General features: G+C 70.0%; 53 protein-coding genes, 1 tRNA gene and 1 riboswitch (2 of these 55 only partly in view). Of the genes, 25 read left to right on the plus strand and 29 right to left on the minus strand.

The annotated features are described in order from the left end of the window. Window positions 1–228: the beginning of a D-arabinono-1,4-lactone oxidase gene (locus DW306_RS06820; protein ID WP_136054859.1), read on the minus strand. 1,086 nt of this gene lie to the left of the window's left edge; the window shows 228 of its 1,314 coding nt (coding positions 1–228); it begins with the start codon at window positions 226–228; the stop codon falls past the left edge of the window. After that, entirely contained in the window at window positions 225–1,472 is a 1,248-nt protein-coding gene (locus DW306_RS06825) for an alanine racemase (protein ID WP_136054860.1), read from the minus strand. Before DW306_RS06825 ends, DW306_RS06820 begins: the two co-directional genes overlap by 4 nt. A gap of 103 nt (window positions 1,473–1,575) precedes the next feature. Here DW306_RS06825 and DW306_RS06830 point away from each other — a divergent pair, with 103 nt between their 5' ends. The 3 genes from DW306_RS06830 to DW306_RS06840 all read left to right on the plus strand — a co-directional run bounded on the left by DW306_RS06830 (window position 1,576) and on the right by DW306_RS06840 (window position 2,701). Next, window positions 1,576–2,052 (plus strand): MarR family transcriptional regulator, encoded by a 477-nt coding sequence (locus tag DW306_RS06830; RefSeq protein ID WP_136054861.1) that lies wholly within the window; start codon window positions 1,576–1,578, stop codon window positions 2,050–2,052. A 31-nt stretch (window positions 2,053–2,083) separates the two neighbouring features. After that, a complete protein-coding gene (locus DW306_RS06835) occupies window positions 2,084–2,590 on the plus strand; it encodes a glutathione peroxidase (RefSeq protein WP_136054862.1) in 507 nt (168 codons plus the stop codon). Between the two features lie 38 nt (window positions 2,591–2,628). After that, window positions 2,629–2,701, plus strand: a tRNA-Leu gene (locus DW306_RS06840). Window positions 2,702–2,705: 4 nt separating this feature from the next. On the opposite strand, the gene DW306_RS06845 is transcribed toward DW306_RS06840, so the two are convergent. The 11 genes from DW306_RS06845 to DW306_RS06895 all read right to left on the minus strand — a co-directional run bounded on the left by DW306_RS06845 (window position 2,706) and on the right by DW306_RS06895 (window position 13,094). Next, on the minus strand, window positions 2,706–3,362 hold the full coding sequence (locus DW306_RS06845; RefSeq protein WP_136054863.1) for a DedA family protein: 657 nt from the start codon (window positions 3,360–3,362) through the stop codon (window positions 2,706–2,708). A 13-nt stretch (window positions 3,363–3,375) separates the two neighbouring features. Further along, window positions 3,376–4,251 carry a cation-transporting ATPase gene (locus DW306_RS06850; RefSeq protein ID WP_136054864.1) on the minus strand — a complete coding sequence of 292 codons (876 nt, stop codon included), beginning with the start codon at window positions 4,249–4,251 and terminating at the stop codon, window positions 3,376–3,378. A 274-nt stretch (window positions 4,252–4,525) separates the two neighbouring features. Beyond that, window positions 4,526–6,079, minus strand: coding sequence for an NAD(P)/FAD-dependent oxidoreductase (locus DW306_RS06855; protein WP_136054865.1), 1,554 nt, complete (start codon window positions 6,077–6,079; stop codon window positions 4,526–4,528). A gap of 38 nt (window positions 6,080–6,117) precedes the next feature. Beyond that, on the minus strand, window positions 6,118–7,413 hold the full coding sequence (locus tag DW306_RS06860) for a S8 family serine peptidase (RefSeq protein WP_240747101.1): 1,296 nt from the start codon (window positions 7,411–7,413) through the stop codon (window positions 6,118–6,120). After that, complete coding sequence (locus DW306_RS06865; RefSeq protein WP_136054866.1) at window positions 7,410–7,952, minus strand: DUF501 domain-containing protein; 543 nt, start codon at window positions 7,950–7,952, stop codon at window positions 7,410–7,412. The genes DW306_RS06860 and DW306_RS06865 overlap by 4 nt, the downstream gene beginning before the upstream one ends. A 47-nt stretch (window positions 7,953–7,999) precedes the next feature. Then, a complete protein-coding gene (locus DW306_RS06870; RefSeq protein ID WP_136054867.1) occupies window positions 8,000–8,572 on the minus strand; it encodes a septum formation initiator family protein in 573 nt (190 codons plus the stop codon). Window positions 8,573–8,637: 65 nt separating this feature from the next. Further along, window positions 8,638–9,918: a phosphopyruvate hydratase gene (eno, locus tag DW306_RS06875; protein ID WP_136054868.1), complete on the minus strand. Its 1,281-nt coding sequence runs from the start codon at window positions 9,916–9,918 to the stop codon at window positions 8,638–8,640. A gap of 103 nt (window positions 9,919–10,021) precedes the next feature. Then, window positions 10,022–10,681 carry an O-methyltransferase gene (locus DW306_RS06880; RefSeq protein ID WP_136054869.1) on the minus strand — a complete coding sequence of 220 codons (660 nt, stop codon included), beginning with the start codon at window positions 10,679–10,681 and terminating at the stop codon, window positions 10,022–10,024. Between the two features lie 42 nt (window positions 10,682–10,723). Then, a complete protein-coding gene (locus tag DW306_RS06885; protein ID WP_136054870.1) occupies window positions 10,724–11,677 on the minus strand; it encodes a type II CAAX endopeptidase family protein in 954 nt (317 codons plus the stop codon). Beyond that, window positions 11,674–12,699, minus strand: coding sequence for a DUF1648 domain-containing protein (locus DW306_RS06890; protein WP_136054871.1), 1,026 nt, complete (start codon window positions 12,697–12,699; stop codon window positions 11,674–11,676). Before DW306_RS06890 ends, DW306_RS06885 begins: the two co-directional genes overlap by 4 nt. After that, a complete protein-coding gene (locus DW306_RS06895; RefSeq protein ID WP_136054916.1) occupies window positions 12,696–13,094 on the minus strand; it encodes a GntR family transcriptional regulator in 399 nt (132 codons plus the stop codon). The genes DW306_RS06890 and DW306_RS06895 overlap by 4 nt, the downstream gene beginning before the upstream one ends. A gap of 108 nt (window positions 13,095–13,202) precedes the next feature. Here DW306_RS06895 and DW306_RS06900 point away from each other — a divergent pair, with 108 nt between their 5' ends. Both DW306_RS06900 and DW306_RS06905 read left to right on the plus strand, forming a co-directional pair. Beyond that, window positions 13,203–13,673 carry a DUF4442 domain-containing protein gene (locus DW306_RS06900; RefSeq protein WP_136054872.1) on the plus strand — a complete coding sequence of 157 codons (471 nt, stop codon included), beginning with the start codon at window positions 13,203–13,205 and terminating at the stop codon, window positions 13,671–13,673. Window positions 13,674–13,714: 41 nt separating this feature from the next. Then, window positions 13,715–14,956, plus strand: a complete 1,242-nt coding sequence (locus DW306_RS06905) for an amino acid permease (RefSeq protein WP_136054873.1) — start codon at window positions 13,715–13,717, stop codon at window positions 14,954–14,956. Here DW306_RS06905 and DW306_RS06910 read toward each other — a convergent pair. Next, the gene (locus DW306_RS06910) at window positions 14,870–15,754 is read right to left on the minus strand and encodes a helix-turn-helix domain-containing protein (protein ID WP_136054874.1); all 885 of its coding nucleotides are present in this window, start codon (window positions 15,752–15,754) and stop codon (window positions 14,870–14,872) included. The genes DW306_RS06905 and DW306_RS06910 overlap by 87 nt on opposite strands. A 94-nt stretch (window positions 15,755–15,848) precedes the next feature. Between DW306_RS06910 and DW306_RS06915 the strand changes: the two genes are divergently transcribed. Continuing rightward, complete coding sequence (locus DW306_RS06915; protein ID WP_136054875.1) at window positions 15,849–16,376, plus strand: VOC family protein; 528 nt, start codon at window positions 15,849–15,851, stop codon at window positions 16,374–16,376. On the opposite strand, the gene DW306_RS06920 is transcribed toward DW306_RS06915, so the two are convergent. The 4 genes from DW306_RS06920 to nhaA all read right to left on the minus strand — a co-directional run bounded on the left by DW306_RS06920 (window position 16,345) and on the right by nhaA (window position 20,424). Beyond that, on the minus strand, window positions 16,345–17,151 hold the full coding sequence (locus DW306_RS06920; RefSeq protein WP_136054876.1) for an SGNH/GDSL hydrolase family protein: 807 nt from the start codon (window positions 17,149–17,151) through the stop codon (window positions 16,345–16,347). The two genes, DW306_RS06915 and DW306_RS06920, sit on opposite strands and share 32 nt — an antisense overlap. A 48-nt stretch (window positions 17,152–17,199) precedes the next feature. Continuing rightward, complete coding sequence (locus tag DW306_RS06925) at window positions 17,200–18,471, minus strand: ATP phosphoribosyltransferase regulatory subunit (protein WP_240747104.1); 1,272 nt, start codon at window positions 18,469–18,471, stop codon at window positions 17,200–17,202. 74 nt (window positions 18,472–18,545) lie between these two features. After that, window positions 18,546–19,148, minus strand: coding sequence for a MazG family protein (locus DW306_RS06930; RefSeq protein WP_136054917.1), 603 nt, complete (start codon window positions 19,146–19,148; stop codon window positions 18,546–18,548). 109 nt (window positions 19,149–19,257) lie between these two features. Next, complete coding sequence (gene nhaA, locus DW306_RS06935; RefSeq protein WP_136054878.1) at window positions 19,258–20,424, minus strand: Na+/H+ antiporter NhaA; 1,167 nt, start codon at window positions 20,422–20,424, stop codon at window positions 19,258–19,260. Between the two features lie 86 nt (window positions 20,425–20,510). Here nhaA and DW306_RS06940 point away from each other — a divergent pair, with 86 nt between their 5' ends. Together DW306_RS06940 and gdhA are read left to right on the plus strand one after the other, a co-directional pair. Beyond that, window positions 20,511–23,204 carry a phosphoenolpyruvate carboxylase gene (locus DW306_RS06940; protein WP_136054879.1) on the plus strand — a complete coding sequence of 898 codons (2,694 nt, stop codon included), beginning with the start codon at window positions 20,511–20,513 and terminating at the stop codon, window positions 23,202–23,204. A 140-nt stretch (window positions 23,205–23,344) separates the two neighbouring features. Next, the gene (gene gdhA, locus DW306_RS06945; protein ID WP_136054880.1) at window positions 23,345–24,715 is read left to right on the plus strand and encodes an NADP-specific glutamate dehydrogenase; all 1,371 of its coding nucleotides are present in this window, start codon (window positions 23,345–23,347) and stop codon (window positions 24,713–24,715) included. A gap of 72 nt (window positions 24,716–24,787) precedes the next feature. On the opposite strand, the gene DW306_RS06950 is transcribed toward gdhA, so the two are convergent. After that, window positions 24,788–25,384: a gamma carbonic anhydrase family protein gene (locus DW306_RS06950; RefSeq protein ID WP_136054881.1), complete on the minus strand. Its 597-nt coding sequence runs from the start codon at window positions 25,382–25,384 to the stop codon at window positions 24,788–24,790. 65 nt (window positions 25,385–25,449) lie between these two features. Here DW306_RS06950 and DW306_RS06955 point away from each other — a divergent pair, with 65 nt between their 5' ends. Further along, window positions 25,450–25,815: a VOC family protein gene (locus DW306_RS06955; protein WP_136054882.1), complete on the plus strand. Its 366-nt coding sequence runs from the start codon at window positions 25,450–25,452 to the stop codon at window positions 25,813–25,815. Here the strand turns inward: DW306_RS06955 and mfd are convergent. Then, window positions 25,796–29,377: a transcription-repair coupling factor gene (gene mfd, locus DW306_RS06960; RefSeq protein ID WP_136054883.1), complete on the minus strand. Its 3,582-nt coding sequence runs from the start codon at window positions 29,375–29,377 to the stop codon at window positions 25,796–25,798. The two genes, DW306_RS06955 and mfd, sit on opposite strands and share 20 nt — an antisense overlap. Before the next feature lie 194 nt (window positions 29,378–29,571). On the opposite strand from mfd, the gene DW306_RS06965 reads away from it, so the two are divergent. The 7 genes from DW306_RS06965 (at window position 29,572) to DW306_RS06995 (ending at window position 35,315) form a co-directional block, all read left to right on the plus strand. After that, window positions 29,572–30,135, plus strand: a complete 564-nt coding sequence (locus DW306_RS06965) for a GNAT family N-acetyltransferase (RefSeq protein ID WP_136054884.1) — start codon at window positions 29,572–29,574, stop codon at window positions 30,133–30,135. 54 nt (window positions 30,136–30,189) lie between these two features. Continuing rightward, a complete protein-coding gene (locus DW306_RS06970; RefSeq protein WP_136054885.1) occupies window positions 30,190–31,053 on the plus strand; it encodes a DNA-formamidopyrimidine glycosylase family protein in 864 nt (287 codons plus the stop codon). A gap of 68 nt (window positions 31,054–31,121) precedes the next feature. Continuing rightward, a riboswitch (FMN riboswitch) is annotated at window positions 31,122–31,269 on the plus strand. 71 nt (window positions 31,270–31,340) lie between these two features. Next, window positions 31,341–32,399, plus strand: coding sequence for a bifunctional diaminohydroxyphosphoribosylaminopyrimidine deaminase/5-amino-6-(5-phosphoribosylamino)uracil reductase RibD (gene ribD, locus DW306_RS06975; RefSeq protein ID WP_136054886.1), 1,059 nt, complete (start codon window positions 31,341–31,343; stop codon window positions 32,397–32,399). Further along, entirely contained in the window at window positions 32,399–33,040 is a 642-nt protein-coding gene (locus DW306_RS06980) for a riboflavin synthase (RefSeq protein ID WP_136054887.1), read from the plus strand. The genes ribD and DW306_RS06980 overlap by 1 nt, the downstream gene beginning before the upstream one ends. Beyond that, on the plus strand, window positions 33,037–34,305 hold the full coding sequence (gene ribA, locus DW306_RS06985; protein ID WP_136054888.1) for a GTP cyclohydrolase II: 1,269 nt from the start codon (window positions 33,037–33,039) through the stop codon (window positions 34,303–34,305). Before DW306_RS06980 ends, ribA begins: the two co-directional genes overlap by 4 nt. Beyond that, complete coding sequence (gene ribH, locus DW306_RS06990) at window positions 34,302–34,775, plus strand: 6,7-dimethyl-8-ribityllumazine synthase (RefSeq protein ID WP_136054889.1); 474 nt, start codon at window positions 34,302–34,304, stop codon at window positions 34,773–34,775. Before ribA ends, ribH begins: the two co-directional genes overlap by 4 nt. A 186-nt stretch (window positions 34,776–34,961) precedes the next feature. Beyond that, window positions 34,962–35,315: a Fe-S protein gene (locus tag DW306_RS06995; RefSeq protein ID WP_136054890.1), complete on the plus strand. Its 354-nt coding sequence runs from the start codon at window positions 34,962–34,964 to the stop codon at window positions 35,313–35,315. Window positions 35,316–35,418: 103 nt separating this feature from the next. On the opposite strand, the gene DW306_RS07000 is transcribed toward DW306_RS06995, so the two are convergent. Beyond that, complete coding sequence (locus DW306_RS07000) at window positions 35,419–36,402, minus strand: LacI family DNA-binding transcriptional regulator (protein WP_136054918.1); 984 nt, start codon at window positions 36,400–36,402, stop codon at window positions 35,419–35,421. 159 nt (window positions 36,403–36,561) lie between these two features. On the opposite strand from DW306_RS07000, the gene DW306_RS07005 reads away from it, so the two are divergent. The 4 genes from DW306_RS07005 (at window position 36,562) to DW306_RS07020 (ending at window position 41,614) form a co-directional block, all read left to right on the plus strand. After that, the gene (locus tag DW306_RS07005; protein WP_136054891.1) at window positions 36,562–37,479 is read left to right on the plus strand and encodes a sugar ABC transporter permease; all 918 of its coding nucleotides are present in this window, start codon (window positions 36,562–36,564) and stop codon (window positions 37,477–37,479) included. 46 nt (window positions 37,480–37,525) lie between these two features. Continuing rightward, window positions 37,526–38,371 carry a carbohydrate ABC transporter permease gene (locus DW306_RS07010; protein WP_136054919.1) on the plus strand — a complete coding sequence of 282 codons (846 nt, stop codon included), beginning with the start codon at window positions 37,526–37,528 and terminating at the stop codon, window positions 38,369–38,371. Between the two features lie 67 nt (window positions 38,372–38,438). Continuing rightward, a complete protein-coding gene (locus DW306_RS07015) occupies window positions 38,439–39,794 on the plus strand; it encodes a sugar ABC transporter substrate-binding protein (RefSeq protein WP_136054892.1) in 1,356 nt (451 codons plus the stop codon). Window positions 39,795–39,862: 68 nt separating this feature from the next. Then, the gene (locus DW306_RS07020; protein WP_136054893.1) at window positions 39,863–41,614 is read left to right on the plus strand and encodes a beta-galactosidase family protein; all 1,752 of its coding nucleotides are present in this window, start codon (window positions 39,863–39,865) and stop codon (window positions 41,612–41,614) included. Window positions 41,615–41,621: 7 nt separating this feature from the next. Here the strand turns inward: DW306_RS07020 and DW306_RS07025 are convergent, their stop codons facing one another. Together DW306_RS07025 and DW306_RS07030 are read right to left on the minus strand one after the other, a co-directional pair. Then, on the minus strand, window positions 41,622–42,110 hold the full coding sequence (locus tag DW306_RS07025; RefSeq protein ID WP_136054894.1) for a GAF domain-containing protein: 489 nt from the start codon (window positions 42,108–42,110) through the stop codon (window positions 41,622–41,624). Continuing rightward, window positions 42,107–42,604 carry a metallophosphoesterase gene (locus DW306_RS07030; protein ID WP_136054895.1) on the minus strand — a complete coding sequence of 166 codons (498 nt, stop codon included), beginning with the start codon at window positions 42,602–42,604 and terminating at the stop codon, window positions 42,107–42,109. Before DW306_RS07030 ends, DW306_RS07025 begins: the two co-directional genes overlap by 4 nt. Before the next feature lie 104 nt (window positions 42,605–42,708). Between DW306_RS07030 and DW306_RS07035 the strand changes: the two genes are divergently transcribed. After that, window positions 42,709–44,169, plus strand: coding sequence for an MFS transporter (locus DW306_RS07035; RefSeq protein WP_136054896.1), 1,461 nt, complete (start codon window positions 42,709–42,711; stop codon window positions 44,167–44,169). Here DW306_RS07035 and DW306_RS07040 read toward each other — a convergent pair. Then, a complete protein-coding gene (locus DW306_RS07040) occupies window positions 44,166–44,828 on the minus strand; it encodes an HAD-IA family hydrolase (RefSeq protein WP_136054897.1) in 663 nt (220 codons plus the stop codon). The two genes, DW306_RS07035 and DW306_RS07040, sit on opposite strands and share 4 nt — an antisense overlap. A 498-nt stretch (window positions 44,829–45,326) precedes the next feature. Between DW306_RS07040 and DW306_RS07045 the strand changes: the two genes are divergently transcribed. Then, entirely contained in the window at window positions 45,327–45,533 is a 207-nt protein-coding gene (locus tag DW306_RS07045; protein ID WP_136054898.1) for an AsnC family protein, read from the plus strand. Between the two features lie 79 nt (window positions 45,534–45,612). Continuing rightward, window positions 45,613–47,526 carry an ABC transporter ATP-binding protein gene (locus tag DW306_RS07050; RefSeq protein ID WP_136054899.1) on the plus strand — a complete coding sequence of 638 codons (1,914 nt, stop codon included), beginning with the start codon at window positions 45,613–45,615 and terminating at the stop codon, window positions 47,524–47,526. Window positions 47,527–47,765: 239 nt separating this feature from the next. Here the strand turns inward: DW306_RS07050 and DW306_RS07055 are convergent, their stop codons facing one another. Next, on the minus strand, window positions 47,766–49,628 hold the full coding sequence (locus DW306_RS07055) for a phosphoenolpyruvate carboxykinase (GTP) (RefSeq protein WP_205814113.1): 1,863 nt from the start codon (window positions 49,626–49,628) through the stop codon (window positions 47,766–47,768). A 109-nt stretch (window positions 49,629–49,737) separates the two neighbouring features. On the opposite strand from DW306_RS07055, the gene DW306_RS07060 reads away from it, so the two are divergent. Beyond that, window positions 49,738–51,180: an XRE family transcriptional regulator gene (locus DW306_RS07060; protein WP_136054900.1), complete on the plus strand. Its 1,443-nt coding sequence runs from the start codon at window positions 49,738–49,740 to the stop codon at window positions 51,178–51,180. Between the two features lie 6 nt (window positions 51,181–51,186). Here DW306_RS07060 and DW306_RS07065 read toward each other — a convergent pair whose 3' ends face one another. Next, window positions 51,187–52,233 (minus strand): winged helix DNA-binding domain-containing protein, encoded by a 1,047-nt coding sequence (locus tag DW306_RS07065; protein ID WP_136054901.1) that lies wholly within the window; start codon window positions 52,231–52,233, stop codon window positions 51,187–51,189. 124 nt (window positions 52,234–52,357) lie between these two features. Continuing rightward, entirely contained in the window at window positions 52,358–53,806 is a 1,449-nt protein-coding gene (locus DW306_RS07070) for a glyceraldehyde-3-phosphate dehydrogenase (protein WP_136054902.1), read from the minus strand. Between the two features lie 163 nt (window positions 53,807–53,969). On the opposite strand from DW306_RS07070, the gene DW306_RS07075 reads away from it, so the two are divergent. After that, window positions 53,970–55,313 (plus strand): amidohydrolase family protein, encoded by a 1,344-nt coding sequence (locus tag DW306_RS07075; RefSeq protein WP_136054903.1) that lies wholly within the window; start codon window positions 53,970–53,972, stop codon window positions 55,311–55,313. Between the two features lie 76 nt (window positions 55,314–55,389). Here the strand turns inward: DW306_RS07075 and DW306_RS07080 are convergent, their stop codons facing one another. Both DW306_RS07080 and DW306_RS07085 read right to left on the minus strand, forming a co-directional pair. After that, window positions 55,390–56,379, minus strand: a complete 990-nt coding sequence (locus DW306_RS07080; protein WP_136054904.1) for a methyltransferase dimerization domain-containing protein — start codon at window positions 56,377–56,379, stop codon at window positions 55,390–55,392. Further along, window positions 56,376–56,821: the 3' portion of an alpha/beta hydrolase gene (locus DW306_RS07085; protein WP_136054905.1), read on the minus strand. Its footprint extends 328 nt past the window's final position; 446 of the gene's 774 nt are visible here — the last part of the coding sequence; its start codon lies off the right edge, out of view; its stop codon occupies window positions 56,376–56,378. The genes DW306_RS07080 and DW306_RS07085 overlap by 4 nt, the downstream gene beginning before the upstream one ends.

Genomic DNA, 56,821 nt, shown 5'->3' on the forward strand with positions numbered 1-56,821 from the left:
CGCCGAGACCAGGCCCTGCATGTCGTCGAGTTCCAGCAGCACCCCGGGCGCGACGGCGATTCCGGTGAAGCTGTGCCCTGCGCCCACGGCTTTGACGGTGAGGCCGTGCTTCACGGCGGCGAGGACCGCGCGCTGCACGCCCTCCGGACTCCGCGGCCGCTCCACCCGCACCGGACGAACGGTGGCCGAGCGCGCCCAGTTCTGCCAGGTACCGCCGATCCTCGTCACAGGAAGGCCTTCCCCTCGCCGCGGTATGTGGGCAATTCGTCGACGACCTCGTCACCCGAGACGAGGTGGTACTGCGCGATGCGCTCCGCCGGTTCGCCGCTCTTCGCATGACGGAACCACACACGGTCGCCCACGCCGAGGGAGGTGGCCGCCGGCCCCTGGAGCGGCGTCTGCACCTCGCCGGCAGCCTCGCGCGGAAGTGTTCGCAGTCCCTCCGGCCAGACCGGCTGGGGCTGTCGCGACGCCACCGGCGGGCCGGACGCGATCCAGCCGCCGCCGAGCACGGTCGCGATGTCGGCGGCCGGGCGTCGCACGACGTCGAAGGCGAAGGCCGCTGCCGGCGCCGGCTGAAACGACCGGTAGCCGTCGAACAGGTGACCGCCGAGGAGCCCGCTGCCGGCGCTCGCCTCGGTGAGCGACTCGTCGCTGCCGGTGAACTCGAGCGAGCCGGTGCCGCCGCCGTTCAGGAACTCCATCGGAGCGAGTGCCGTCACCGCCTCGACGATCGCCGCGCGGCGCTCCCGCAGCTCGGCACGGGACCGCGCCTGCACCATGCGGATCAGCGGCGCATCCGAGCCCGCGTCATCGCCCTGGCCGGCGATCTGCGCGTCGTACATCTGCAGCCCGACGAGCCGGAAGCCGGGGCGCGCGAGGACTTTACGGGCGAATCCGGCCACTTCGCCGGCGGTGAAGAGCGCCGAACGGCGGACACCGATATGACCGAGGAGCGAGGACTTCCAGGAGGCGTCGACGTCGATCGCGACGCGGATCTCCGGACGAGCGCCCGGGCTCTTGACGCTGTCGATCAGGTCGAGGTGCGCGACATCGTCGACCATGAGCGTGATGCGCTGCGCCGCCTGCTCATCGGCGAACAGCGCCTCGAGGCTCGCGCGGTCGACCGTCGGGTACGCGAGCACGATGTCGTCGTGGGTCTCGGCGAGCCACAGAGCCTCGGGGAGCGTGAATGCGAGGATGCCGCGGAATCCCGGCAGCTCCAGCACGGCATCCAGTATCGCTCGCACGCGCACCGACTTCGAGGCGAGGCGGATGGGCAGCCCGCCGGAGCGGACCAGCAGGTCCATGGCGTTGTACCGCAGCGCCTCCCGATCGATCACCGCGACGGGCGCGGGGAGGTGCTGCGTCGCTGCCGACAAGCGCGGCCAGTAGCGGACCGGGTCCTGCCACTCGGGAGCGACCGCGGCGGCACCCTGAACGGGGCTCAGTTCTTCGGTGAGGTCGAGCACTCCCCCACCTTATGACCTCGCGGACTCCGGATCACGTGCGGCGGCACCCCGTCGCATCCGAATTTACCTTGTATCCCAATTACTTGTATGCGAGGCTTACGGAATGAGCGACACCCATCCCGCTGTGCGACGAAACGAGGCGGTCTGCCTCGCCTTGTATTCGACGATGAACGCGACTCTGCAGCTCTACCGCGAACTGCTCTCGCCCTGGGGCCTGAGCTACCAGCAGCTGATGGTTCTCGGCCTGCTCTGGAGCGAGGGCGAGCAGACTCCGGGCGAGATCTCCGCGGCGCTCATGCTCGACACGAGCAGCGTCGCCGGGCTCCTGAACAGGATGCAGAGTGCAGGCCTCATCGATCGACAGACGTCGCAGACCGATCGTCGCCGTGTTCTCGTCACGCCGACCGCGCGCAGCCGCGAGATCATCGCCGAGCTCGGCTGGCTCGAGGACTGCATGACGCGGGCCATCGACCTCGAGCCCGACGAGGCGCACGACCTCGTCACCCGACTGAACGACCTTCGCGAGCGCGTGACGGCCTTCCCGCGTCCGGAGCACGCCCGCCCGGGCATCCCCGCCTGACACGAATCGATCGATGAGAAAGGATGCCGACATGGCTCTGCAGGATATCGAGGTCACTACTCTGCGCGGCGAACGCCGCACATTCGGGGAGCTGACCGAAGGGAAGGTGGCGCTGGTCGTGAACGTCGCCTCGCGCTGCGGGCTCGCTCCGCAGTACGAGCAGCTCGAGGAGCTGCAGCGCACGTTCGGCGACGACGGCTTCACAGTGGTCGGCTTCCCGAGCAATCAGTTCCTTCAGGAGCTCGGGAGCTCCGACGCCATCGCGGAGTACTGCTCGGCGACCTGGGGCGTGACGTTCCCGATGACCGAGAAGGTGAAGGTCAACGGCAGGTCGGCGCATCCCCTGTACCGTGAGCTCACCCAGACCCCGGATGCCGAGGGGAAAGCGGGGCGCGTGAAATGGAACTTCGAGAAGTTCCTGGTCAATCCGGACGGGCGGATCAAGCGCTTCCGCCCCACGACCCTTCCGGACGCTCCGGAGATCGTCGAGACCATCCGGGAGTGGACGAACGAGGCTCCGGGGGCCGCCGACTCCTGAGCCAGCGCGTGAACCGCGAGCAACTAGGCTGACGCGTGGCCCCCGTAGCCCAATGGCAGAGGCAGGCGACTTAAAATCGCTTCAGTCTGGGTTCGAGTCCCAGCGGGGGCACCCATCAGCTTTCCCCGGATTCCGGCGTCTGCCGCCGAACTCCCGCTGACTCGCGCACCCGTCTCACCACCAGCACGACAAGAGCGATCGCGATCGCCGCGTACACGACGTAGTCGAGGTACCCGAGGTAGTGCTCCAGCTGCTCGTGCTGCGTGCCGAGGGCGGCGCCCACGCCGAGAAGCAGCGCGTTCCAGAGGCCGCTGCCGATGATCGTGTAGACGCTGAACCTCACGATGCCCATGCGGGACGCACCGGCCGGGATCGAGATCAGGCTGCGGACGCCCGGCACCATGCGGCCCACCAGCACGGTCCACCCCCCGCTGCGCGCGAACCAGTCCGCACCCCGCTCCAGGTCGGAGCGGCTGACCAGCCGGGTTCCGGCGAGCAGCCGCACCGCACGCTGCATGCCGATTGCCGCGCCAAGCCCGTACAGCAGCAGAGCGCCCAGCCATGACGCGAGCGTGCTCCAGAAGAACAGCCAGCCGAGGTGCAGGTCCCCGCTCTGGCTGAGGTATCCCGCGAACGGCAGGATCACCTCGCTCGGGATCGGCGGGACGAGCACCTCGAGGAAGACGAGCACACCGACCCCGACGTCGCCGAGAGCGGTGAGGATGTCGGCCGCGAAGCCGGTGAGTCCGGTGAAGCCGTGATCGGCAGTCATCGACACGAATCGCTCAGCGGCCGAAGATGTCGCCGATCCCCGGGATGCCGAGGTCGCCGAGCTTCTCGCCCCAGCCGGTGGCCGTCTCGCCGAGGCCGGAGGCGGCTTCTCCCGCGGAGCCCATCAGCTCTTCGGCACCGCCCGTGAAGCCATCGATGCCGACACCCGAGGCGAGCGCCTCCAGATCGACGCCCTCGGCCAGCGCCGTGAAATCGACTCCGAGGCCGGCGGCCTGATCCAGAAGCGGGCCGGCCACGGAGCTGAGCACTGCACCACCCGCGACCGCGCCGAGCACACCCACCGCAGCCCCTCCGGCCAGGACGGCCGCACCACCCGCGCCGCCGCCGCGTACCCGCGACAGCAGCCCGCGCATCCGTCCGGGGCGCATCGCCTCGGCTCGGGCGGCGGCTCGGGCGAGGTCATCGGGCGAGGACGAGCGCGGCCGCTCCCCCGGTGCGAGCTCATCGCGCATCCGCTCTTCGACGAGTGTCCGCTGCTGCGGCGTGAGACGAGCGAACGCGTCGCGATGGATCTGCTCGACGCTCTGCGGGTCGGCGGTCTGCAGCAGGTAGTCGTAGCGCGCGATCGCCGCACGATCCGCATCGCTCGTGGACGACCCGGTGCGCGCCCCGCCGCCGGCGGCGGAAGCGGGCGGTGGCGCGTAGGGATCGGCGGATGCGCGAGGCGTCGTCGAAGCGGCTCCGGGTGACCCCTCCGTGCGCGGCGCCGCATCCGACGGTCCTCGCACGGCATCGACGGCACCTCGGAGCACCCCGCCCCAATCCGTCGACGAACGGGAGCCGCCAGCGCGCCCGTCAGCGCGGGCGGAGCCGTTGTTCTTCTCGAGAGCGTCGGAGGCGAGGCCGATCAGGCGGGAGAGCTTCCCCATGGTGGTGGTCCTTTCGTGGAGCGGGCCACCGGGATTCCACGACGTCGGACGACGGCAAGAGTCGAGGCAGCCCGCACAGCGGGTGCCAAGGTCTCCTCCGCCCTCACGGGCCGACGGGCCGGGACACGATTCATGTCCGTAATGACGACACCGCCGCAGACGGGAGTACTCCCCTTGCGCGCTCGACCCTACCGATCGGAGCTATGCGTCGCCTCCACAGACGCGAACAGCCCTCCCGAGTGGGAGGGCTGTTCGAACGTGCGGTATCGAAGACCTATTTGGCGGCGACCTTCTCCGCAGCCGGCTTCTTGGCCGGAGCCTTCTTCGCCGGTGCCTTCTTGGCGGCCGGAGCCTTCTCGGACTCCGGCTTCTCGGCCGGGGCGTCGTCCGAGACGGGCTCGTCGGCGTCCGGGGTCTTGTCGGCGGCGGCGATCGTCGTCGCCGGCTCCGACGAGTGGGACCCGGGCAGGGCGGGAGCCGCAGGAGCGGCCGGAGCCGCGGGGGCCGCAGCGCGCGGACGCGCGGCGAACTCCTCGAAGACGTAGCGCGGGTTCTGCACGGTCTCGAGGTTCACGATGTCGCGGCCGAGCCACAGGTTGTTCCACCAGCCCCAGATCACGCGGAACTTGCGCTCCCACGTCGGCATCGCGAGGCCGTGGTAGCCACGGTGCGCGACCCAGGCGACGAAGCCCTTGAGCGCGAGCTTGCCGGACTGGAAGACACCGTTGTAGAGCCCGAGACCGGCCACGGCGCCCATGTTCTTGTGGAAGTACTCGCGGGGCTCTTCGCCCCGCAGCACGGCGACGATGTTCTTCGCGAGGAGCTTCGCCTGACGCACCGCGTGCTGGGCGTTCGGCACGCAGAAGCCGCCGACGCCGCCACCGGAGAGGTCGGGGACGGCCGAGACGTCACCGGCAGCCCAGGCGCCCTCGACGAAGGCCTCGGGCGTGCCGACGCGCAGGTCGGCGCGGGTCTGGATGCGACCGCGCTCCTCGACGGGCAGGTCGCCGCCGCGCACGACGGTCGGGTTCGCCATGACACCGGCGGTCCAGACGATCAGGTCGGTCGGCAGGACCTCACCCGTGGAGAGCTCGACGTTGCCGTCGACCGCGCTCGTGAGCTGCGTGTCGAGGTGCACGTACGCACCGCGCTTCGCGAGATCCTTGAGCACCCACTCGCTGGTCTTCAGCGAGACCTCGGGCATGATGCGTCCCATGGCCTCGATGAGGTGGAAGTGCGTGTCGTCGAACGTCAGCTGCGGGTACTTCGCGACGAGCGACGAGGCGAGCGAACGCAGCTCCGCGAACACCTCGATGCCGGCGAAACCGCCGCCGACGACGATGACCGTGAGCAGACGGTCGCGCGCGGGGCCGGGCGGCAGCGACGCGGCCTTGTCGAAGTTCGACATCAGGCGGTCGCGGATCGCGACGGCCTCTTCGATGGTCTTGAGGCCGATCGCGTTGTCGGCGATGCCGGGGATCGGGAAGGTGCGCGAGACGGCGCCGGCGGTGACGACGATCTGGTCGTACGCGAACTCGTACGGCTCGCCCAGCGGCGGCGTGATGGTGGCGGTCTTCTCGGCGTGGTTGATGTTGGTCACCTTGGCGGTGATCACGTTCGTGCGCTTCAGGTGACGGCGGTGCGCGACCACGGAGTGGCGAGCCTCGATCGAGCCCGCGGCGACCTCGGGGAGGAACGGCTGGTACGTCATGTACGGCAGCGGGTCGACCATGGTCACCTCCGCCTCGCCCTTGCGCAGGTGCTTCTCGAGCTTCCACGCGCTGTAGAAGCCCGCGTAGCCTCCACCGACGATCAGAATCTTGGGCACAGTGCTGTTCTGAGGCACAGGGGAACAACTCCTTGGAGTCAGGAATGTGGCGTACGAGAAACGCGCGCCGATCGGATGCGCCGGGCAGCTGCGGTGACGCCAAGCGCTATCAGGATACCAGGGACTGTGAGCGCGATGAGCGGCAGGGTACCGTAGCGGAGCGAATCAGCGCTGGGAAGCAGCGGTGAACCGGCATCCGTCGGCGCGTCGGCGTCGGGAAGCGGCGGAACGGCGATCGGAGTCGTCGTCGGCTCGGGCTGCGGCTCGGTCTCCGCGCGCCGGAAGAAGTGGATCCACTCGGCCAGATCGCCCATCGGATTCTTGTCGACCGGGGCGATGTCGGCCGAGATCGCGGCGGCCGCATCGACCAGCCCGTAGCCGTACAGCGGATCCTGCGGCTTCTTCGCGTCCGCGACGGGCATCGCCGTCTTGATGATCCGGTTGATGACGTCGATGGCCTTGATGTTCGGATGGGCGGAGCGGATCAGCGCCGCGATCCCCGAGACGATCGGAGCCGCACCGCTGGTGCCGCTCCACGACACGACCTCGCCGTTCGCGGAGACGCCCAGCAGCCCTTCGCTCGGTGCGGAGATGCCGATCGTGATGCCCTGCGTCGAGGCCTCGATGCTGGCGGTGCCGGTCTGGTCGACACCGCCCACGGTCAGCACTCCGGGAATCGTGGCGGGAGCGCCGATGATGTTCGTGCCGCTGCCGCGGTTTCCGGCGGCGACGACCACCACGACGTCATGCTCGAACGCGTAGAGGAAGGCGTCGTCCCAGCTCTTGTCCCAGTCGAGGGTGTTCGTGGTGAACGACAGGTTGATCACGTCGGCGCCGTTGTCGACGGCCCAGCGCATCGCCTTCGCGACCTGCTCGGTGAACGGCACGGCCGCGGCGGCGCCGAACCCCACCGAGATCGACAGCAGATTCGCCTCGGGGGCGACGCCGATCATGCCGGTCCCATCGGCCGCACCCCGCCCCGCGGCGAGCGACGCCACCCAGGAGCCGTGGTTGCCGTCGACCGCTCCGACCGGCGTGCGGCCGTCGGCCGTGCCGGTGCCCGAAACATCGGTGCCGCCGACCACCGCGTCGCCGAACGTCTCCGGAACCTTGCCGATGCCGGTGTCGATCACCGCGATCGTGACGCCCTCGCCGCGCGTCGTGTTCCATGCCTCACGGATGCGCGCGCCGTCGAGCCAGTACTCCGAAGCGCGCACCGGGTCGGCGGGGTCGTCGGGGATCGGCGGGGGCGTCGCCGTGGCGCCCAGGAGCAGGACGGATGCCGCCACGACCGCGAGGGCCGTGACATTGCGCAGCATCCGCCGAGAGGTCATGCGGATCGGGCCGTCTCTTCGCGGGTCGCGGCGCCGGGGTCTTCGCAACGGCACACGGCCGGGGACCAGGAGGATCGTTCGAGAGCCGCGTCGCCGATCGGGTTCACGCCGGGACCGGCCGCGAGGGCATGACCGGCGAGGGCATGCAGGCACTTGACGCGGGTGGGCATGCCCCCGGCCGAGATGCCGTCGATCTCAGGGACGCCGCCGAACTGCGCGCGATCGGCCAGGTACGCCTCGTGCGCCGCGAGGTAGCCGGCCGCGACCGCTTCGTCTTCGGCGAGGAGAGCAGCCAGCTCCGGCATCACCTGGGTCGCCTCGAGCGTCGACATCGCCGCCGTGGCGGCGGGATGCGTCAGATAGTAGAAGGTCGGGAAGGGCGTGCCGTCGGGCAGCCGCGGGGTCGTGGCGACCACCGTCGGATTGCCGCAGGAGCAGCGCGCCGCGATGCCGACCACTCCGCGCGCCGCGCGTCCGAGCTGGGCCGACACGACGGCGAGTTCGGCGGGCGTGGGGGCGGGGAACGGCGGCGTGGTCACCCCACCAGCGTAGGGGAGCCGCCAGGGAGGATGCTCGGAGCGGATGCTCAGGGAACCACGGCCGCGGTGTCGCTGAGACCCGCCGAGACGACGGTGCGCAGCAGCTGCGGCATCCAATCCGCCGGCTTCTCCTCGAGGGTGTCGCTGACGGGCTCCTGCTCGCGCGGCAGCGCCGACGGATCGAGGTCGTTGTCGATCAGGTACACGACCTCACCGGGCTTCACGTAGTACAGCCGTTCGCGGGCCTGCGTCGTGATGTAGGCGGGGTCGCTCCAGCGCTCGCGCTCGGCGACGAGGTCGTCGATCTGGTCTTCGCTCACCTGCACCGAGGCTTCGAGGGCCGCGATCTTCTGCCGCTGATCGATGAACGTGCCGAGTGTCGGAACGAGAACCCAGGCGCCCAGCACGACGAGGGAGAGCATGATGACCGAGAACGCGGACAGACGGATGCCGGAGGCCCACTCGCGCACATCGACACGGGGCGCGCTCCGCCGAGAACCCGTGCGAGGCGCCTTCGGAGCAGGGGCGCCGGTCGCCTTCGCACGCCCCTTCTTCGCCGTGGCCGGCTGCGGAGCGGAAGCCTTCGGAGACGCCGAAGGAGGAGCCGGTCGTCGTGCCACGGCTCCTCCTCCGGTCACCGCTCAGCGGGCGGTGTGAATCTGACTCTGCGGTCTGAGCGCTGCGCTCAGCCCTGGTAGCGCGGGAAGGCCGAACGTCCGGCGAACACCGCGGCGTCGCCGAGCTCTTCCTCGATGCGCAGAAGCTGATTGTACTTCGCGACGCGCTCGCTGCGAGCAGGCGCACCCGCCTTGATCTGGCCCGCGTTCGTCGCGACCACGAGGTCGGCGATCGTGGTGTCCTCGGTCTCACCCGAACGGTGCGAGAGCATCGCCGTGTAGCCCGAGCGCTGAGCCAGGCTGACCGCGTCGAACGTCTCGGTGAGCGTGCCGATCTGGTTGACCTTCACGAGAAGCGAGTTCGCGACGCCGCGCTTGATGCCGTCGGCGAGACGCTGCGGGTTGGTGACGAACAGGTCGTCGCCCACCAGCTGGACGCGCGAGCCGAGCACGTCGGTGAGGTGCTTCCAGTTGTCCCAGTCGTCCTCGGCGAGAGCATCCTCGATCGTGACGATCGGGAAGTCGTTGACCAGGCCGACGTAGTACTCGGTCAGCGCTTCGGCATCCCAGTCCTTGTTGTCAAGACGGTAGACGCCGTCCTTGAAGAACTCGGTCGCGGCGACGTCGAGGCCGAGCGCGATGTCGGAGCCGGGCGTGAAGCCGGCCTTCTCGATCGCCTTGACGAGGAAGTCGAGGCCCTCGCGGTTGCTGGGCAGGTCGGGGGCGAAGCCGCCCTCGTCGCCGAGGCCGGTCGCGTAGCCCGCGGCCTTCAGCTCGGAACGCAGCACGTGATACGTCTCGACACCCCAGCGCAGAGCCTCGGAGTAGGTCTCGGCGCCGATCGGGGCGAGGAAGAACTCCTGCATGTCGATGCCGTTGTCGGCGTGCTCGCCGCCGTTGATGACGTTGAACAGCGGAACGGGCAGCAGGTGCGCGTTCGGGCCGCCGAGGTAGCGGAACAGCGGAAGGTCGGCGGAGTCCGCAGCGGCCTTCGAGACGGCGAGGCTCACGCCGAGGATGGCGTTCGCGCCGACGCGCTTCTTGTTCTCGGTGCCGTCGACCTCGATGAGGATCTCGTCGATGATGCGCTGCTCGCTCGCCTCGACACCCTCGATGGCCGGGCCCAGCTCGTCGATGATGGCGTCGACGGCCTTGAGCACGCCCTTGCCGCCGTAGCGGCTCTTGTCGCCGTCGCGGAGCTCGTACGCCTCGAACGCACCCGTGGATGCACCGGAGGGGACGGCGGCCCGCTGGACGATGCCGTCGTCGAGAAGCACCTCCACCTCGACGGTCGGGTTTCCGCGCGAGTCGAGAATCTCGCGTGCGCCTACAGCCTCGATCAGTGCCACTGATGTGCTCCTTGTTCAGGGTGGAAGTGGGTGGAGCGTCGTCGGTCCGCGCCCAGTCTATCCCGGCCCCTCCTCCGACTCAGGGACGGAGCGGGGCGCAGCATCACACGACGATCGCGAGCGCGACGCCGTCCCACCCCTTCACGCCGACGGTCTGCAGCGCCGTCGCGTCGAACCGGGGATCGTCGCCCATCATCCGCAGTCCGTCGCGCGTGCCGATGACCTTCGAATCGGTCGAGTCCTCGCGCACGATCTCGCCGTCGCGGCCGATGTTGTCGAGCACGATCACGGTGCCGGGATGCCCGAGCTTCGCCGCCCAGTCGAGGTAGACGGTGTTCGACTCCTTGTCGGCGTCGATGAACACCAGGTCGAATCCGGCGACGAGGGTCGGCAGCACATCGGCTCCGCGGCCGATGCGGATGTCGACGCGCTCCCCCACCCCTGCCGCATCGATGCTGGCGCGGGCGACGGCGGCGTTGTCGGCTTCGGCCTCGATCGTGGTCACACGTCCGTCGGGACCCACCGCGCGCGCCATCCAGATCGTCGAGTAGCCGCCGAGCGTGCCGATCTCGAGCACACGACGCGCGCCGCTGATGCGCACGAGCAGGTCGAGCAGCTTGCCGGCGACGGGCGCGACCTCGATCTCGGGAAGTCCGGCCGCGCGCTGCGCGGCGAGCGCGGCCTCGAGGGCGGGATCGTGCCCGACGAGCGTGTCGGCGAGGAAGGCGTCGGCCTGCGACCAGGCTGCGGGGGTGGATTCCATGCCCTCAGCCAACCCTCGCCCCGGGACCGCGTCAAGAGCGCATCAGGAGCGTGGCGCGGACAGCATCCTGCCGTGTGCACCGGCGAGCTCGGGCTGACGGCGGAACTGCCCGGTGAGTGCGAGCACCGCGATCACGACGGCGAGGACGATCCATCCCGCGACGCCGAGGGGACCGGCGAGTCCGAGGTCGGGCTGCGCGGCGGCGAAGATGACGATGAGGCCGCCCGCCGCGTTGAGCGCGCCATGGGCGATCACGGCGGGCCAGACGGATGCCGAGCGCAGCCGCAGCCAGCCGAGCAGGATGCCCCACGCCACGCATCCGCCGATCATCAGCAGCACGCCCGTGACGTCGGTCCGGCCGAAGTTGTAGCCGAGCAGGATCACCGGGCTGTGCCAGACGCCCCAGATCGCGCCGCTGATGAGCAGCGCCGGCCAGGTGCCGAGCGGGCGGAGGGCGGGCACGAGCCATCCGCGCCAGCCGAGCTCCTCCCCGAAGGCGGGGATCGCGTTCAGGAGCGCGGCGAGCGGGATCATCGCGATCTGCGCGAACACGACGACTCCGACCGGCGGAACGGGCGACCCCGGAGGCAGGGCCTCCTCGAGCTCGACGGCGAAGGCACCGAACGTGAGGTCGAGCTGCACGAACCCGAGGGCGGCGGAGACGAGGATGCTCGCCGCGACCAGGAGCGGCGGCACGAGCCACGCGGCGGCCAGGAGCCAGACGATGCGCTTCGCCGGTCGCAGCGGCCACAGGCCGAGGAAACGTGCTCGTCGGCCCCGCGCCGGTGTGCGCATCGTGAAGGTGACGATGAGCGCGGCGACCGCCGGGGTGAGCATCATCACCGGGAGGATCACTCCCGCGAAGGGCTCCGCGAGCCCGTCGCCGAGCCACAGGGGCAGCGCGACCAGCCAGGCAAGTCCGCAGGCGAGCACCGTGAAGGCGATCACGGCGGCCCAGGGCACCCGTCGCGCAGTGGGGAGAACGGTGTCGGTCATGAGGTCGCCTCTCGGTTGTCGATGAAGGCCTGCAGCAGGGCCGCCGCATCCTCCGCCCCGTCGATCGTCACGATGAATGGGCGCCGGTCACGACGGGTGATCTCGATCGCGGACCCGCGGCGCATGATGATCCCGGTCCGTCCGTCCACGGCGATGCGCCACCCCCAGCCGCCGAACTCCCCGAACGGCGAGACGTCGACGGCACGCGCCGACTCGATCTCGTCGAGTGGGATGGTCACGCGCGGCCATCCGAGCAGGGCGCGCGCGGCGAAGCCCTCGGGGGTCACGCGAACGCGGAACGTGGTGGTCGCTGCCATCGCGACCGCGACGACCACCACCACGGCGGCGACGATCCAGCCGCCCTGGACACCGGTGACGAGCATGTACGCGGCGAGCGCGACGAGACCGAGCAGGAGGATGAGGAGCGCGGAGAGCGCCGCGCGCGGCATCGAGGTCGTGGCCACCCAGACCACGCGCTCCCCCTCGGCGATGTGGACGACGTGCTTCGGGAGGAGGACCCGCCCTGACTCCGGGCGCACCCGGGGCTGCACGGCCCAGGCGACGGCGCCCACCACGAGGAGAGCGCCGAAGGACAGCGCGATCACCCCGCCGATTCCCGGCACGTCGGCGGACTCGGCCAATTCGCGCTGGATGGCGAGCGAGCCGAGGGTCAGGACGGTCGCGAACACCGACAGCCCTGCGGCGAGCGCGCCCATCGATCGCGCAGCCCCGCCCCAGTGGTCACCGACCGCGGCGAGCGTGACGAACGCCATGACCGCCGGAAGGCCGAGACCGACCGCGAGGAGGATCCAGAGATACGCGGATGCCGGGCCGAACGCGTCGGCGCCGTCGACGCCCCAGTGCGTGGCGACCTGCGCGGGCAGCGACGGCAGCCAGGCCAGCAGGACGATGGTGCCGATCACGGTGCTCACGATCGGCACGACCACCGCGACCAGGAAGAAGATCAGTCGCGCCCGCCGCAGCAGTGATGGGGGTGTGCGGGTCAGGTCATGCGTGGTCATGGCGTTCCCTCCTCGGGATTCCTGGTGGAGCGGGATTCGGATCGCGGATCGCGGTGCGCCTGCACGATGCCGGCGAGCGTCTCGGCGGAGACCCCGAGGGCGCCGGCCCGCCGCACGAGCGCGTCGATCTCCTGCGCGAGCTCGGCGAGCGGAGCGGCGGATGCCGCGATCACCGCTCCCCTGCCGCGGCGGAGGTCGATGAGGCCTTCGTCGCGCAGTCGCTGGTAGGCGTGAAGCACCGTGTGCTGATTGATGTCGAGCGCGTCGGCGACATCGCGGGCGGCGGGGAGCCGGTCACCCGGTACGAGCGCACCGGCGAGGATGTCGGAGCGGATCGACGCCGCGACCTGGTCGTACAGCGGTCGCGGACTGTCGGTGTCGACTCTGATCAGCACCATGCACCCCCGATTCGTGAATCTCTAGTTATTCTACTCAAACTATAATAACTGTACAGACCCTCCATCTGCTTTTGCGGACGCAGGCGTTTCCGGAACACTGGCGCCATGCGCATCACTCCTCGCCGACTCGCGATCGGCATGAGCCTGTGGATCCCGAACCTCTGCAGCGGCATCCGCGTCCGTCGATTCAGCGACGACTGGACCCACGCGACGGTCGAGCTCCACGTCAACGTCTTCACCCGCAACTACGTCAAGACCGCGTTCGGCGGATCGATGTCGGCCACGACCGACCCCTATTTCTTCATGCTCGTGATGCATCAGCTCGGACGCGACCATGTCGTCTGGGACACCCGGGGCGAGATCGAGTTCCTCAAGCCGGGTCGCGGTGTGCTGACCGCCGAGTTCGAGGTCTCGAAGGAGAAGGCGGCCGAGATCCGCGAGCGCGCCCGCGGCGGCGCGAAGGTGCTCGAGTGGTTCGAGACCGTCGTCACCGACCGCGACGGCGACGTGGTCGCGAAGGTGCGCCGCGAGGTGTACATCCGCGAGAAGAAGCGCGTCACCGCCGCTCAGCGCTGAGTCGTCTCCCGCCGTTCACCGGCGCGTGGGACGATGACGCCATGCCCCTCGCCCGCCGACTGACGCTCCCCGACGCCGTCGCCATCGGGCTGGGCTCGATGATCGGCGCCGGCGTGTTCGCGGTGTGGGCGCCGGCCGCCGGCGTCGCCGGCAGCGGCCTCTTCATCGCCCTCGCGATCGCCGCCGTCGTGGCGTACTGCAACGCCACCGCCTCGGCGCAGCTCGCCGCGGTGCATCCGGTGGCCGGCGGAACCTACTCCTACGCCCGTGCGGAGATCGGACCCTGGTGGGGGTTCATCGCCGGGTGGAGCTTCGTCATCGGCAAGATCGCGAGCTGCGCGGCGATGGCGATGACCTTCGCCGCCTACGCCGCGCCCGAGGGATGGCAGGTGCCCGTCGCCGTGCTCGCGGTGGCCGCGCTCGCAGCGGTGAACTGCTTCGGCGTGACGCGCACCGCGCTCCTGACCCGCATCCTCGTCGCGTGCTCGCTGCTCGGTCTCGCCGTCGCCGTGGCGGTGGGGTTCGGCTCGGCATCTGCGTCGTCGGCCGCCCCGCTCCCCGACGCCTCCGCCTACGGAGTGCTGCAGGGCGCCGGGCTGCTGTTCTTCGCGTTCGCCGGATACGCGCGGATCGCGACCATGGGCGAAGAGGTCGTCGACCCGTCGAAGACCATCCCGCGCGCCATCGTGCTCGCACTGGGCGGCGCCGTCGTCGTCTACGTGCTGGTGGGCATCGCCGTGGTGCAGATCCTCGGCGCCGGTGTCGTCGACTCCACCGCGCCGCTGGCCGATCTGCTCGTCTCGGCCGGGTGGCCCGCGCTGGCCCCGATCATCCGGGTGGCGGCGGCCGCGGCCTCCCTCGGCGCGCTCCTCGCGCTCCTGACGGGCATCGGACGCACGACCCTCGCGATGGCCAGAGAGAGCGACGTCCCGCGGTTCCTGGCGAAGGTCAGCGTGCGCCACCAGGTACCGCAGCGCGCCGAGATCGCCGTGGCCGTCGTCGTGATCGCGATCGTGCTCGTCGCCGATCTCCGCGACGCGATCGGCTTCTCGTCGTTCGGCGTGCTGCTGTACTACCTGATCGCCAATGCGGCGGCATTCCGGCAGACAGGGTCCGCGCGACGATACCCGCGTGTGCTGCAGGTCGTCGGGGCGCTCGGGTGCCTCGTGCTCGTCAACAGCCTGCCCGTCGTCGCGTCACTCGTCGGAATGGCCGTCGTCGCGCTCGGTGTCGGATACCGGATGCTGCGCCTCCGCCTCGCCCGCCGTCGACCCGCCCGCTGATACCGCCGCCGTGGGCTTCGCCGCCGTCGATTCCGAGCGGTACGTCCGCGGAGCGATCCCGAGCACGGCCTGGAAGTCCCGCGTCAGGTGGGCGTGATCGGAGTAACCGAGCTCGGCCGCGATCGTGGCGAGGTCGGCGGCGGGCTCCTCCCGCACGAGCTGGGCGGCCTCCTGCAGACGACGACGACGGATCATCGCAGCGGGCGAGAGTCCGATGTGGCGGTGGGTCATCCGCTGCAGGGTGCGCAGCGAGACAGCGAGTCGGGTCGCTGCTTCCTCCGGTGTAAGAGCGGCCTCCTCCCCCATGAGGGCGTCGAACAGAGCGTTGGCCTGCAGGGACGCGTCGTCGGACCGGCCGACTCTCGCGCGCAGCCAGAGCGAGAACGAGGAGACCGCTCGTTCACGGCGCCCCTCACCGGACGCCATGTCCGCGGTCACGGCGGTCAGCAGCTCGGGCGCATCGATCGGGGTCTCGGCATCGATCAGCGCGGCCGGTTCCTCGACGAGCGCGGCCACGGCAGCGGGACGCAGCAGAGCCCCCACCGCCCAGCCCTGTCCGCGCAGGTCGCGGTGCGAGGCGCGCGTCGTCGCTCCAGCCAACGACACGCCTTCCCGTTCGACGACCAGATTGAGAGCCGGGTACGACACGACCTCCTGCCGCGAGGAGCGCCCGGGCTCGATGTCCCACTCGGGTATCCAGAACCAGGCGACCAGGTCGGCCACCCCCGCCGGTGCCGGCAGCCGATGGAACTCCGGCAGCCGTGCCGGGTACAGGATGCCGCGGGTCGGATTCACCATGGGCCCAGCGTAGAGTCCGGTGCCGACACGGAGGAGGCCGAGGTTGGCGCGGATCTTCAAGCCCCCGGCATCCGCTCCGTCCTACCGTGAGGGCATGACTGATGACACCCCCACCACCGGCGCGACCGGCACCTACACGACCGACGGACGACCGAACAGCGCGACGTCGCTCACGCCCTTCCTGGCGATCCCCGGCGCGAAGCAGGCGATCGACTTCTACCGCGATGTCTTCGGCGCGCGGGTCGTCGACGTGACCGAGTTCGGCGGCGTCGTCGCGCACGCCGACCTCGACTTCGGGCTCGGACTGCTGCAGCTCGGCGAGCCGAGCCCCGACTACCACCTCGTCCCCTCGCCCGCGGGAGACGACGACTGCTACTCGATGGGCCTGTATGTGTCCGACGTCGACGCCGTGGTCGAGAAGGCCGTCGCGGCAGGCGCGACCGTGCGGGAAGCACCCGCGCCGTTCGTGTCGGGTGACCGGTTCGCCAGCATCCGCGATCCGTTCGGCGTGCGCTGGTCGGTGATGACCCGCGTCGAGGACATCTCCGACGAGGAGAGCAGCCGTCGCGTCGCCGAATGGGCGGAGTCGTTCAACGCGGCTCCGGAGGACGGCGCGAGCTGACCGCGACCTCGGCCGCACGGCAGACGGCAGGCAGCAGCGCCTCTGCCGTGCGGCGGTAGCCGAGGGCGCTCGGGTGGAAGCGGTCCAGGCTGAACATCGCCTCGGGCTCGTCGAAGAACATCGGCCCCACTGCCCGGCGCAGATCGACCGGTTCGGCACCGGCGTGGCGCGCCGTCTCGGCCTGGATGTCGGCGAGGCGGCGCGACATGCTCGACGCCAGGCGGCGGAGCGGCTGCGGAACGGGCCGCAGGGCGCCCAGGTCGGGACAAGTCCCCACGACGACCTCGGCACCCCGCTCGCGCAGGCGCCGGATCGTCTCGTGGAGATGCTGCGCAGACAGGGGCACCGGCAGCCGGTGGGTGACGTCGTTGCCGCCCACGACGATCACCGCGACCTGCGGGTGGTACCCCTCCGGCAGGCTGTCGAGCTGACCCGGCAGGTCCGGCGACTCGGAGCCGACGACCGCCGCCGTGTGCAGGCGTACCGGTCGTCGCATCCGCCCTGCCGTGCCCTTCGCGAGGCGGCCGCCCAAGGTCTCCTTGCGCCGCTCGGCCCCGAGCCCGGCCGCGATCGAGTCGCCGAGGACCAGCAGGTCGATCGGCTCGCCGTCGAGGGCTGACCGCCACACGCGATCAGCATCGAGGGAGTCCTCGCCGAGCGGCTTCCCGATCCGCCTCCGGGCGAGCGCCGCCTGCTGGGTGAGGACGATGCGGAAGCCGACGAGCGCCGTGGCCACGACGAGTCCCACGACGACGAGGACACGGAGGCGGCGCACCACGCGATTCGACACGACGGTCGTGAACGCCGCGTGAACGAGCGCAGGTCAGGACAGGGGCTTGAGCTCCAGGTCTCCGACGCCGGCCGACACGGTCGCGAACGCCGTGTAGCCGTCCGCCGCCGAGCGCTCGAGCAGCGCCTTGAGGTTCTTCGTACGACGCTCGAGCCGCACGCGGGCTCCGGTCGCGATGAGACCGGCCTTGTGCGCGACGAGTTCGGCGACCGGCACATCGGCATCGTGGATCAGGACGACGGCCTGCGCTGCGGCATCCGGTTCCGCCGTGACGAGGTCGACGAGACGCTCGAAACCGAGCGAGAATCCGACCGCGGGCACCTGCTGACCGAGGAAGCGGCCGATCATGCCGTCGTAGCGTCCGCCGCCGCCGAGCGAGTAGCCGACCGACGGGTGCGCCAGCTCGAAGATGGTGCCGGTGTAGTAGCCCATCCCGCGCACGAGGAACGGGTCGAACACGAGCGGGATCTCGGCGGATTCCGTCGAGGGGCGCCCCGCGGCCACGGCGTCGCCGATGCCGACGAGGTGCGCGACGATGTCGTCGGGCGCACCGTCGGGCAGCGCCTTGCGGATCTGCCGCTCGCCGTACGGGTTGTACTCCATGGTCTGTGGGCGACGCAGGAATTCCTCGAACGCGTCGACGGGCGCCGTACTGGTCCCCTGACGCTCCGCGCGCTCACGGAGCTCGGCGCCGACGCCCTCGGGCCCGATCTTGTCGAGCTTGTCGATCGTGATCAGCACGCCGGGACGCTCGTCGGCGGTGAACCCGAAGCTGTCGAGCATCCAGTCCAGCACGCGGCGGTCGTTGATCCGCACCGTCGCACCCTCGAGTCCGAGCGCATCGACGGCGTCGAGGGAGGCGACCATCAACTCGGCCTCGGCGCGCGAGGAGTCGTCGCCGATGATGTCGATGTCGCACTGCACGAACTGGCGGTACCGGCCCTTCTGCGGACGCTCGGCACGCCAGACCGGCCCGATCTGGATCGCCCGGAAGACCCCGGGCAGCTGCCCGCGGTTGCTCGCGTAGAAGCGGGCGAGCGGCACCGTCAGGTCGTAGCGCAGGCCCAGGTCGGAGAGCGCCGCCGGGTCGTCGGCCGCCTCGCGGATGGCGTCGGCGTCGAGCCCCCGACGGAGCACGTTGTAGGAGAGTTTCTCGTTGTCGCCGCCGATGCCCGCGTGCAGGCGGTCGTAGTCCTCGACGACGGGCGTCTCGATCTCGTCGAATCCGTGCGCGAGGTAGCGGTCGCGGATGACGGAGAGCACGCGCTCACGGCGGGCCTTGTCGGCGGGGAGGATGTCGCGCATGCCGCGCGGCGGGTTCACAGTAGCCACGCCTCCCATCTTCCCAGGTCCGGCGTCGCGGCCGAGCCGCCGCCGGGTCAGGATGCCGCTTCGACGGCGCGCACCTCGTCCTCCAGCATCCGCAGCCGCTCGCGCAGTGCGCGTTCGGCATCCCAGCCCTGCGTGCGGGCGACGGTCACGAGCGCGAGGAGCGCGTCGCCGAGTTCGGCTTCGGATGCCGGCGCGGGAGCCGGACTCGCGGGCGCGAGCACAGCGGCTCCGGCGGCGCGACCGACGAGCTTCTGCGCGAGGGCGAGCGCCGGCATCCCCCGGGGTACGCCGTCGAGCACGCTCGTGCGGGTGCGCTTCTCGGCGGCCTTGGCGGCGTTCCAGTGCACGAGCACCTCTTCGGGCGTGTTCGCCACCTCCCCCGCGAAGACGTGCGGATGCCGACGGACCATCTTCTCGGTCAGCGTCGAGGCCACGTCGTCGATGTCGAACGGATCATCGGGGTCCTGCGCGGCGATGGCCGCATGGAACAGCACCTGCCAGAGCAGATCGCCGAGTTCCTCACGCAGGTCATCGCGCGTGCCGCCCTCGACGGCATCGATGACCTCGTGCGACTCCTCGATCAGGTACGGCACGAGATCTCGGTGCGTGATCTGCTGCGACCACACGCAGTCCTCCCGCACCGCGCGCATCGTGTCGGCGGCCGCGCGCAGCGCATCGTGCGTGCCCTCGCGGGGATCGGGGCGAGTGCTCACGGTTCCTCCTTCGATCCTGCCCGACGGCGATCCGGGCGGGCGGCCCTCATGACGCCGCGGCTGCGACCCGACGGTACCAGCGCGCGCGCAGGGAGACGATGATGCCGGAGAGCACGAGCGCGATCAGCGAGCCGACGAGCACACCCAGGATCGCCTGATCCCGGATGTCGTCGTGCGCACCGAAGGCCAGGTTGGCCAGCAGCAGCGAGACCGTGAACCCGATGCCGCCGAGGGCTCCCGCCGCCAGGATGTCGGCGAAGGGCAGAGCCGGTGCCGCTCCCTTCGGACGGATGCGCATGGCGATCCAGCCGAACAGCCCGATGCCGACGATCTTGCCCACCGGAAGGGCGACGACGATCGCCCAGAAGGCCGGAGACAGTTGCGTCGGAGACACGGCCGGGATCACGACGAAGGCGGCGACGAACGCGAAGATCGGCAGGATGGCGCCGTTCACCGTCGGCTCGAGCAGATGACGGGTGCGGCCGGCGGGGACCGGAGCCATCACGAGACCGAGCATGACGCCGGCGATGGTGGCGTGGATTCCCGACGACGCGACCAGACCCCAGGTCACGACGGCGACGACCGCCATCGCGACGGCGATGATCAGGTGGCCGTGCTCGTGCAGCAGTCGGCTGAGCACCCAGAAGACGGCGACCCCGACGACCGCGAGGCCGAGCAGCAGCCACTGCACGTCGTGGGCGAAGAGCACGGCGATGAAGATGATGCCGATGATGTCGTCGAGGATCGCCAGCGCCAGGAGGAAGACCCGCACGGTCGGAGGCAGCCCGCGGCCGAACATCGCGAGGACCCCGAGCGCGAAGGCGATGTCGGTCGCGGTCGGGATCGGCCACCCCGTCGCCGTGTCGCCGCTGCCGGCGATCAGCAGGTACACCGCGATCGGCACGATCACCCCGCCGGCCGCCGCGATCGCCGGCTGCACGGCCTTCCGCGGAGAATCGAGCTCTCCATGCGTCAGCTCGTGCCGCAGCTCGATGGCCACGACGAGGAAGAACACGGCGAGCAGCCCGTCCGACACCCAGTGCGCGACGGACAGGTCGAGCCCGGTGCCGGGCACCGCGATGTGGAAGTCGAGGAATGCCGCCAGCGCATCGTGCGTCGGGAGGTTCGCCAGGAGCAGGCCGAGGCCCGCAGCGACGAGCAGGAGCACGGCGGGGAACTGCTGACCGCGGAGGGGGTTCGCTGAGATGCGCATCCCCTCCATCGTAGGTCGTGCGCTTCTCGGCGACCCGGGACGTCATGCGTTCGGGACACCCCAGTCGACGGGGATACTCTCGAAGGGTGACCCCCGCACACGAGTTCTCCGAGCCCACGAACACCGAGGCCATCCGCGTGATCGGCCGCTTCGAAGCAGGCCAGGGCATTCCCGATGCGATGCGCTCCGACGTGCGCATGCTCGGCGCCCTGCTCGGCCAGGTGCTGCGCGAGGCCGGCGGCGACGACCTCTTCGAGGATGTCGAGCGTCTGCGTCTCGCCACGATCCAGGCATACGAGGAGGAGAACTCCGGCGCCTTCGACCGTGCAGCGGCGATCGCCGAATCGTTCACGGTCGCACGGGCCGACGAGGTCGCGCGCGCTTTCACCTGCTACTTCCACCTCGTCAACCTCGCCGAGGAGCACCAGCGCGTGCGCGTGCTCCGCGAGCGTGCCGGCCAGCCCGGACGGGAGGATGCCGCCGACACCGTCGCGACCGCCTACGCGCGCCTGCGCAGCGAGGTCGGCGACGACGAGGCTCGCCGCCGCCTCGACGGCCTGCGCTTCCACCCCGTGTTCACGGCGCACCCGACGGAGGCGCGGCGTCGCGCGGTGTCGTCCAGCATCCGCCGCCTGTCCGAGCTGCTCACCCAGCACGACGCCGCGAGCAAGGGCGGCGCCGAGGCGCACCGGGCCCGCCGCCGGATGCTGGAGGAGATCGACACGCTCTGGCGCACGGCGCCGCTGCGCGCGCAGAAGCCGTCGCCGACCGACGAGGTGCGCACGGTCATGGGCGTGTTCGACGAGACGCTGTTCACCACCGTGCCGCACGTGTACCGGCGCATCGACGACGCGCTGCGCGGCGAGGAGTCCGGCGCGAGCGCGCCCGTCGTCCCCGCTTTCGTGCGGATCGGATCCTGGGTCGGCGGTGATCGCGACGGCAACCCGTTCGTCACGGCATCCGTCACCCGCGAGGCGTCGCAGATCGCCGCCGACCACGTGCTCCGCGGTCTCGAGCGCGCACTCGACCGCATCGGCCGCACCCTGACGCTCGCCTCCGACGACACGCCGCCGAGCGCCGGGGTCACGGCCATCTGGGACGCCTTCGCCGCCGTCGAGCCCGATGTCGCCGCCGAACTCGCGGCGCGCTCCCCCGATGAGCCGCACCGCCGCGTGCTGCTCGTGCTCGCCCGTCGCGTGGCCGCGACCCGCCGGGGCGACGCCGAGCGCGGCTTCACCCGTCCCGAGGAACTGCTCGCCGACCTGCGTGCCGTGCAGTCGTCGCTCGCGGAAGCCGGGGCGAAGCGCCACGCCTTCGGCGGTGTGCAGCACCTGATCTGGCAGGTCGAGACGTACGGGTTCCACCTGACCGAGCTCGAGGTCCGACAGCACTCGCAGGTGCACGCGAAGGCTCTCGCCGAGCTCGAGGCGGGCGAGGCGATCAGCGCGCAGACCGAGGAGGTGCTGGAGCTGTTCCGTGTGATCGCGGAGATCCAGCGCGACCGCGGCGCCCGCGCGGCCGGTCGGTACGTGGTGTCGTTCACGCAGTCGGCATCCGACCTGGCGAACGTGCACAGGCTCGCCCGGCATGCCCTCGGCGACGACGTGCCCGTGCTCGACGTCGTGCCGCTGTTCGAGACCTTCGCCGACCTGCAGGCCGCCCCTGAGATCCTCGCCGAGGTCGTGACGTTCCCCGAGTTCCGGGAGCGCATGGCCGCGACCGGGAACAAGCTCGAGGTCATGCTCGGCTACTCCGACTCGTCGAAGGACGTCGGCCCCGTCGCCGCGAACCTCGCCCTGTACGAGGCGCAGGAGAAGATCGCCCGCTGGGCGCAGGAGTCGGGCATCGAGCTGACCCTGTTCCATGGCCGCGGCGGCGCCCTCGGCCGTGGTGGCGGACCCGCGAACTCCGCGATCCTCGCACAGCCGCCGCACTCGGTCGACGGCCGCTTCAAGCTCACCGAGCAGGGCGAGGTCATCTTCGCGCGCTACGGCGAGCCGGCGATCGCGATGCGGCACATCGACCAGGTCGCTGCGGCGACCCTGCTGGCCTCGTCGCCCTCCGAGGAGGAGCGCACGAGCAGCGCGGCCGCACGCTACGCCGAGGTGGCCTCGATCATGGACGCGACCTCGCGCGAGCGGTTCTTCTCGCTCGTCAAGGCCGAGGGCTTCGCCCCCTGGTTCGCGACCGTCACACCGCTGGAGGAGATCGGCCTGCTGGCGCTCGGCTCGCGCCCCGCACGGCGCGGACTGTCCGTCGAATCGCTCGAGGATCTGCGGGCGATCCCGTGGGTCTTCGCGTGGACGCAGGCCCGCATCAACCTCGCCGGCTGGTTCGGACTCGGTACGGCCCTCGAAGCGGTCGGCGACGCCGAGCTGCTCACCGAGGCGTATCGCGAGTGGCCGCTGCTGCGCACCATGATCGACAACGTGGCGATGAGCCTGGCGAAGACCGACGAGCGGATCGCCCGGCAGTACCTCGCGCTCGGCGACCGCGATGACCTCGCGGCCCTCGTGCTCGACGAGCTCGCCCTCACCCGGTCGTGGGTCATCCGCCTCACCGGCGGCGAGGGACTGCTCGAGAACAAGCCCGTGCTGCAGCGCGCCGTGCAGCTGCGGAGCCCCTACGTGGACGCCCTCTCGCTGCTGCAGCTGCGCGCTCTGCGCGCGCTCCGCTCGGCGGCCGAGCAGCCCGAGGGGTCCGGCGCGGACGCCGAGCAGCAGCGTCTGCTCCTGCTCTCCGTCAGCGGCGTCGCGGCCGGTCTGCAGAACACGGGGTGAGTCTCGGCGCGGGTCGGGTCGGCGTCGGGATTCCGTCTTCGGCGACACCGATAGAGTGAAATATCGGTCGGATCCGACCACTCTCCCGTCACGCGACACGATCGCCTGCGCCCTCGTCCCCACCAGAAAGCACCTCCCGCGTGACCGCATCGTCTGCCGCCGTCTTCCACCCGCTCGCCGATCCCGTGCAGCCCGTCTTCGACACGGTGCTGTCGCGCAGCCCGCACGAACCGGAATTCCACCAGGCCGTGCACGAGGTGCTCAACTCCATCTCGCCGGTGCTTGAGCGGCATCCGGAATACGTCGACGGCGGCATCCTCGAGCGGCTGGTCGAGCCGGAGCGCCAGATCCTGTTCCGCGTGCCGTGGGTCGACGACGCGGGCAGGCTCCAGGTCAACCGCGGCTACCGCATCCAGTTCTCCTCGGTGCTCGGCCCGTACAAGGGCGGCCTGCGGTTCCACCCCTCGGTCAACCTCTCGATCATCAAGTTCCTCGGCTTCGAGCAGATCTTCAAGAACGCGCTCACCGGACAGGGCATCGGCGGCGGCAAGGGCGGATCGGACTTCGACCCGCACGGCAGGTCCGACGCCGAGGTCATGCGCTTCTGCCAGTCGTTCATGAACGAGCTGTACCGCCACCTCGGCGAGCACACCGACGTGCCCGCCGGCGACATCGGCGTGGGCGGACGCGAGATCGGGTACCTCTTCGGCCAGTACCGCAAGGTCACCAACCGCCACGAGTCCGGCATGTTCACCGGCAAGGGCACCGGCTGGGGCGGCGCCGAGGTGCGCACCGAGGCCACCGGCTACGGCGCCGTGTTCTTCGCACAGGAGATGCTGGCCGTGCACGACGACTCCCTCGCCGGCAAGCGCGTCGGCATCTCGGGTTCGGGCAACGTCGCGATCTACGCGATCCAGAAGGCCACGCAGCTCGGCGCCGTGCCGGTCACGGCATCCGACTCCTCCGGCTACGTCGTCGACGACGCCGGCATCGACGTCGACCTGCTCCGCCAGCTCAAGGAGGTCGAGCGCGCCCGCATCGTCGAATACGCGAATCGTCGCCCGAGCGCGCGCTTCGTCGAGGGCGGCAGCGTCTGGGAGGTGCCGGTCGACATCGCCGTGCCCTCCGCCACGCAGAACGAGGTGAGCCTGGCCGATGCCGAGGCGCTGATCGCGAACGGCGTGCGCGCGGTCTCCGAGGGTGCGAACATGCCGTGCGAGCCGGCCGCGGTCGACGCGTTCCAGAACGCCGGAGTGCTGTTCGCCCCGGGCAAGGCCGCGAACGCCGGGGGTGTCGCGACCTCGGCGCTGGAGATGAGCCAGAACGCGTCGCGCCAGCGCTGGACCTTCGCCGACAGCGAGAACAAGCTGCGCGAGATCATGGGCGACATCCACCGCGCCGCCTTCGACGCCGCCGAGCGTCACGGCGTGCCCGGAGACTACGTCGCGGGTGCGAACATCGCCGGCTTCGAGCGGGTTGCCGCGGCGATGCTCGCGCAGGGCGTGATCTGAGGGTAGTTCGAATCGCGTGAATGGTCGCGGATCCGGCCCGAAGACGACCATTCACGCGATTCCGACGACGAGTCAGACCTCGCGGTCGTCGGCGTGCCGGGCGAGTGAGCGGCCGTAGCGTTCGGTGAGCTGCACCATCAGGTCGGGGGTGTCGCGGTCGACGCCGAAGACGTGACCGGGGAAGTCGAGCTCGGGCTGCGCGGCCGTGATCTCGGCCTCGCGGTCGGGTGAGAACAGCTGCACCGGGTCGCCGACGGCCACCCAGCCGATTGGCACCACCGTTCCCGCGGGGAGCACCGCGCGTCGATGCACGATGGCGTTCACGCGCACCTCGCAGCGGTCACCGACCAGAGCGCCGTTGAAGATGCGGGCACCCGAGGCGAAGAACACCTCCTCGCCGACGGTGGCCCCGGCGATGCTGGCCAGCGTGCCGATGAGGGTGTGCGCGCCGATGTGCACGGCATTCGCGGCCGTGGCGCGGATCAACGCGTTCTCCATCACGATCACGTGCTCGCCGAGGGTGATGGGTCCGCCTTCCGCGGTGATGACGGCGCCGTGCAGCACCTGGCAGTCCGGCCCGATCTCGACGTCGCCGGAGACGACGGCGGTGGGAGCGATGACGGCGGTGTCATGGATCCGGGGCCGAGCCCCGAGGTGCTCGTACAACATGCCGCCAGACTAGTCGCCCGGCCGATCCGTTGACACTGTCATCCGCCCGGATCTACTCTCCCGGCATGGCGATCACGAGTCTCTTCCCGATCCTCCGCACGACTGATCTCCCGCGGCTCAGCGCCTTCTATGAGCAGGCGTTCGACGCCGAGGTCGCCTACCGCTACGACCAGGAGGGCGTCGATGTCTACGTCGCCCTCGCTGTGGGCGGCGGACACATCGGCATCGGCGTCGAGTCGGAGATCGCCCGAGGCGACGTGATCGCCGTGTGGCTCTACGCCGACGATGCCGACGCGGCATACGCCGCAGCCCTCGCCGCGGGCGCGGTATCCGTCGCTCCGCCCGAGGATCTTCCCTGGGGCGAACGGGTCGCGCAGGTGCGGGACCCCGACGACAACCTGCTCTATCTCGCTACGCCTGCTCCGTCTTGACGGGCTCCGGGAAGATCGCCGTGAACAGCTGCCCGACCCACTCGAGCAGCTGTGCGTCGGGCAGGGGCTCGAGGCCGACCCCCACGTCAGCCGCCACCATCGGCATCGGCACGACGAGCGCCTCTCCCCCGGCGACGAGCTTCGCCTTCGGATAGAGCCGCTGCAGCCGCACCTTGATCGAGTCCTCGAGGCGCGCGGGCGCGATGCGCAGGTTCGAGCCCATCACCACGACATCCGTGAGCCCCGCGCGCGCGGCACGACGGCGCAGGCGGGAGATCGCGAGCAACCCCTCGACCTCTTCCGGCGGCGTGCCGTACCGGTCGACGAGCTCTTCGATGACCTGATCGATCGCCTCATCCTTCGCCGTGGCCGCGGACGCCGCCGACAGCTTCTGGTACGCCTCGAGACGCAGCCGCTCGCTGTCGATGTAGTACTCGGGGATGCGCGCGTCGAGCGGCAGCTCCAGACGCAGCTCCTGCCCGCTCTCGACCTCGTCGCCGCGGAACGTCGCCACGGCTTCGCCGATCATGCGCAGATACAGGTCGAAGCCGACACCGGCGATGTGCCCGGCCTGCTCGGCGCCCAGCATGTTCCCGGCGCCGCGCAGCTCGAGGTCCTTCAGCGCCACCTGCATGCCCGACCCGAGGTCGTTGTTCACCGCGATGGTCTGCAGGCGGTCGGCGGCCGTCTCGGAGAGAGGCTTCATCTCGTCGTAGAGGAAGTACGCGTACGCCCGCTCGCGCCCGCGGCCGACGCGGCCGCGCAGCTGGTGCAGCTGGCTGAGGCCGTACTTGTCGGCGCGGTCGATGATGATCGTGTTCGCGTTGGAGATGTCGAGGCCGGTCTCGATGATGGTCGTCGAGACGAGCACGTCGAACTTGCGCTCCCAGAAGTCGTCGACGACCTGCTCGAGCTGGTGCTCGCCCATCTGTCCGTGGGCGACGGCGATGCGCGCCTCGGGAACGAGTTCGGCGAGCTGTGCGGCGACCCGCTGGATCGACTGCACCCGGTTGTGCACGAAGAACACCTGACCCTCGCGCAGGATCTCGCGTCGGATCGCCGCCGCCATCTGCTTGTCGCTGCGGGGTCCGACGAACGAGAGGATCGGATGCCGGTCCTCCGGCGGGGTCGCGAGCGTCGACATCTCGCGGATGCCGGTCACCGCCATCTCGAGCGTGCGAGGGATCGGCGTCGCACTCATCGCGAGGATGTCGACGTTCATCTTCAGCTTCTTGAGCGTGTCCTTGTGCTCGACGCCGAACCGCTGCTCCTCGTCGATGATCATCAGGCCGAGGTCCTTGAACATGATGCCCTCGGTGAGGATGCGGTGCGTGCCGATGACCATGTCGACGGAGCCCTCGAGCAGCCCCTGCAGCGTGAGACGCACCTCTTTGTCGGTCTGGAAGCGCGACAGCGCCCGCACCTTCACCGGGAATCCGGCGAATCGCTCGGTGAAGGTCTCCATGTGCTGCTTCACGAGCAGAGTCGTCGGCACCAGCATCGCGACCTGCTTGCCGTCTTGGATCGCCTTGAACGCGGCCCGCACGGCGACCTCGGTCTTGCCGAAGCCCACGTCGCCCGAGAGCAGGCGGTCCATCGGGATCGGCCGCTCCATGTCGGCCTTGATCTCGTCGATGGTCTGCAGCTGGTCGGGGGTCTCGGCGAACGGGAACGCCTCTTCGAGCTCGCGCTGCCAGGGGGTGTCGGGCCCGAAGGCGTGCCCCTTCGCGCTCATCCGCGCCGAGTACAGCTTGACGAGCTCGACGGCGATGTCGCGCACGGCCTTGCGGGCCTTGCCCTTCGCCTGCGACCAATCGCTGCCGCCCATCTTGGAGAGCGTGGGAGCCTCGCCGCCGACGTACTTCGACAGCAGATCGAGCTGGTCCGTCGGCACGTACAGCTTGTCGCCGGGGTACCCGCGCTTGGACGGCGCGTACTCCAGCACGAGGTAGTCGCGGACCGACTTCGTCGCATTGCGGCCACCGGTCGACACCTCGCGCTTGGTCATCTCGACGAAACGGCCGATGCCGTGCGTGGCATGCACCACGTGGTCGCCGGGCTTGAGCTGCAGCGGGTCGACGACGTTCTTGCGTCGCGATGCGAGCTTCTTGACCACCCGCTGGTCGCCGCCGATCGTGCGACCGTAGAACTCGTTGTCGGTGAGGACGGCGAGCTTCGCCTCGACGATCTGGAACCCGGCCTCGACCGATCCGGTGACGAGGGTCGCGACACCGGCATCCGGGGCATCGGGCAGCGATTCGACGATGCGGGCGGCGATGCCGCGATCCGCGAGCACGTCGCGCGCCCGGTCGACGAGTCCGCTGCCGGCGGAGATGACGACGACGCGCCACCCCTCGGCGACCTTCGCATCGACGAACGAGATCGCGCCGTCGACGTTGCCGTGGAACGACGGGATGACGGTGGCGTCGAGGTTCGTCGCCTCGGCATCGCCCTCGCCGAGTCCGGCGCCGAACGGGCTCAGCCGCCACCAGACGCCCCCTCGGTCGCGCACGACCTCGCGCAGCTGAGCGATAGTGCGGAAGTCGCCGGCACCCAGATCGATCGGCGCCGAGGCTCCCGACGTGGCCGCACTCCACGCAGCGTCGAGGAACTCGCGGTTCGTCTCCCCGAGGGTGATGGCGCGCGCGGTCGAGCGCTCGGGGTCGACGACGGCGGTCGCACTGCCGGCGGGCAGGTACTCGGCGAGCGACTTGAGCGGTCCCGACACCGCCGGCAGCAGCGATTCCATGCCCTCGACCGGGATGCCCTCGGCCATCTTCTCGAGCATCCCCGCGATCGCCGGGAAGCCGCTGACGAGGGCGCGGGCGCGTTCCCGCACGTCCGGTGTGAGCAGCAGCTCTCTGCTCGGCGGCAGGTCGACGCCCGGAACGTCGCCCGGCAGCGAGCGCTGATCGGCGACCGAGAAGGCGCGGATCTGGTCGATCTCGTCGCCGAAGAACTCGACGCGGTACGGGTGCTCGGACGTCGGCGGGAAGACGTCGAGGATGCCGCCGCGCACGGCGAACTCGCCGCGACGCGAGACCATGTCGACGCGCGAGTAGGCGCGTTCGACCAGCTGCTCGGCGACGTGGTCGAGCTCGTTGCCCCGGCTGCCGGTGACGAGTTCGAGCGGTGCGATCTCGCCGAGGTTGCCGGCGATCGGCTGCAGCGCCGCGCGCACCGAGGCGACGACGACGAGCGGATGGTCGCCGGACCAGTCCGCGATGCGGCGCAGCGTCTGCAGACGCTGACCGACGGTGTCGGGGCTCGGGCTCAGCCGCTCGTGCGGAAGCGTCTCCCACGCGGGGAACGTAAGGATCTCGGCGGTCGGGAGGTAGGCCGCGAGCGCGAGAGCGAGGCTCTCCGCCCGGCGCCCGGTCGGAGCGACGGCCAGCAGCGCCGACGGATGCCCCGCGGCGGTGCGCTTCTCCAGCAGGCCGGCCAGGACCGGCGCATCGAGCCCGTCGACCAGCCCGAGGTCGGCGTCGGTATGCGCCCAGCCGAGGGCGTCACGGTACAGAGACGCCTCTTCCAAGGCGCGCAGAATCCCCGGAACAGTCACCGGACAAGACTAGTCGCGCCCACCGACACCGCGGCGCGGCATCCTTCCGGTTCCCTCCTCGCCGAGCGGCCCCTCTCTGCGCGAACCACCCCGTTCAAACCGCTCACAGCGGGGCCGCTCGAACGCAACGGGGCCGCTCGGCGCTCATTAGCTCGCACGCAAGGGGGCCGCTCGGCGCTCAGTAGAGTGTCGGGATGGAAACGGTCACCCTCACCACCGAACGACTCGTGCTGCGGGCACCGCGCGAGGCCGACATCGAGGCGATCGAGGCCGCATGCCAGGATCCGGAGATCCCGCGCTGGACGACCGTGCCGAGCCCGTACACGCGCGAGAACGCTGTCGACTTCGTGAAGCTCGTGGCGGGATGGTGGGCCGACGGCAAGGAGACGGTGTGGGCCGTCTTCGTCGACGATCGACTGTCCGGCATGATCGGACTGCACGACATCGAGCAGCATCACACGGGCGGGCACGCCGAGATCGGCTTCTGGATGACGGCGGAAGCGCGGGGCCATGGATACCTGGCCGAGGCGGCCCGCGCGGTGATCGATTGGGGGTTCTCCGAGCTCGGTCTCGTGAGGATCGCCTGGCGGGCCGTCGCGGGCAACGTCGCGTCCGCGAGCGCCGCCCTCGCCCTCGGCTTCCGCTACGAGGGAATGCAGCGCCAGGCGCTCACCGGTCCGCGCGGGCGCGACGACGGATGGTTCGCCGGGCTGCTGGTGGACGATGACCGCACGCCGGTCGAGTGGCCGGTGCTCTGAGGCGGGTCGCCGCCGACACGTGACAGTGTCGGATGCCGGTGGCAGGATGACACCATGCCTGAGATGCCGGAGGTTCAAGGGCTCACCGCGTTCCTCGGCGGGCGAGCTGTCGGCCGCACGATCACGCGCGCGACCGTTGCCGCGATCGCCGCGCTGAAGACGTACGACCCGCCGATCTCCGCCCTCCAGGGCGCCGAGATCACGGCATCCGCGCGACTCGGCAAGTTCGTGGTGCTGTCCTGCGGTGACGACCTGCACCTCGTGTTCCACCTGGCGAAGGCCGGCTGGCTGCGCTGGTACGAAGCGCTTCCGACCACCCTCATCCGGCCGGGAAAGTCGCCGATCGCCCTGCGCATCGCGCTCGACGACGGCAGCGGGTTCGACCTGACCGAGGCCGGGACGAAGAAGTCGCTCGCGGTGTACGTCGTCCGCGACGTGCAGGAGGTGCCCGGCATCGCCCGCCTCGGTCCCGACCCGCTCGATGCCGACTTCACCCGCGCCGCGTTCGCGGCGCTCCTCGACGACCGACGGATGCAGATCAAGGGGCTGCTGCGCGATCAGGCGGTGATCGCGGGAATCGGCAACGCCTACTCCGACGAGATCCTGCATGCCGCGAAGATGTCGCCGTATGCCATCGCCGGCAAGCTCGACGACGCCGAGATCGATCGGCTGTTCGCGGCGATGCAGCAGACCCTGACCGAGGCCGTCGCCGAGGCGTCGGGCAAGCCTCCTGCCGACCTCAAAGACGCCAAGCGCCGCGGTATGCAGGTGCACGCCCGCCGCGGCGAGACCTGCCCGGTCTGCGGCGACACCGTGCGCAGCGTCTTCTTCGCCGACCGGTCCCTCGAGTACTGCCCGACGTGCCAGACGGGCGGCAAGATCCTCGCCGATCGCCGCCTCTCCCGCCTGCTGAAATGACGGGTCGTCGCCGCGATGATGACGCGGAATGAAATGTCCTCGGCCGCGTTGAGTACACTCAGAGCATTGAACGTGCTCCGGGGTCGGTGAGAATCCGAACCGGCGGTGACAGTCCGCGAGCGTCTCGGTCCAGCCGAGATGCCGATCCGGTGGAATTCCGGGACCGACGGTGATGTGAGGGCAACCTCGCTAGTCCGGAAGGGAGGCAGCACGGGGCGACGCTGTGCGTGCCTTCTGTCTCCCTCTCCGATCAGGAGAAGCTCCGGAGCCTCACAGGAGGACGACGGATGGCAGTGAACGAGGCGGAGCGCGAGGCGATGAGCCGCGCGCTCGAGCTCGCCGCCCGAGGCCCGCGTGGAGTGAATCCGCAGGTCGGCGCCGTCATCCTCTCCCCCGACGGAGAAGTGCTCGCCGAGGGCTGGCACCACGGGGCCGGCACCCCGCACGCCGAGGTCGACGCGCTGTCGAAGCTCGCGCCCGGCGCCGCGAAGGGCGCCACCGCCGTCGTGACCCTCGAGCCCTGCAACCACACCGGACGCACCGGTCCCTGCGCCGTCGCCCTCATCGACGCCGGGATCGCGAGGGTCGTCTACGCGCTCGACGACCCGGGCGTCGTCTCGGGCGGCGGAGCGGAGCGACTGCGCGGCGCCGGAGTGAGCGTCGAGGCCGGAGAACAAGCGGATGCCGCGCACGCGCTGATCGAGGGCTGGCTCACCGCGCAGCGTCTCGGACGCCCCCACATCACCGTGAAGTGGGCGCAGAGCCTCGACGGTCGTGCCGCTGCCGCCGACGGTTCGAGCCAGTGGATCACCGGCCCGGCCGCTCGCGCCGACGTGCACCGTCGCCGCGCCGAAGCCGACGCCATCGCGGTCGGCACCGGCACCGTGCTCGCCGACGACCCGGCGCTCACCGCGCGCGCCGGCGACGCGCTGCTGCCGCACCAGCCGGTGCCGGTCATCATCGGATCGCGATCCACGCCGGCGGATGCTGCCGTGCACCGGCATCCGCACACTCCCCTCTTCTACGACACGCACGACCTGCGCGCCGCCATCGCCGATCTGCACGAGCGCGGCATCCAGAGCGTCTTCGTCGAGGGCGGGCCGACGTTGGCGAGCGCCTTCATCGCGGCAGGACTCGCCGACCGGGTTCTCTCCTACATCGCCCCCGTGCTGCTGGGCGGCGATCGCCTCGCCCTGACCGACATCGGCGTCGGCTCGATCGGCGACGCCCTGCGCCTGACGGTGGACGAGTGGGTCCCGCTCGGCCCCGACCTGCTGGTGATCGCGCACCCCGCGAACGCCCCCCGCTCTCAGAATCCCCGCTCTCAGAATGAAGGAGCCGCCTGATGTTCACCGGAATCATCGAGGAGATCGGCGAGATCACCGCCATCACGCCCGCCGGCGACGGCTGGCGACTGACGGTGCGCGCCCCGAAGGCCGCCGCGGATGCCGTGCACGGCGAGTCCATCGCGGTGTCGGGCGTCTGCCTCACCGTCGTGGGATCGACCGCCGACACGTTCGACACCGACGTGATGAAGCAGACCCTCGACGTCGCCGCGATCGGCAGCGCCACCGTGGGCACACGCGTGAACATCGAGAAGGCGATGCCGGTCGGCGCCCGCCTCGGCGGACACATCGTCCAGGGTCATGTCGACGGCGTCGGCGAGATCCTGGAGGTTCGTCCCGGCGCCCAGTGGAGCGTGCTGCGCGTGAGCCTTCCCGCCGACCTCGCACCGCTCGTCGTCGACAAGGGCTCGATCTCGGTCGACGGCACGTCCCTCACCGTGAGCGCCGTCAGCCCTCCGGGCGAGGCCGTCGCGTGGTTCGAGATCTCGCTGATCCCGGAGACCCTCGTCGCCACCACCCTCGGCGCGCGCGTCGTCGGAGACCGCGTCAACCTGGAGACAGACATCCTCGCCCGCCACGTCGAGCGCCTGCTCGCGTTCCGGGCGGCCACCGCCGTCGCACCGGAAGGAGGCTCACGATGAGCCTTTCCACCATCCCCGAGGCCCTCGACGCCCTGCGCGCCGGACGGCCCGTCCTCGTCGCGGACGACGAGAACCGCGAGAACGAGGGCGATGTGATCATCTCCGCGGAACTCGCCACCCCGGAATGGGTCGCCTGGACGGTGCGCTGGTCATCGGGCTTCATCTGCGCGCCGATGCCCGCCGACCTCGCCGACAGCCTGAACCTGCCGCCCATGGTCGCGGTGAGCGAAGACGCCCGCTCGACGGCGTACACCGTGAGCGTCGACGCGGCCGAAGGCGTCACCACCGGCATCAGCGCGCATGACCGCGCCCACACGCTCAACGTGCTCGCGAACCCGGCGTCGACCGCGACGAGCATCATCCGCCCGGGACACGTCCTCCCCCTCCGCGCCGTCGACGGGGGTGTGCGCGAGCGCAGCGGACACACCGAGGCCGCGGTCGAGCTGATGAAGCTCGCCGGTCTGCAGCCGGTCGGCGGCATCGCCGAGGTGGTCGCAGAGGACGGCAGCATGATGCGCCTGCCCGGCCTGATGGAGCTCGGCGCCCGCGACGGTGTTCCCGTGATCACGATCGAGCAGCTGATCGCGTACCTCAACGAGATCGACCCGCAGGGTTCGACGCCCAAGGCCGTCCGCGGCCGTCGCGTCAGTCTGCGCGCGGATGCCACGGTGCCCACCACGCACGGCACGTTCCGGTTCCTCGCCTACAAGGACCGGGTCACCGGCACCGATCACATCGCGGTCGTCTCCGGCGAGCTCACCGACACCGCGCTCGTCCGGGTGCACTCGGAGTGCCTCACGGGCGAGGCGTTCGGATCGCTCAAGTGCGAGTGCGGTCCCCAGCTCGATGCGGCGCTCGACGCGATCGAGAAGGAGGGCGGCGTCGTCGTCTACATGCGCGGGCACGAAGGACGCGGGATCGGCCTCATCAACAAGCTGCGGGCCTACAGCCTGCAGGAGGAGGGTCTCGACACCGTCGACGCCAACCTCGCCCTCGGCCTGCCCGCCGACGCGCGCGAGTACGCCGCGGCGGCCGGCATCCTGAACGACCTCGGGGTCTCGAAGGTGCGCCTGCTGACCAACAACACCGACAAGGTGAAGCAGCTGCGCGAGCTGGGCCTCGACATCATCGAGCAGGTGCCGCTGATCGTCGGCGTCGGCCCGAACAACCACCAGTACCTGGAGACGAAGCGTGACCGCATGGGTCACATCATCGGCGCGGAGGAGCTCGCAGAAGCCCTCGCCCACGGAGAGGACCACGAATGAGCGGCGCAGGAGCACCGAAGACCGACAAGATCGACGGAAGCGGCCTGAAGGTCGTCGTCATCGCCGGCACCTGGCACGACACGATCTCGAACGGCCTGATCGCCGGCGCGGAACGCGTGCTGAACGAGGCCGACGCCGCCTACCGCGTGGTGCGCGTGCCGGGTTCGTTCGAGCTCGCGATCGCCGCTCAGGCCGCGTTCGCGGGTGGAGCGGATGCCGTGGTCGCCCTCGGCGTCATCATCCGCGGCGGCACCCCGCACTTCGAGTACGTGTCGGCGGCCACGACCGACGGCCTCACGCGGGTCTCGCTCGACGCCGGAAAGCCCGTCGGGTTCGGGGTGCTCACCCTCGACGACGAGAAGCAGGGCCTCGACCGCGCGGGTCTCGAAGGCTCCAAGGAGGACAAGGGCGCCGAAGCAGCGGATGCCGCGCTGCGCACCGCCCTGGTCGTACGGGAGCTCCGCGGCTGACGTCGGCCTTCGCAGGTCGTCTGCGGCGACCGGCGCCGGTACAGATGTCGGGAGAATTCACGGATGCCGGGCGGAAACACGGTTTTCGCCCGGCATCCATCCCTCCTCCCGACATGTGTGCCTCGGCGTCGAGGTGAGGACCTCCTTGCTGGCGGCATATCGGTCGGCCTCGGTACGGTGACCGGCATGGAGACTCTGCGTCATGTCGTGCTGTTCGTCCATCTGATCGGGTTCGCCGTGCTCTTCGGCGCGTGGGCCGCGCAGGCCTTCGGAGGCACGCGTCAGATCACCCGCATCATGGACTACGGCCTGCTGATCGCCGGCGTCGCGGGTCTCGCTCTCGCCGCTCCGTGGGGCATCGAGTACGAGCTGAACTACGTCAAGATCGGCACGAAGCTCGTGATCCTGCTCGCCATCGGCGCTCTCCTCGGCATCGGCAGCGCACGCCAGAAGCGCGGGCAAGCCGTTCCGTCGGCGATGTTCTGGCTCATCGGCATCCTCACGGCGCTCAACGCCGGCATCGCCGCGATCTGGCGCTGAGCCGCGGCATCCGCTCCGCGTAGCGCGGGATATCTGCACAACGGAGGACGGATTCGCGGGAGATCACCCTCCCGGATCCCGATCCCCTCCGAACCGACGCGCGTCAGCGTCGCGGGGGCGCCGTGCTCTCGCGCACGACCAGCTCGGTGCCGACGAGCGGCGTGTCCACGCGCGCTTCTCCGTCGAGCTCGGCGAGCAGAGCATCGACGGCGAGGGCGCCGACCCGCTCCGGATGCTGCTGAACCGTCGTCAGCGGAGGCCACAGCTGGGCGGCATCCGGCAGTCCGTCGAAGCCGACGATGCTGACATCGCCCGGCACCTCGCGGCCGGCCTCACGGAAGGCGCGCAGCACGCCGATCGCCATCTGATCGTTCGCGGCGAACACCGCCGTGACGCCGTCGATCGCGCGCAGCCGCACTCCCGCCTCATAGCCGGAAGAAGCGGACCAGTCCCCCTGCAGCACGTCGGGAACCGCTCGGCCGCGCGCATCGAGGGTCGCCCGCCAGGCTTCACGCCGCCGCTCCGCCGAGTAGGACTTCGCGGGACCGGCCACGTGCCAGACCGTGTCGTGGCCGAGGTCGAGCAGGTGCTCGGTCGCGAGTCGCGCGCCCTGCGCCTGGTCCGTGTCGACGAACGGATGCAGATCGCCGCGGTTCGAATCCACGAAGACGACCGGCAGTCCCTGCGGGATCTCGATGTCGGCCTCGTCGAGCTGGTGCGCCTCGATCACGATGATGATGCCGTCGACGGCATGCTCCTCGAGCCGGCGGAAGGCTCCGGCGACGGTCTCCCCCGCGCTGGATTCGACCGGGATGAGTGTGAGGGCGTAGCCGAGCTGCGCGGCGCGCACGGCGATCGCGTCGAGGGTGCGCTGGTTGCCGTAGGAGCTGAACGAGAACATGACCACGCCGATGGTGCGGAATCGTCCTGACCGCAGGGCTCGGGCGGCGCTGTTCGGGCGGTAGCCAAGGCTCTGCATGGCCGCTTCGACGCGTTCGCGGGTCACCGCGCCCACGTACCCGCGGGCGTTCACCACACGGGAGACGGTCTGTCCGGAGACCCCGGCTTCCCGCGCCACGTCTTCCATCGACGGCTCGCGACGACGCAGCGAGGGCTCGGGAGAATGCTCGGACGACACGATCAACCATCCATTCATATGTTGACGTTGACACACTAGCAGTCGATCGCATATGTTGACGTTGACACATTGCGCATCGAGCGCTCTCACTCGAAGAAGGTCTCGTCGATGACGACTGATTACCCCGCAGCTCTCGGAGCCCCCGGCATCCGACGCCGCGACAAGCGCGACTGGAAGGGATGGGCCTTCGTCGGCCCGTTCATGGTCGTGTTCGCCCTGGTGTTCCTGACACCGCTCGCCTACGCGCTCTACCTCAGCTTCTTCCAGGAGCGGCTCATCGGCGGCACCGCGTTCGTCGGCGTGGAGAACTACGTCCGCGCGCTGACCGACCCGCAGTTCTGGGAAGCATTCGGCCGCGTGCTGATCTTCCTGGTGGTGCAGGTGCCGATCATGCTGGTGCTGGCGCTCGGCGCCGCCCTCGCCCTCGACAGCGCCCGGCTGCGCGGCGCCTCGTTCTTCCGCATCCTGATCTTCCTGCCCTACGCCGTGCCCGCCGTCGTCGCCGTGCTGATGTGGGGCTACATCTACGGCGACCAGTTCGGCCTCGCGAGCAACGTCAACGACTTCCTCGGATTCGACGCGGTCACGCCGTTCGCCAAGGAGTGGATGCTGCTCTCGATCGGCAACATCGTGACCTGGGAGTTCGTCGGCTACAACATGCTGATCTTCTACTCGTCGCTCAAGACGATCCCCACCGACATGTACGAGGCCGCCTCGCTCGACGGCGCGGGGGCGTGGCGCACGATCTTCTCGATCAAGATCCCCTCCGTGCGCGGAGCACTGGTGATCGCGACGATCTTCTCGATCATCGGCAGCTTCCAGCTCTTCAACGAGCCGAACATCCTGCGGCCCCTGGCACCCAACGTGATCACGACGTTCTTCACGCCGAACATGTACGCCTACAACCTCTCGTTCGCGGGTCAGCAGTTCAACTACGCCGCGACGATCGCCATCATCATGGGCGTCATCACCGCGGTCATCGCCTACGTCGTGCAGCTGCGCGGCTCGAAGTCGGAGGTGCGCTGACATGGCACTCCCCCTCGCCCGCCCGTCCCGCAAGCGCCACGACCTGATGAATCCGCGCAAGTCGAACACCCTGCTGATCGTCATGATCGTGTACGCCCTGTACACGCTCGTGCCGCTGGTGTGGCTGCTCTTCAGCTCGACGAAGACCCAGTCGGGACTGTTCAGCTCGTTCGGCCTCTGGTTCGCCGACGACTTCGCGTTCTTCGACAACCTCGGGGCGACGTTCGCCTATCGCGACGGCATCTTCCTGCGCTGGCTGGGGAACACCCTCCTCTACGTCTTCGTGGGCGCCGGCGGCGCGACGCTGCTCGCCACCATGGCGGGGTACGGCCTGGCGAAGTACCGCTTCCCCGGCCGGCGCGGGGTCTTCGCGGTGGTGCTCGGCGCGGTCGCGGTGCCCGGCACGGCGCTCGCCGTCCCGACGTTCCTGCTCTTCAGCGAGCTCGGGCTGACGAACACTCCGTGGGCCGTGATCATCCCGTCGCTCATCAGCCCGTTCGGCCTGTACCTGATCTGGGTGTTCGCCTCCGAATCCGTGCCGACCGAGCTGCTCGAAGCCGCACGCATCGACGGAGCCGGGGAGTTCCGCACCTTCTTCACGATCTCGATGCGGCTTCTCGCGCCGGGCATCGTGACGGTCGCGCTCTTCACGGTCGTCGCCACCTGGAACAACTACTTCCTGCCGCTGATCATGCTGTCGGACCCCGCCTGGTACCCCCTCACCGTGGGTCTCAACCAGTGGAGCTCGCAGGCGATCGGCGCCGGATCCCAGCCGATCTACAACCTCGTGATCATGGGCTCGCTGCTCACGATCATCCCGATCGTCATCGCCTTCCTGCTGCTGCAGCGGTTCTGGCAGTCAGGTCTCACCGCGGGAAGCGTCAAGCAATAGCTCCCCGCACCTCGTGCACCACCTCCGCGATCCGACGCTGGATCGCACCTCCCGAAAGGACACAGCAATGAAGCACCTTCCCTCACCGACGCGGCGCACCCTCGCGGTGCTCGCCGCAGGAACCGTGGCAGCGCTGGCGCTGGCCGGCTGCAGCACCGGCGGCAGCGGAGACGCCGGCGGCGGCTCCGGCGACGGCTCGTTCGACTCCGTGGAGGCGGCCCTCGAGAAGGGCGGCGAGATCACGTACTGGTCGTGGACCCCCTCGGCCGAGGACCAGGTCGCGGCGTTCGAGAAGGAATACCCGAACGTCAAGGTCAACCTCGTCAACGCCGGCACCAACAACGAGGAGTACACGAAGCTGCAGAACGCCATCAAGGCCGGCTCCGGCGCCCCGGACGTCGTGCAGGTCGAGTACTACGCGCTGCCGCAGTTCGCCCTGACCGACGCGTTCGTCGACCTGTCGCAGTACGGCTTCGCCGACTTCGAAGACGACTACACCGCCTCCACCTGGAACTCCGTGACCGACGGCGACGCCATCTACGGCCTCCCCCAGGACTCGGGCCCCATGGCGCTCTTCTACAACAAGGCCGTCTTCGACGCGGCCGGCATCGCCGTGCCGACCACGTGGGACGAGTACTACGAGGCCGCCAAGGCGATCCACGCGGCGAACCCCGACGCGTACATCACCAACGACACCGGCGACGCGGGCTTCGCGACGTCGATGATCTGGCAGGCGGGCGGCAAGCCGTTCGCGACCTCGGGAACCGACGTCACCCTCGACCTCGAGGACGCCGGCACCAAGAAGTGGACCGAGAACTGGAACCGCCTCGTCGAGGAGGGCCTCGTCGCGCAGACCAGCAGCTGGAGCGACGAGTGGTTCCGCGGACTCGGTGACGGCAGCATCGCCACCCTCGTGATCGGCGCCTGGATGCCGGGCAACCTGATCTCGGGCGCGCCCGACGGCGCCGGCGACTGGCGCGTCGCGCCGATGCCGACCTACGACGGCACGGCGGCGAGCGCCGAGAACGGCGGCGGCGGTCAGGCCGTGACGAAGCAGAGCAAGAACCCGGAGCTCGCCGCGGGCTTCCTGTGGTGGCTGAACAACTCGGAGGAGAGCATCTCGATCTTCCTCGAGTCGGGCGGCTTCCCGTCGACCACCGCCGAGCTCTCCAGCGACGAGTTCCTCGCGGACGCACCCGAGTACTTCGGCGGTCAGAAGATCAACGAGGTCCTCGCGGGCGCGGCCGGCGACGTCGTCGAAGGCTGGAGCTACCTGCCCTACCAGGTGTACGCCAACAGCATCTTCGGCGACACCGTGGGCCAGGCGTACCAGAACAACTCCGACCTGAATGCGGGCCTCACCGCCTGGCAGGACGCACTGGTCGAGTACGGCGACGAGCAGGGCTTCACCGTCAACAAGTAGCACGCCCGGCTGCGCCGGGTCCCTCAGGACCCGGCGCAGCCGATCCCCCCATCGAAAGCACCGCACCCGTGACATCTTTCTCCATCGGCGAGACCGACTTCCTCCGCGACGGCGCGCCGCACCAGGTGATCGCCGGCTCCATCCACTACTTCCGGGTGCACCCCGACCTGTGGCAGGACCGCATCCGCAAGGCGCGGCTCATGGGTCTGAACACCATCGAGACCTACGTCGCGTGGAACGCCCACGAGCCCCGCCGTGGCGAGTGGGACGCGAGCGGATGGAACGACCTCGGACGCTTCCTCGACCTGGTGCACGCCGAGGGCATGGATGCCATCGTGCGCCCCGGCCCGTACATCTGCGCCGAATGGCACAACGGCGGCCTCCCCGTCTGGCTCACGGGCACGAAGGGCGGGCTGCGCTCCTCGGAGCCCTCGTACCTCGCCGAGGTCAGCGCCTACCTGCGTCGCGTCTACGAGATCGTCACTCCTCGCCAGATCGATCGCGGCGGACCCGTCGTGCTCCTCCAGATCGAGAACGAGTACGGCGCGTACGGCGCCGACACGGCGTACCTCGAGCACCTCGTCGCGGTCACCCGGGAGGCCGGCATCACCGTGCCGCTCACCACCGTGGACCAGCCCACCGATCGGATGCTCGACGACGGCAGCCTTCCCGGGCTCCACAAGACCGGGTCGTTCGGGTCACGGAGCAGCGAGCGGCTCGCGACTCTCCGGAAGCACCAGCCCACCGGACCTCTGATGTGCTCGGAGTTCTGGGACGGGTGGTTCGACTGGTGGGGCGGAGTGCATCACACGACGGACGTCGCCGCGGCGGCATCCGAACTCGACGTTCTGCTCGCCGCGGGCGCGTCGGTCAACATCTACATGTTCCACGGCGGCACGAACTTCGGCCTCACCAACGGCGCGAACGACAAGGGCCGCTACCTGCCGCTCGTGACCTCCTACGACTACGACGCCCCGCTCGACGAGGCGGGTGAGCCGACGGAGAAGTTCTTCGCCTTCCGGGACGTGATCGCGAAGTACGCGCCGGTTCCCGACGAGCTTCCCGCGCGGGGAGCCACGGCGCCGGCCTTCGAGGTCGCGCTGTCTTCCCGGGGCGCATGGACGGATGCCACGGCATCCGCGCCGGTCACGGACCGGCCGCAGACGTTCGACGCCCTCGGACACCTCAGCGCCCTGGTGCGCTACGACGTGGAGCTGCCCGTCGGCGGCGGCATCCTGTCGATCGACGACGTCCGCGACCTCGCCTGGGTCAGCGTCGACGGGCAGCCGGTCGGAACGCTCTCGCGCACGCGGCACGATCGCACGATCCGCATCCCCTCCGCTCGCACCCTGAGCATCCTCGTCGAGGACCAGGGCCGCGTGAACTACGACCACCGCCTGGGTGAGGAGAAGGGGCTGATCGGTGACGTGACCCTCGACGGAGTCGCTCTCACCGGCTGGCGCTCGACCCCGCTCGACGTCGCCGCGATCGCGGCGTCGCTGACCGAGTCGCAGGCGGCGTCGCTGGCGGAGCCGCCGGCGGAGGCGGCAGGCGCGGGTCCGCTCGCCTGGTCGGCCGACTTCGCCCTGGATGCCGCGACGGATCTGTTCCTCGACACGGCCGCCTGGGGAAAGGGCTATGCGTTCGTGAACGGCTTCTTCCTCGGCCGCTACTGGCGGAACGGACCGCAGCGCACGATGTACGTCCCGGCGCCGGCGACCCGGGCCGGCGCGAACAGCCTGGTCGTGCTCGAGCTGGAGCACCTCGACCCTCGCGCGGCGTTCGTCGGTGCGCTCTCGCTCGGCGACACGGAGGAGTGACAGGCGTTCAGTCGCGGTACGTGCGCCAGAGCACGGCGGACAACCGCTCGGCATCGTCGTCGTGGATACGCTGCCAATTCCGGCCGTTGCGGGCGAAGGTCGCCCGTACGCCGGCCGGGACCTCCGCCTGGTCGATCGGATGCGCGAGCCACTCGCAGCGGCGGACGTGCACGAGGTCCGCCGCGGCGGCGTCCTCTCCGGTGTCGTATGCCCAGGGGCCGGCGATGCGTCCGAGATAGGTCAGGCCGTCGACATCCCGCGTCCACACGAACGCACCGATCGGCGCCTTCGCGAACCGTTCGATACGCCACGCCAACCGGATGCCGGACTGCGCGTCTGCCGCGACCAAGGCCTCGGCCAGTGAGCCGGGAGCGGGCTCCAGCCTGCCGCCGATGCCGCAGATGCCGAGCTCGAGCGCCCGCTCCGGCCCCACGCCGCGGGGCACCGCGTCGTCGCGGGAGCGCATCGGAGCGCGATAGACCGGCATCTCGCTCATCGAACGGGCACCAGCGTCGTCTCGATCGACGCCTCGTCGATCGTGGCCCACATCATGGTGCAGACCGGCTGCCGGCGCCGATCGGTGGGAGACCCGGGGTTCAGCAGCCGCATCCCCGCGGGAGACACGGTGTCCCACGGGATGTGGGAGTGGCCGAAGACGAGCAGATCGATGCCGGGGAAAGCCTCGTCCATCCGCTGCTCCCGCCGGGTGGCCGCCCCGGTCTCGTGGATGATCGCGATCTCGACGTCCTCGACGGTGAGCCGCGCGATCTCGGGCAGACGCGCGCGCAGCTCGGGTCCGTCGTTGTTGCCGTACACGCCGGTGAAGCTGCGGGACCTCGACTCGAGCAGTTCCAGGGTCGCGAGGTCGACCCAGTCCCCCGCGTGCACCACGATGTCGGCCTCATCGACGGCCTTCAGCACGGCGTCCGGCAGGTGTCTCGCCCGCTTCGGCACATGGGTGTCCGCGAGCAGCAGCATCCGCGTCGTCATGATCGACACGCTATCCGACCCGCGCCGGCCACACAGCGAACACTCAGGAAGGCGTAAACTCGCCCGAGTCCCCCGGTACGTCGGGGACTGAACGGAGAAGCATCTTGAGCACCGCAACCGCGCCCGCGAATCCGCGTTCGCGCGTCATCACCGCCAGCCTCGTCGGCACGACGATCGAGTTCTACGACTTCTACGCCTACGCGACGGCGGCCGTGCTCGTCTTCCCGGCGCTGTTCTTCCCGACCGGGAACGACACGACGTCGCTGCTCTCGTCGTTCGCGGTGTTCGGTGCGGCGATGGTCGCCCGCCCCATCGGCGCGGTGGTCTTCGGCCACTTCGGCGACAAGTTCGGCCGCAAAGCGACGCTCGTCGCCTCGCTGCTCACGATGGGGATCGCGACGTTCGTGATCGGGTTGCTGCCCACGTTCCAGCAGATCGGCTGGTGGGCTGCGCTCCTGCTGCTGATCCTCCGCCTCGCGCAGGGATTCGCGCTCGGCGGCGAGTGGTCCGGCGCGGCATTGGTCGCGACCGAGAACGCACCGAAGGGCAAGCGCGCCTGGTACGGCACGTTCCCTCAGCTCGGGGCGCCGCTCGGCTTCATCATCGCCAACTTCCTCTTCCTCGCGATCAACTGGCTGCTGCCGCACGAGGACAACCCGATCCTCAAGTCCGAGGCGTTCCTGGCCTGGGGCTGGCGCATCCCGTTCCTGTTCTCCGCGGTCATGGTGATCGTCGGCCTGTGGGTGCGACTGCGGCTCGTCGAGTCCGACACCTTCAAGCGGGCGGAGACCAAGGGCGCGATCCGCAAGCTGCCGCTGGCCACGGTGTTCCGTCACCACTGGAAGCACCTGATCCTCGGCACGTTCATCATGCTGGCGACGTACGTGCTGTTCTACCTGATGACGAACTTCACCCTCGCCTACGGCACTAAGGCGGCGTCGCTCGAGACGGCATCCGCGGCGGCTCAGGCTGCGGCTGAGGCCGCGGGCAAGGACTTCGACGCCGCGGCCTTCGCCGCGCAGTTCTACCCCGGACTCGGCTTCGGCTACACCGACTTCGTGCTGATGCAGATCATCGGTGTCGTGTTCTTCGGCCTCTTCACGCTGCTGTCCGGTCCGATCGCCGACCGGATCGGACGCCGCAAACTGCTGCTCTGGGTGACCGGGCTCATCATCGTGTTCGGCCTGAGCTTCAACGCCTTCCTGCTGCCGACGGTCGACCCGAAGTTCTCGGGAGCGCTGGTGCAGGCCTTCCTCGTCTTCGGGTTCCTGCTCATGGGGGCGACGTTCGGGCCGATGGGCGCCCTGCTTCCCGAGCTGTTCCCGACGAACGTGCGGTACACGGGCTCGGCGATCTCGTACAACGTCTCGTCGATCCTCGGCGCCGCGGTCGCCCCGCTGATCGCGGTGGCGCTGTGGGAGCTCGGCGACGGCGCTCCGTGGCTCGTCGGCCTGTACCTCTCGGCGATGGGCGTGCTGACGTTCATCGCGCTGGTCCTCTCGCCCGAGACGAGGGACCACGACTACGAGGACGACCTCGGGCTCGCGGCGAGCGCCGAGCTCTAGCCCCGGTCGTCCGGTTCCCGTCCGGCGGCCGTCACGCCGCCGGACAGGAAGTCCTCGATCGCCGCGATGGTCTCGGCGTTGTCACGATGCCGGATGCCGCGGATGCCGACGGCCGCGGCACCCGCGATCGCCTCGGCGTGATCATCGATGAAGAAGACGTCGGCCGGCTCCGCGCCGAGGCGCTGCAGCGCGAGCAGATAGGCCCGCGGATCGGGCTTGTTCACGCCCTGCTCGTGGCTGTAGCAGATCGGATCGAAGATCTCCGAGAAGCCGAATCGCCGCTCCTCCTCTTCACGGGCACCGTCGGCGGAGTTCGAGAGGATGGCCGTGCGCGCGCGTGGCCGCAGCGAGCGGGCGTACGCGATCAGCTCGGTGTTGCCGGTGCCGCAGTACTCGTCCCAGAAGTCCGCGCGCATGGCTCCGAGCTGGTCGGGATCGAGGTCGAGCGCCGACGCGAGTCGGGACCAGAACTCCTGGGCGCTGCCGCTCGTCACATCGATCCGAGGCAGGTCGGCGCCGTCGACCCGGGCATCGACCTCGTCGCGCGAGAAGCCCGTGCGATCGGCCCAGCGCTGCCACCACTTCTCCTGCCAGGTGTCGTCGTCGACGACCTCGAGCACGCCGCCGATGTCGAACAGGACCCAGGTCGCGTCAGCCATCCCGACACCCTAGGACAGCATTCTGGACGTCCGTATCGGGCGAGAGCACCACGACGCGGTCGCCGGGGACGAGCTTCGGCGCGGACAGCATCCGCCCAGTCTGGCACCCGGCGTCGAACCGAGCGGATCGGAGGAGATCAGCGCAGTGGAGGACCGTAGAGGGTGATCTGGTCCTCCCGACTGCAGCGTCGTCAGCGGCACCACACCGCCACCTGCCCGCACGATATCCCGCATCCCCATCCTCTGATGATGACCGCGCACGGCGAGGCCGACGCCCTCGGTGTGCCGCCTGCCGCTCGGATTGTGCAGAAGGTGCGGCTCCGCAGAATCGGGGAGGAACAGTGACCACGGTTCCTGCCTGCCGATGGGAGGAGATCGGCGCTGCGGAGGGCGGAAGGACCCGGATCCGCCCTCCCTTTCGCCGATCTCCTCCGCAACGCAGTCAATGAATGTTGACAACCGATCGCGCGTCAACGAAGATTGACGCAGGAGGTCACCATGACGATACCGACCGCGATCGCGGAAGACGATGGCAGCGAACCGCTGGCCGAGCTGCACCGGCTCGCCGGCATCCGCCAGGAGGTCGCCCGCGCCGAGGAAGCCCAGGTCCGCCGCGCGCGCAACGCGGGCTACTCGTGGCAGGCGATCGCCAGCGCCCTGGGGGTGAGCAAGCAGGCCGCGCACCGGAGATTCGGTCGCCGCTGACCCGGGCACACAGCCCATCCACAGACTCCGTGCGCGCACGAAGTACGGTCTAATTACCCTTCTCAGAACGAGGTCCCGCATGTCCAGCACGGCGACACCACGCCGCCGCGGACGCGGCGCGCAGCCCGAAGGCCCCCGCGCCACGTTCCGCCAGCTTCTCCCCTTCCTGTTCGAACACAAGCGCACGCTGATCGTCGTCGCGATCCTCAGCGTCGTCGGCGCTGCGACCTCGCTCGTGCAGCCGCTGCTCGTCGGTCAGGTCATCGAGGCGGTGCAGTCCGGTGGCACCCTCGGCATCCTGGTCTGGCTGCTCGTGGGCTTCGTGATCGTGTCGTCGATCATCTCCGGCTTCCAGCACTACCTGCTGCAGCGCACCGGCACCGCCGTCGTGTACTCCAGCCGGCGCAAGCTCATCGCCCGCATCCTGCACCTGCCGGTCTCGGAGTTCGACGCCCGCCGCACGGGTGACCTCGTGTCGCGCGTCGGCACCGACACGACGCTCCTGTACGCCGTGCTCACCCAGGGACTGGCGGATGCCGTGGGCAGCGCGGTCCTGTTCCTCGGAGCCCTCATCGCGATGCTCGTGATCGATCCGCTCCTGCTGCTGCTCATCGTCATCGTGATCGGCATCTCGGTCGTCACCGTCGTGTTGCTGAGCGGTCGCATCCGCACCGCCTCCACCCAGCAGCAGGAGAAGGTCGGCGCGCTCGCCTCCGGCGTGGAGCGGGCGATCGGCTCGATCCGCACGGTCCGCGCGTCGGGTGCGACCGAGCGCGAGACCGCCGCTGTGTCGGAGCTCGCTTCCGACGCGTACGGCATCGGGGTGCGGATCGCGAAGATCTCGTCACTCGTCGTGCCGGTCTCGGGCATCGCGCTGCAGCTTTCGCTCCTCGTCGTGCTGGGTGTCGGCGGCTTCCGCGTCGCGGCCGGCGCGATCTCGATCGCCTCGCTGATCGCGTTTATCATGTTCCTGTTCCTGCTGGTCATGCCGCTCGCCACCACGTTCGGCGCGATCACCTCGGTGAACCAGGCGCTGGGAGCGCTCGGACGCATCCAGGAGGTGCTCGACCTTCCGACCGAGACACAGGACGACGAGAGGATCGCGGCCGACCTCCGACACGTCGAGGCGCCTTCCGCATCGAGCGAGTCCGCGCCGGCGATCGAGTTCCGCGACGTGCGCTTCCACTACCCCGCCAACGTCGTCGCCGCCCGACAGGCGGCAGCGAAGGAGGCGCGGACCCTGCTCGCCGACGCGCACGTCGAGCGGGCGGATGCCGAGACCACGGATGCCGAGACCACCGCGATCCCCGACCACGAGGTACTGCGGGGCGTGTCCTTCTCGGTGCCGCGTGGTACCCGGGTCGCCCTCGTCGGGCCGAGCGGCGCCGGCAAGAGCACGATCCTGTCGCTGATCGAGCGGTTCTACGACCCGACCGGCGGTTCGATCCGTCTGCACGGCCACGACGCCCGCACCTACCCCCGAGACGAGCTCCGCGCGCAGTTCGGATACGTCGAGCAGGATGCTCCCACGCTCGCCGGCACACTGGCGGAGAACCTGCGTCTTGCGGCTCCCGATGCCTCCGATGCCGACTGCGAGCGCGTGCTGCGCGCGGTGAACCTCGGCGACGTCCTCGAACGGAACCCGCTCGGACTGCAGGCGCCGGTCGGTGAAGACGGGGTCATGCTCTCCGGCGGTGAGCGTCAGCGTCTCGCGATCGCACGAGCTCTGCTGACGAATGCGCCGATCCTGCTGCTCGACGAGTCGACGTCATCGCTCGACGGCGTCAACGAGCAGAAGATGCGCGAGGCGATCGACGCGGTGTCGACGGACCGCACGCTCGTCGTGATCGCCCACCGCCTCTCGACCGTCGTCGACAGCGACCTGATCGTGGTGCTGGAGAACGGCCTCGTCGTCGGGCAGGGGACGCACTCCGAGCTCGTCGAGTCCACGCCGCTGTACCGCGATCTCGCCCGGCATCAGCTTCTCGCCTGATCCCGCCGCCCGTCCCCCGAGACCCCGGCTTCGCGCCGAGACCCCGCCCTAGAGGCGTCCGCAACACGGGGTATCGACGGAAAGGCGGGGTCTCGGCGAGAGCGGGCATACGCGAAGGCGGGATGCCGGAGACCACTCAGCCATGGGTTCGTCTCTGACATCCCGCCTTCGCGGGTTCGACCGGCCGCGGAGGCCGGAAGGGGAGGTGCCGACTCCCCCGAGTCGGCACCGGTCTGGGGCTACGCCTTGGCCAGGCGGTAGCGGAGCGAGGAGAGCTCGGCGCGCAGCGCCGCTGGAACCTTGTCGCCGAAGGTGTCGTAGAACGCCTCGGTGAGGTCGGCCTCGGTCTTCCACGCCTCCGCGTCGACGGAGAACAGCTCGTCGAGATCGGCGGCGGGGATGTCGAGTCCGTCGAGGTTGAGGTCCTCGACCCGCGGCAGACGGCCGATCGGGCTGTCGACCGCCGGCACGTCCCCGGCGATGCGGCGGATGATCCAGTCGACCACGCGCGAGTTGTCGCCGAAGCCGGGCCACAGGAAGCGCCCGTCGTCACCGCGGCGGAACCAGTTCACCTGGAAGATGCGCGGCGCCCGGTCGAAGCGCAGTCCGCGGCCGACCTTGAGCCAGTGCCCGAAGTAGTCCGCCATGTTGTAGCCGCAGAACGGCAGCATCGCGAACGGGTCGCGGCGGAGTTCACCGACCTTGCCCTCGGCCGCAGCCGTGCGCTCGGAGGAGATGTTCGAGCCGAGGAAGACGCCGTGCGTCCAGTCGGTGGCCTCGACCACGAGCGGGACGTTGCTGGCGCGGCGTCCACCGAAGAGGATCACGTCGAGCGGAACGGCCTGCTCCCAATCCTCGGAGATCTGCGGGCACTGCGCCGCCGACACCGTGAAGCGGGAGTTCGGGTGCGCGGCGGGCCGATCGGAGTCGGGCGTCCAGTCGTTGCCCTCCCAGTCGATCAGGTGAGCCGGCGCGTGGTCCGTCAGACCCTCCCACCACACGTCCCCGTCCGGGCGGAGCGCGACATTGGTGAAGATCGTGTTGCCCCACAGGGTCTCGACCGCGGTGACGTTGGTCGACTCGCCGGTGCCGGGAGCGACGCCGAAGAAGCCCGCCTCGGGGTTGATCGCCCACATGCGGCCGTCTTCGCCGGGACGGATCCAGGCGATGTCGTCGCCGAGGGTCTCGACGCGCCAGCCGGGGATGGTCGGCCGCAGCATGGCGAGGTTCGTCTTGCCGCAGGCCGAGGGGAACGCGGCCGCGACGTGGTACGCCTTGCCCTGGGGGTCGATCACGCGGATGAGGAGCATGTGCTCGGCGAGCCAGCCCTCGTCGCGGGCGATCACCGAGGCGATGCGGAGCGCGAAGCACTTCTTCGCGAGGATCGCGTTGCCGCCGTAGCCGGAGCCGTACGAGTAGACCTCGAGCGTCTCGGGGAAGTGCACGATGTATTTCTCGTCGTTGCAGGGCCATTCGACGTCCTGCTGACCGGGTGCGAGCGGTGCGCCGACCGTGTGCACGGTCTTCACCCACGGCGCGCCTTCGGCGATCCGGCTCGTGACGGCTTCGCCGACGCGGGTCATGATGCCGATGGAGGCCACGGCGTAGGCGCTGTCGGTGACCTGCACGCCGATGTGCGAGAGCGGTCCGCCGACGGGGCCCATCGAGAACGGGACGACGTACATCGTGCGTCCGCGCATCGATCCCTCGAAGATCTCGTCCATCTTCGCGTGCATCTCGGCAGGGGCTGCCCAGTTGTTCGTCGGGCCGGCATCCTCCTCCTTCTCGGAGGCGATGTACGTGCGACCCTCGGTGCGGGCGACATCGCTCGGGTGCGAGCGGGCGAGGTACGAGCCGGGGCGCCATTCGGGGTTGAGCTTGATGAGCTTGCCCTCGGCGACGAGGCCGCGCAGCAGCCAGTCGTTCTCGGCCCGAGAGCCGTCGACCCAGTGCACGGAGTCGGGCTGGGTCAGCGTGCGGATCTCCTCGACCCACGCCTCCAGCTCCGCCATCGCGGGAGTGTCATACGTCGGTGCCGCGCCGAACGTGCGCTCCGTGGTGACGGGGGACGTGCGAGGGGTGATGACTTCGGCCATGGCCATGACTGCTCCTTTGAAGTGTGGGGCGTTGCACCCATCTTCTTCCGACTCGCGGGGTATTTTCGTACGAAACAGACGATAAGAAATGGGATTCTTTCGCTAGTATCAAGGAATGGCTTCCTCCGGCATCCATCTCACGACTCTCGGCCACCGCATCCGACACCACCGGCTCGAGAACGGCTTCACCCTCGACGAGCTCGGTGCGCTCGTCGGCGTCGCCGGCTCCCAGCTCAGCCTGATCGAGAACGGCAAGCGCGAGCCCAAGCTGTCACTCCTCCAGGCGATCGCGCAGGCCACCAGCACGCAGGTCACCGACCTCATCTCGGGCGAGCCGCCGAACCGGCGCGCGGCGCTCGAGATCGAGCTCGAGCGTGCGCAGGAGAGCCCGGTCTTCCGCCAGCTCGGCGTCGCACCGATCCGTGTCACCAAGGGCACGAGCGACGAGACGATCGAGTCGATCCTCGGCCTGCACCGCGAACTGCAGCGGCGGGAGCGCGAGGCGATCGCGACCCCCGAGGAGGCACGGCGCGGCAACACCGAGCTGCGGCTGCGGATGCGAGCGCACAACAACTACCTCCCCGAGATCGACAAGCTCGCCGAGAAGCACCTGAAGTCCGCCGGGCACGTGCAGGGCGCGGTCACCCACCGCACCGTGAGCATCATGGCCGAGAAGCTCGGCTTCGAGCTGATCTACGTGAACGACCTTCCGCACTCGACCCGCTCGGTCACCGATCTCGAGAACGGACGCATCTACCTGCCGCCGGCCTCCATCCCCGGCGGTCACGGTCTGCGATCGATGGCGCTGCAGGCCATGGCGCACCGCCTGCTCGGGCACACTCCGCCGACCGACTACGCGGACTTCCTGCAGCAGCGGCTCGAGATCAACTACTTCGCGGCGTCCTGTCTCATGCCGGAGACGGCATCCGTCGCCTTCCTGCAGCAGGCGAAGAAGGACCGCAACCTCGCCGTCGAGGACTTCCGCGACGCGTTCGGCGTGACGCACGAGGCCGCGGGGATGCGGATGACGAACCTGATGACGCAGCACCTGGGGATGCCGCTGCACTTCCTCCGCGTCGATGCCACCGGGGCGATCACCCGGGTCTACGAGAACGACGACCTGCCGCTGCCGATGGACGTGACCGGCGCCGTCGAGGGGCAGCGCGTCTGCCGCAAGTTCCAAGCGCGTGCCGCCTTCACCCAGCAGAACCGCACGACCGAGCACCACCAGTACACCGACACCCCGTCGGGCACGTTCTGGTGCTCGACGCAGACGGGGTCGTCGAGCGACGGGGAGTTCTCGATCACCGTGGGCGTGCCGTTCGACGACGCGCGCTGGTGGCGCGGACGCGAGACCGTCGACCGCGCCGTCTCGACGTGCCCCGACGAGGCGTGCTGCAGGCGGCCCTCAAGCGACCTCGCGGAGCGCTGGAGCGGGAAGGCGTGGCCGAGCGCCCGCGTGCACACGCACATGTTCTCGCCGCTCCCCCGCGGCGCGTTCCCCGGAGTCGACGACAACGAGGTCTACAGCTTCCTCGGGCGGCACGCGGACGAGTGATGCCGCTCAGCCCACGGTGAACCGCTCGAAGCGGGCGAGCGCCGCGGTCACCCCGTCGGGATCGGCGGGCGCGACGAAGAGCTCGGGCGGGACTCCCCTGCTCGCGGTCGCGTGCATCCAACATCCGATGACGCGCCCCTGCTCGACGAGCGTCGCGCGCACCATGCCGTTCTTGCCCGGGCCGACGGTCGCCAGATGCTCGGGCGCGCAGACCGTCGTGCGGTCGGCGTAGGAGAGGTAGTACTCGTCGAAGGCGCCGAGTGCGAGAACGGATGCCGCGCCGGACGCGCGTCGTGGACGCTCGCGCGCCACGAGCAGTCCTTCGTCGACCTCCTCGACTCGATCGCGTGCCCGCTCGAGGGCCTCGCGGGACTGGCCGAGCGTGAGACCCGACCACCAGGCGAAGTCCGCGACGCCCGCGGGACCATGCCCCGCGATGTACCGCACGAAGAGCTCGGCGAGCGGGTCGTCGGGCTGCGCATGCTCGCGGATGTGGTCCTCCACCCGCACGAAGCGCTGCTCGCGCGTCACCCCGTCACGCGCGACCACCGGACCCTGGCAGATGAGCCCGTCGATGGTGAGCTCGAAGAGCAGGTGCAGCCCGCGCTGGCCGGTGGGGTCGATGCCGACGCCCTCGAGGATCTCGAAGATCTCGGCGCGCGTGCGACCGCCGTCGCGGAGCGCCGGGGTCAGCGCCCGCACGGCGAGCGCGACCATGTCGTCGTCGATGCCGAGATCGCGGTGTCGGGATGCCGCCTGCTGACGCTGACGTGCCGCCGTGACGGACAGCACCCAGCCGAGGTCGCGCGCGGGGATCGTGTGCAGCGTGCCGCGCATCGGCCATGCGCGGACCAGTTCGCCGCGGTCGAAGGCACGGTCGACGTCGCGCAGTCGCACCTCGCCCCGGGTGCGCAGGGCGAGAGCCCACCGACCGGCGGTGAGATCCTGGCTCTGCACCGCGAGCATGTGCGTCGCCGCATCCGTCACGGTCCGTGCCGGGGCGGTCAGACGGTGCGATCGGAGGCGCTCGGCCAGCAGGGTCGCGGTCTTCATGACCCCATCATGCCGGGCGCCTCCCCCGCCGACCCACCCCTTTGTGTGCGAGCCGTCCCGTTGTGGGCGGCGAAAGAGGGGCGGGTCGCGCAGAAAGGGGCCGTTCGGCGCAGGTGAGAGGGTGTCAGGCGTGCAGCGTGACCTCGCGACGCGCGGGCAGGACCACGGGGTGCGACCCGGCCATCACCTCGAGCACCCGGATGACCTGGCACGAGTAGCCGTACTCGTTGTCGTACCAGACGTAGAGCACGATGTCGCGGTCGTTCGCGATGGTGGCGAGACCGTCGACGATGCCGGCGCGATGCGAGCCGACGAAATCCGTGGAGACGACCTCGGGACTCTCGACGTAGTCGATCTGCTGGCGCAGCTTCGAGTGCAGCGAGACCCGGCGCAGGTAGTCGTTGAGCTGTTCCCTCTCGGCGGGCCGCTCGAGGCTGAGGTGCAGCACAGCGAGGGAGACGTCGGGGGTGGGGACGCGGATCGCGGAGCCGGTGAGCTTGCCCTCGAGCTCGGGGAGGGCACGGGCGACGGCCTTCGCGGCTCCGGTCTCGGTGATGACCATGTTGAGCACGGCGGAGCGTCCGCGGCGGTCGCCGCTGTGGAAGTTGTCGATGAGGTTTTGGTCGTTCGTGAACGAGTGCACGGTCTCGACGTGGCCGCGGACGATGCCGTACGCCTCGTCGATCGCCTTCAGCACCGGCGTGATCGCGTTGGTCGTGCACGATGCGGCGGTGATGATGCGGTCGTCCGGCGTGATGGTGTCGTCGTTGATGCCGTGCACGATGTTCTTCAGCGCGCCCTTGCCCGGTGCGGTGAGCAGCACGCGCGCGACGCCCGTCGCCTCGAGGTGGCGGCTGAGGCCCTCTTCGTCGCGCCAGCGTCCGGTGTTGTCGACGACGATCGCGTCGTGGATGCCGTAGGCGGTGTAGTCGACGGATGCCGGGTCGCCCGAGTAGATCACCTGGATGCGGGTGCCGTTGGCGATGATCTGCTCTGCTTCCTCGTCGACGGTGACCGAGCCGGGGAAGCGTCCGTGCACCGAGTCGCGCAGGAGGAGGGAGGCGCGCTTGACGAGATCGTTCGCCGAGCCGCGACGGACGACGATCGCCCGCAGACGCAGTCCGCTGCCCCCGCCGGTGTGGGCGATGAGGATGCGGGCGAGCAGACGTCCGATGCGCCCGAAGCCGTAGAGCACCACGTCGGTCGGGTCGGCGGCGACGGCGCCGATGGCGGGCGCGAGCGCCTCGGCGAGGTAGGCGTCCAGGGGCTGTGCGCTCTCCGCATGACCCGCGACGAGGCGTGCGACGTCGAGGGAGGAGGCTCCGGGCGCGAGCTGGTGGATCGCGTCGAGCACGGCGAGCGTGTCGTCGAGGGCGAGCTGCTCGTGGCCGAGCTGTGCGACGCGCTCGTGCACTTCGACGAGGCCGGTGGCGGAGAGGCCGAGCAGCCGGTGACCGTGGAGGGAGGTCACCACGTCGTGCTCGCGCTTGAGTGAGCCGATGAGCGGGATCATCCGCTCGGCGAGCTCTTCTCTCGCCGTCCAGTCGTCGTCGCGTGCAGCGGAATCGTTCATCTGCGTCCTTGCATGTGTGAGCGCGCCGAGGTCGCCGGCGCGCGAGGTTGCCGGGTGAGCTTCGGGGGATGCCACCAGCGTACGCGCCGCGGGTGGCGGCCACCGAATCGCGCGACGCGTCTCGCCATCCGCGGTGCCGTTTTACGTCTACACTGGTGGAATAATGAGCGAGACACTCCTCGGCGAGGACGCCGACCTGATCATCCGCGGCGGACGAGTGCACATCTTCGACGACAGCCGCTCGCCGGTCGAGGCCGTGGCCGTGCGCGACGGCCGGATCGTCGCCCTCGGCGCCGAAGCCGAGGCGCTGGACGCCCGTACGATCATCGAACTCGACGGGCGCACGGCGATCCCCGGCATCAACGATGCGCATCTGCATGCCGCATGGCTCGGCGCACGCTGGCCCCACCTGTTCTTCTCGGATACACCGCCCGAGGATCAGCCGTCCGGCCGACTCGTCTCGACCGCGGTGGAGCGGCGCTCGGCACTGCAGCAGGCATGGCGCCTTCTCGCCGAGCACGGCATCACGAGCTACACCGAGCCGGGGATCGGCCCCGGAGAGGACGACGGAGAGACCGGGTGCTTCGGCACCGACATGCTGTCCACCTACGTCGAGCTGCACCGCGCGGGCGCGCAGACATCGCGCGTGACGATGCTCCGCCTGTTCGGCACGATCGACGGCGAGAGCAGCCTCGACGACTTCGAGCGCGGCATCCGCTCCCCCGTTCCCGTCACCGACGCCGAGTGGCTGGCGATCACGGGCGTGAAGATCTTCGCCGACGGCATCCCACCGATGGCGACGGCCTGGGTCCACGAGCCGTACGCGGACGGGACGACCGGTGCGCTCCTCACGCGGGGCGGCGATGATCCGCTCGCCGCGTTCCGGCGGATGATCGAGATCGCCGCGTCCCGCGGCCTGCAGATCGCCGTGCACGCCACCGGAGATCGTTCGATCGCGGAGTTCCTGCGGGTGCTCGAGCGTCTCGACGACGCCCCCGCTGCGCGCGGACCCCACTACGTCGTGCACGGCGACCTCGCCACCCCGGCGCAGATCGCGCGGATGGGACGCATCGGCGCCGGGTTCGCCGTGCAGCCGCTGATCGCCTCGCACACCCACGCCTGGGCCGGGGCGATGCTCGGGGCCGAGCGGCTGGCGGGCGCCTGGCCGCTCGCCGAGATGCTCTCCTCCGGGGCGCTGACGACGATCACGAGCGATTCCCCCATCGCGACGCCGGACTGGCGCATCGGGCTCGACGCCTCGCTCTCGCTCCTCGGCGCGGCCGGCACGGGCGACGACGCCGAGACCCGCCGCACCCTGGTGCGGGCGATGACCGTCGATGCCGCCCGGCAGGACGGCGCCTCCGCGTGGAAGGGTTCGCTGGAGGTGGGCAAGGTCGCCGACCTGACCGTCCTCGACGAGGACCCGCTCGAGCCCGGTCGCGCCTTCTCCGCGATCGGCATCGCGCGCACGATCGTCGACGGCAGGACGGTCTTCGCCCGCTCCTGAGCGGGACACGAAAACGGCGGGTGGCATGTTCACGCATGCCACCCGCCTCCGGTCCCCCTCGGACCAGCTCTTCGCCTCAGACCGCGGTCGCGACCAGCACCCGCGGGCTGCCGGGCAGCGCGACCTTCTCGCGCACCTCCCAGCCGGCATCGCTCAGCCATCCGCGCACCTCGGCCTCGGGGTACACGATCGTGCCGTCGATCACGAGGTACTCCCCGGCGTGCAGCGCATCGAGACCGCGCTGCTCCTCATCGTCGTCGAGGAAGAAGTCGAGCACCGTGAGTGTGGCTCCCGGCGCCGCCGCGTTCCTGAGGTTGCGGAAGATCCGCGCGTTCTCCTCGGCGCTGAAGCGGTGGATGACGTGATTCGCGAAGACGGCGTCGTACTCGCCCTGCGGTTCGGCGGTCGCCGTCTCCCCCACCTCGACGACGACGCGGTCGCCGACTCCTGCGGCCTCGATCGCCTCGGCGATGCCGTCTTCGAATCCGGCGGCGTAGACGAACGTGGTGTGCAGCTGCGGGTTCTGCGCCATGACCGACAGGGCGAACTCGGCCGACAGACCCCCGAAGTCGAGCGCCTTCGTCGCCCCGGCCAGATCGACGTGGCGACCGAACTCCTGCGCATGCAGACGGTTGTACGTCATCACACCGGCCATGAAGGTCGCCCAGCGAGCATCGTCCATCTGCAGGTCGCCCGGTTCCGTCGTGTCGACCGTGTGCGCGAACTGCAGCCAGTGCGGGTAGCTGATCTCGCCGAGGAACGTGAGGAACGGAGCCAGATCGACGGCCGAGTCCTCGCCCGTGAGATAGGCCGCGGCGTCTGCGGAGACGCGGTAGCGTCCGTCCGCACGGACGAGGAGACCCTTGGCGGCCATCGCGTCGGCGAGGATGCGCGCGATGCGCTCGCTCACCCCGCAGCGCTCCGCGATCGCGGGGACCGTGTCTTCGCCGCCGGCGACAGCGGAGAACAGCCCGATCCGACTGGCTTCGAACAGCTGCTTCGACGCCATGTAGCCGGTCGCGATGTCCAGGATCCGCGCGGCGTCGGGCGTGGAGGTGATCGTCATGAGGAGTGCCTTTCGTGAATGTGCGCATCGTGCGCGAGGAAGCGCTGCACCGCGGAGCGGAACTCCGCCGTGTGCAGCGCGACGAGGTGGTCGCCCGGGACACGCGTGGTCCGGGCGTCGGGCAGGAGAGCGGCGAGTTCGTCGATTCCCGCCGACATGGGGTCGTCGACGCCGCCGATCAGCAGCACCGGCATCTGCGGGCCACCGGAATCGGGGGCGAAGGGCTCGGATGCGAGGCCCTCGATCAGGTCGAGCAGCTCCGCCGGACGGTTGCCCGGCTGTGACGCCATCTGCACGATCATGCTCGTGAGCGGGTCGGTCGGCTGCGCTCCCCCGGCGATCGCGTCTCGCGCAGCGCCGAGGTCGACCAGCACGAACGGCTCGCCGGCGCTGAGTCCGCCGAGCACCAGCCGGCCGACCCGGAGCGACGGATGCTGCGCCA

It is taken from the genome of Microbacterium sp. K24 (assembly GCF_004794465.1).
In the GTDB taxonomy this organism is placed as follows: Bacteria; Actinomycetota; Actinomycetes; order Actinomycetales; family Microbacteriaceae; genus Microbacterium.

Coding starts and splice junctions, on each gene's coding strand:
- DW306_RS06905 (WP_136054873.1), top strand. CDS start 13,715: ATGCCCCTCGCCCGCCGACTGACGCTCCCCGACGCCGTCGCCATCGGG.
- DW306_RS07075 (WP_136054903.1), top strand. CDS start 53,970: ATGAGCGAGACACTCCTCGGCGAGGACGCCGACCTGATCATCCGCGGC.
- DW306_RS07060 (WP_136054900.1), top strand. CDS start 49,738: ATGGCTTCCTCCGGCATCCATCTCACGACTCTCGGCCACCGCATCCGA.
- DW306_RS07065 (WP_136054901.1), bottom strand. CDS start 52,233: ATGAAGACCGCGACCCTGCTGGCCGAGCGCCTCCGATCGCACCGTCTG.
- DW306_RS06980 (WP_136054887.1), top strand. CDS start 32,399: ATGTTCACCGGAATCATCGAGGAGATCGGCGAGATCACCGCCATCACG.
- DW306_RS06845 (WP_136054863.1), bottom strand. CDS start 3,362: ATGACTGCCGATCACGGCTTCACCGGACTCACCGGCTTCGCGGCCGAC.
- DW306_RS06950 (WP_136054881.1), bottom strand. CDS start 25,384: ATGTTGTACGAGCACCTCGGGGCTCGGCCCCGGATCCATGACACCGCC.
- DW306_RS06930 (WP_136054917.1), bottom strand. CDS start 19,148: ATGCGCGCGGTGCGGGAGGACTGCGTGTGGTCGCAGCAGATCACGCAC.
- DW306_RS06880 (WP_136054869.1), bottom strand. CDS start 10,681: ATGGAATCCACCCCCGCAGCCTGGTCGCAGGCCGACGCCTTCCTCGCC.
- DW306_RS06885 (WP_136054870.1), bottom strand. CDS start 11,677: ATGACCGACACCGTTCTCCCCACTGCGCGACGGGTGCCCTGGGCCGCC.
- DW306_RS07040 (WP_136054897.1), bottom strand. CDS start 44,828: ATGGCTGACGCGACCTGGGTCCTGTTCGACATCGGCGGCGTGCTCGAG.
- DW306_RS06970 (WP_136054885.1), top strand. CDS start 30,190: ATGCCTGAGATGCCGGAGGTTCAAGGGCTCACCGCGTTCCTCGGCGGG.
- DW306_RS06830 (WP_136054861.1), top strand. CDS start 1,576: ATGAGCGACACCCATCCCGCTGTGCGACGAAACGAGGCGGTCTGCCTC.
- DW306_RS06890 (WP_136054871.1), bottom strand. CDS start 12,699: ATGACCACGCATGACCTGACCCGCACACCCCCATCACTGCTGCGGCGG.
- ribD (WP_136054886.1), top strand. CDS start 31,341: ATGGCAGTGAACGAGGCGGAGCGCGAGGCGATGAGCCGCGCGCTCGAG.
- DW306_RS07025 (WP_136054894.1), bottom strand. CDS start 42,110: ATGAGCGAGATGCCGGTCTATCGCGCTCCGATGCGCTCCCGCGACGAC.
- DW306_RS07030 (WP_136054895.1), bottom strand. CDS start 42,604: ATGACGACGCGGATGCTGCTGCTCGCGGACACCCATGTGCCGAAGCGG.
- DW306_RS07015 (WP_136054892.1), top strand. CDS start 38,439: ATGAAGCACCTTCCCTCACCGACGCGGCGCACCCTCGCGGTGCTCGCC.
- DW306_RS06850 (WP_136054864.1), bottom strand. CDS start 4,251: ATGGGGAAGCTCTCCCGCCTGATCGGCCTCGCCTCCGACGCTCTCGAG.
- DW306_RS06900 (WP_136054872.1), top strand. CDS start 13,203: ATGCGCATCACTCCTCGCCGACTCGCGATCGGCATGAGCCTGTGGATC.
- DW306_RS06860 (WP_240747101.1), bottom strand. CDS start 7,413: ATGACCTCTCGGCGGATGCTGCGCAATGTCACGGCCCTCGCGGTCGTG.
- DW306_RS06910 (WP_136054874.1), bottom strand. CDS start 15,754: ATGGTGAATCCGACCCGCGGCATCCTGTACCCGGCACGGCTGCCGGAG.
- ribA (WP_136054888.1), top strand. CDS start 33,037: ATGAGCCTTTCCACCATCCCCGAGGCCCTCGACGCCCTGCGCGCCGGA.
- DW306_RS07055 (WP_205814113.1), bottom strand. CDS start 49,628: ATGGCCATGGCCGAAGTCATCACCCCTCGCACGTCCCCCGTCACCACG.
- DW306_RS06835 (WP_136054862.1), top strand. CDS start 2,084: ATGGCTCTGCAGGATATCGAGGTCACTACTCTGCGCGGCGAACGCCGC.
- DW306_RS07005 (WP_136054891.1), top strand. CDS start 36,562: ATGACGACTGATTACCCCGCAGCTCTCGGAGCCCCCGGCATCCGACGC.
- DW306_RS06995 (WP_136054890.1), top strand. CDS start 34,962: ATGGAGACTCTGCGTCATGTCGTGCTGTTCGTCCATCTGATCGGGTTC.
- DW306_RS07050 (WP_136054899.1), top strand. CDS start 45,613: ATGTCCAGCACGGCGACACCACGCCGCCGCGGACGCGGCGCGCAGCCC.
- DW306_RS06965 (WP_136054884.1), top strand. CDS start 29,572: ATGGAAACGGTCACCCTCACCACCGAACGACTCGTGCTGCGGGCACCG.
- DW306_RS06915 (WP_136054875.1), top strand. CDS start 15,849: ATGACTGATGACACCCCCACCACCGGCGCGACCGGCACCTACACGACC.
- DW306_RS07080 (WP_136054904.1), bottom strand. CDS start 56,379: ATGACGATCACCTCCACGCCCGACGCCGCGCGGATCCTGGACATCGCG.
- DW306_RS06955 (WP_136054882.1), top strand. CDS start 25,450: ATGGCGATCACGAGTCTCTTCCCGATCCTCCGCACGACTGATCTCCCG.
- DW306_RS07045 (WP_136054898.1), top strand. CDS start 45,327: ATGACGATACCGACCGCGATCGCGGAAGACGATGGCAGCGAACCGCTG.
- nhaA (WP_136054878.1), bottom strand. CDS start 20,424: ATGCGCATCTCAGCGAACCCCCTCCGCGGTCAGCAGTTCCCCGCCGTG.
- DW306_RS07070 (WP_136054902.1), bottom strand. CDS start 53,806: ATGAACGATTCCGCTGCACGCGACGACGACTGGACGGCGAGAGAAGAG.
- DW306_RS07000 (WP_136054918.1), bottom strand. CDS start 36,402: ATGGAAGACGTGGCGCGGGAAGCCGGGGTCTCCGGACAGACCGTCTCC.
- DW306_RS07010 (WP_136054919.1), top strand. CDS start 37,526: ATGAATCCGCGCAAGTCGAACACCCTGCTGATCGTCATGATCGTGTAC.
- ribH (WP_136054889.1), top strand. CDS start 34,302: ATGAGCGGCGCAGGAGCACCGAAGACCGACAAGATCGACGGAAGCGGC.
- DW306_RS06925 (WP_240747104.1), bottom strand. CDS start 18,471: ATGCGCGACATCCTCCCCGCCGACAAGGCCCGCCGTGAGCGCGTGCTC.